A 56,510-nucleotide genomic window follows, 5' to 3' on the forward strand; every position below is an offset into this window, starting at 1 on the left:
GAGCAGTTGCGTCACGAATTTGCACCGCATCAGCCCCAGTGTCCCGAAGTGGTGGTTGAGACGCCATCGGCGGCACTCTACGACACGCTGCTCGATGACGAGGTGCCGGTATGAACACCGCTGCTACCTACGATGCCGCCCGTCTACGGGTCCGATCGACCTTCCCAGACAGGCATTGAGTCTGTCCTTCGGCAGCCTCGATCGCGCTTCGCGTTCGAGGCTTTTTTCTTGCGTTTTCTGTTGTCGTGCCGATGTGACAGTGCGTTATCGAGCGCCCGCGATTTCAATCAGGCAAAACAAATCCCGCACAGGGGGAGCGGGATTAAAACAACAGGACGCAGAGGAGACGGGCACGCCCTGTCTGGGACCCACACGCACCGCGGAGATCATGTATCGTTGCTGCATTATTCTCGACTCGTAATTGTCAAAAATTGTCAGATCTTCGGCGATTTTCGGTTAGGGCTTTCCCTGTTTTCGGCATGCCAATTCCGGCGTCGCACATGGCCAATAGTGGGTGTCATCGGACGACAAAGCGAACTACAAATTGATATTGCCAATTCAGATCAAATTGAATAGATCGTGACGAATCAAGCCGTGCGGAAGATCTCGAAATAAAAAAGCTATATCCCAAAATAAAGACCGGAACTCGCCCGGCGCTTCAGTGGTCCGAACACTATCATTGCCCATCGCGGCACCTTCTGGCGAGCCTGGCTCCAACAGGTTCGCCGTCATCCGCTTGTGGTCCGATAAAGTACTTTGCGTCTGATCGCATCGTCCGTCGAGTTTGAATAAGGCGTCTGTAGCGGTACGTCGCTCTATCGCCAGCGGCAACGATCGTGTCATTGCAAACCGTAGATCGTTTATCGGATTGAATGAGCCTGAATAAGGAATTGCTGGTGAAACATCTCGCTGCTTCAATATCGCAATCGTGGCGGCTTTCTCTGCCTGCCGGTTTTATGCCTCTTCGCGCAAGTTACCTCGCTGCCACGATGATCACGCGTTCGCGCCGCCGCGAAACGTGGGAGTATGCACGATGAGCGTCTTCCAGATTGCCGGCGCGCTGTTGGCCATCGTCGCGCTGTTCGGCGTCCTCAACTATCGCTTCATCAGGTTACCCGACACCCTCGGCATCACCGCAGTCGGGCTCGTCGTCTGCGTCGGCATTTCGGCGCTCGGCTTCTACTATCCGGCGATGGCGATCGCCGCGCGCAAGATCGTCGTGCAGATCGATTTCGCCGACATCGTGTTTCACGGCCTGCTAAGCCTGCTGCTGTTCGCCGGCGCACTGCACGTCGATCTGTCGAAGATGCGCACGCAGCGGCGCGCGGTGCTGATGCTCGCGACGATCGGCGTATTGATTTCGATCGCGGTGGTCGGCTTCGGCTTTTACTACGCGGCGCAATGGCTCGGCCAACCGGTCAGCCTGCTGTGGTGCCTCGCGTTCGGCGCGCTGATCTCGCCGACCGATCCGATCGCGGTGCTCAGCGTGCTCAAGCGGGCGGCGGCGCCCGAAAGCCTCGAAACCAAGATCACCGGCGAATCGCTGTTCAACGACGGCACGGCCGTGGTCGCGTTCGTCACACTAGTCGGACTCGCGACCGGCGCAAACGAGTTTTCCGCGGGCGCGATCGCGTTCGATCTGCTGCGCGAAGTCGCCGGCGCGCTCGTGCTCGGCGCGGCGCTCGGCTTCGGCGCGTCGCTGCTGCTGCGAGGCATCGACAGCTATCCAGTCGAGATCCTGATCACGCTCGCGCTCGCGACCGGCGGCTATAGTCTCGCCGAAGCGCTGCACGTGTCGGCGCCTCTGGCGGTCGTGATCATGGGGCTCGTGATCGGCAATCACGGCGCGTCGACATCGATGTCTGAGAAGACGCGCGAGCATCTGTTCAACTTCTGGGACTTGCTCGACGAGTTGCTCAATCTCGTGCTGTTCGGGCTGATCGGACTCGAAATCATTGCGCTGTCGCTGCGCTTCGAGATCGTCTGGCTCGGGCTCGCGGCGATTCCGGTCGTGCTGTTCGCGCGCGGCGCCAGCGTCGCGATTCCGCTGCTCGCGCTGCAGAAGTTCCGGCGGCTCAGTCCGCATTCGGCTGTCGTGCTGACGTGGGGCGGACTGCGCGGCGGCATCTCGATTGCGCTCGCGCTCTCGCTGCCCGAGTTTCACGGACGCGAAATGTTCATCGGCGTCACGTATCTGGTCGTCGTGTTCAGCCTGCTGATTCAAGCGACGACCTTGGGTCCGCTGATCCGCCGGCTCAATTTCTCGGGCGCTCACGTAACCCAGCCGGCCGCGCCGGACTCATCGCCTGCACAAAACGCGCGCTAATCGTAAAGTGGATACCTACGCGGATCTACACCGCGAGGTTGGTGGGAAAATCCCAAAGACAGTGCGAGACCGGCGCGAGCAGTTCGCGCGCCGATTTCAACGTTGGATTGGAGCGCCCGATTTAAGCGTCTTCTGAGCAGTGCCCGCCGTGATTCCGACTCGCGGCGGCCCACCACGAGGCAGGACCGATGGCGAGCGAATCGCCGCGGTCTTCCCTCCGGCCACGGTTCGCGCCGCGGCCCTGGCTCGGGCTTGAACGAGTCCGCCGCCAGTTTCTGGCTTACTTTCCGCCAGTTTCCGGACCGTCGTGCCTGCCGCGGCGCCGGGCATTTGGCCGTCAATGCCGGTTCTCCCACATACCTGGCAGGCGCGGTTTGTCATCCTGTCGATTCAGGCGTTGGAAGGAGTTCGCCATGTCGGTCTATGTCGATGAGGGGTTTCGGCCCTGTGTGACGGAATGCGCGACGGTCGCGTTCCGGGTGTGCTGCGACGATCGCGCGCAGGTTTTTGAAGTCAGCGCCGACGCGCTGGTCGAGTTCTGCGGCGCCGAGAGCCGTCGCAAGGAGGACCTGCTGGTCGCGTTCGAGGATGCGCAGGACGAGATCCTCTCGGTCGCCGCGCAGCGCTGGCAGTACACGCCGAGCGAGCCGGTGCACCTCGGTCTGGACGATTTCAAATTGGTCAGACATTAGGCGTGCGAGAAACGCCCTTCATGAGCTGGATCGCTGCACTGCCGATGTACAACGTGACGCCCGCGCTCGGCCTCGAATGGCGCGAGTGGCTCGACGACGTGCTGCACCGGGTCAAGCCCGCGTGCCGCATCGTCGAACCGGACGAGGAATTGCACGGCTTCTGGCGGCGCCCGAACCTGCTGATCTCGCAGACCTGCGGTTATCCGCTGATGCACGGGCTTCAAGCGCAGGTGCAATTGGTCGCGACACCCTGCTTCGATGCGCCGGGCTGCGACGGCGCGCATTACTCGAGCGTACTGGTCACGCGCGCCGACGCGCGCTTCGACTCACTCGCCTCGTGCCGCGGCGCACGCGCCGCCTACAACCAGGACGATTCGAACAGCGGCATGAACGCGTTTCGCCACGCGGTCGCGCCGCTCGCTCGCGCCGGCATGTTCTTCGGCTCCGTGCTGCGTACGGGCTCGCATCTTGGCTCGCTGCGCGCGGTCGCGGACAATCGCGCGGACGTCGCCGCGATCGACTGCGTGACCTTCGCCTTCGTTGGCGATGTGCTGCCCGAACTGGCGCGGCGCGTGCGCGCGATCGGCATGACCGCCGCGTCGCCGGGCTTGCCGCTGATCGCCGCGGCCAATGTGCCGCCGGCCACGATCGCCGCGCTGCGCGACGCATTGAACGAGACGCTGAGCATCCGCCCCGAGCGAGCGAAACGCCTGCGTTTGAGAGGTTTTTCGGCGCTGCCGCTGACCGACTACGCGCGCATCGGCGAGCTCGAAAGCGAGGCGCGTGCCGCGGGCTACGCGCGGCTCGCTTGATTCACGCGGTCCTCATCTGCCACTCGGCGCGCTCATCCACCCGCCTGCTGCACGTCCAGCACCAGCAGCTGCGCGCCGTCGGTGACCTGATCACCGACCGTATACAGCACCTCGGCGACGGTGCCGGCCGCCGGCGCGCCGATCGTATGCTCCATCTTCATCGCTTCCATCACGATCAGCGGCGCGCCCTTCTCGACCACCGCGCCCGGTTCGACCAGCACCGCGATCACCTTGCCCGGCATCGGCGCGGTCAGACGGCCTTCGCCGTGCTCGGCATCCGCAGCATGCGCGAGCAGGTTCTGCCATTCGAATGCGAGCGTCTCGCCGTGGCAGAACACGTGGAACCTGTCGCCGTCGACAAATACGCGCCCCGTCACGCGCGCATCGCCGATCGTCGCGCGGAATTCGTGGGCGCCCGCGCCGACCGACCAGCTGAAGTCCTCGCGCACGCCGTCGTGTTCGAGGGTTTGCACGAGCGCTTGCGGGTCCCCGTTGCGCGCGAAAACGACCGTGAACGACTCGGGGCTGACGTCGTTGGCGCGGTCGTCGATCACGCGCCAGCCGAGCGTTTGCGTGTAGCCGCTATTGAGCCGCCAGTGCGACAGCGCGTCCCACGGCGATGCGCCGTGCGCGGTGCCGCCCTCGCGCGTCAGCAACGCGGCGCACGCGAGCGCGAGCGCTTCCTTGAACGGCTTCTGTGCCGGCGCGAACAGCGCCTCGTGATGACGCTCGATCAAACCGGTGTCGAGGTCACCGCTCACGAACGGCTCGCTCGCGACGATGCGCCGCAGAAACTCGACGTTCGTATGCGGCCCGACCACCTCGCACGCACGCAGCGCGCGTGCGAGCCGCGCCAACGCCTCCTCGCGCGTCGCGCCGTGCACGATCAGCTTCGCGATCATTGGATCGTAGAACGGCGTGATCGTGTCGCCCTCGCGCACGCCGCTGTCGATCCGCACCGGTGCCTTGCGTCCCGGCTCGCCGAGTCCGGCCGCGCCTAAGCCGGCCGCGTCGATCGCGAACTCGACGCCTTCGGGCATGCGCAGATGCTTGAGCATGCCGGTGGACGGCAAAAAACCGCGGGCCGGATGCTCCGCGTAGATGCGCGCCTCGATCGCGTGGCCGTCGAGCTTCAACTGCTGCTGCGTGAGCGGCAGTGCCTCGCCCGCGGCAACGCGCAGTTGCCATTCGACGAGGTCCTGCCCCGTCACCATCTCGGTGACCGGATGCTCGACTTGCAGCCGCGTGTTCATCTCCATGAAATAGAACTCGCCGGTCGGCGTCATGATGAACTCGACCGTACCCGCGCCGACGTAATTGACCGCCCGCGCGGCGGCCACGGCCGCTTCGCCCATCGCGCGTTTGACCTCGGCCGACAGCCCCGGCGCGGGCGCTTCCTCGAGCACTTTCTGATGCCGCCGCTGCACCGAGCAGTCGCGATCGAACAAATAAACGGCGCCGCCGTGCCGATCGGCGAACACCTGGACTTCGACGTGCCGCGGCCTGGTCAGATACTTCTCGATCAGCACGCGATCGTTGCCGAAGCTGCTGGCCGCCTCGCGCTTGCACGACAGCAGCGCGGCCGCGAAGTCGGCGCTGCGCTCGACCACGCGCATGCCTTTGCCGCCGCCGCCCGCGCTCGCTTTCAGCAACACCGGGTAACCGATCGCGTCGGCCTCGCCCTGCAACAACTGCGGCTGCTGGTCATCGCCGTGATAGCCGGGCACGAGCGGCACCGCGGCCGCGTGCATCAGCACCTTCGCGTCGGCCTTCGAGCCCATCGCGGCGATCGCTTCGACCGGCGGTCCGATAAAGACGATGCCGGCTGCCTCGCACGCTTGCGCGAAGTCTTCGTTTTCGGAAAGGAAGCCGTAGCCCGGGTGTATGGCCTGCGCGCCGGTCGCGCGCGCGGCTTCGATGATGCGTTCGATGCGCAGATAGCTTTGCGCCGCCGTCGAGCCGCCGATATGCACCGCTTCGTCGCAGGCGGCGACGTGTTTCGCGTTGGCGTCGGCGTCCGAATAGACGGCCACGCTCGCGATGCCGAGCCGCTTGCAGGTCGCCGCGACGCGGCATGCAATCTCACCCCGGTTGGCGATCAGGATCTTGTTGAACATGAGTGTCTCGATGAAATAGGCGGTACGGGGCGGTTGTTGTCAGCGGGGCATGTCAGTGGCGCCAGCCCGGCGGGCGCTTTTCGAGGAATGACGCGACGCCCTCGCGGCCTTCGGCGCCGGCTCGCGTCTTCGCAATCCGCACTGCCGTGTCTTCGATCAGCGCGTCGCTCAATTCGCGGCCTGCGATGTCCTGCACGAGCCGCTTGCAGGCGCGCACCGCTTGCGGGCCGTTCGCGCACAGCGCCTGCGCGAGCTGCGCGACCGTTGCGTCGAGCTGCTCGGCACTGGAGACCGCTTCGCTGACGAGACCCAGCCGCAACGCGGTCGCGCAGTCGAACGCTTCGGCGCTGACGAAGTAGCGCCGCGACGCCTGCTCGCCGAGCGCGCGAATCACATACGGCGCGATCGTCGCGGGAATCAGCCCGAGCCGCGCTTCGGACAGGCAGAAGTGCGCGCTGTCCACCGCGACGACGACGTCGCATGCGGCTATCAGGCCCATGCCGCCCGCATACGCGTCGCCATTCACGCGCGCGATCACCGGCTTGTTGCAGCGATATACCGCCGACAGCATGCCCGCGAGACGCATCGCATCGGCGCGGTTCTCGTCGTCCGAGTAGCCGGACATTTTCTTCATCCAGTTCAGGTCGGCGCCCGCGCAGAACGCCTTGCCGTTCGCGGCGAGCACGACCGCGCGCACGTCGTCGCGGGTGTCGAGCGCGGTGAATGCGGCGGTCAGCTCGGCGATCATCGTTTCGTTGAACGCGTTGCGCACGTCCGGACGATTGAGCGTGACCGTCGCGATCTGGCCGGCAACCTCGACCTTCAGCGTTTCGTATTGCATGCGTAGCACTCCTTTGGCTGACTTTCTCGCAGCGCGGCGCCGCGCGCCATCACATTCTGAACACGCCGAAGCGCGTGTCTTCGATCGGCGCATTCATCGCCGCCGACAGGCCGAGGCCGAGCACGTCGCGGGTCTGCGCCGGGTCGATCACGCCGTCGTCCCACAGCCGCGCGCTCGCATAGTACGGATGGCCCTGATGCTCGTATTGCTCGCGGATCGGCTGCTTGAACGCCTCTTCTTCCTCCGCGCTCCAGCTGCCGCCCTTCGCTTCGATGCCGTCGCGCTTGACCGTGGCGAGCACCGACGCCGCCTGCTCGCCGCCCATCACCGAGATGCGCGCGTTCGGCCACATCCACAGGAAGCGCGGCGAATACGCGCGGCCGCACATGCCGTAGTTGCCCGCGCCGAACGAGCCGCCGATGATCACCGTGAACTTCGGCACCTTAGCGGTCGCAACGGCCGTCACCATCTTCGCGCCGTTTCGCGCGATGCCTTCGTTTTCGTACTTGCGGCCGACCATGAAGCCGGTGATGTTCTGCAGGAACACGAGCGGAATCTTGCGCTGGCAGCACAGCTCGATGAAGTGCGTGCCCTTTAACGCCGACTCCGAAAACAGAATGCCGTTGTTCGCGACGATGCCGACCGGATGCCCCCAGATATGCGCGAAGCCCGTCACGAGCGTCGTGCCGTAGCGCGCCTTGAATTCGTCGAACGCGGAATCGTCGACGATGCGCGCGATCACCTCGCGGATATCGAACGGCTTGCGCGTGTCGACCGGAATCACGCCGTAGATGCTGTGCGTGTCGTACCGCGGCGGCTTCGGCTCCTGCAACGCGAGCGGCGTCGGCTTCACACGATTCAGATTGCCGACGATGCTGCGCGCGATCCCGAGCGCATGCGCATCGTTCTGCGCGAGATGATCGACGACGCCCGACAGACGCGTATGCACGTCGCCGCCGCCGAGATCTTCGGCGCTGACCACTTCGCCGGTCGCGGCTTTGACGAGCGGCGGTCCGCCGAGAAAAATCGTCCCCTGGTTCTTCACGATGATCGACTCGTCGCTCATCGCCGGCACATACGCGCCGCCCGCGGTGCACGAGCCCATCACGACCGCGATCTGCGGAATGCCCGCCGCCGACAGATTCGCCTGGTTGTAGAAGATGCGGCCGAAGTGATCGCGATCGGGAAACACGTCGTCCTGATTCGGCAGATTCGCGCCGCCCGAGTCGACGAGGTACACGCACGGCAAGCGGTTCTCGCTGGCGATTTCCTGCGCGCGCATGTGCTTCTTGACCGTGACCGGATAGTAGGTGCCGCCCTTCACGGTCGCGTCGTTGCAGACGATCACGCACTCCTGCCCCGCGATGCGGCCGATGCCGGTGATCACGCCCGCGCCCGGCGCGTCGTCGTTATACATGCCGTACGCGGCCAGTTGCGACAGTTCGAGGAACGGCGTGCCCGGATCGAGCAGGTATGCGATCCGCTCGCGCGGCAGCAGTTTGCCGCGGCTCGTGTGCTTGTCGCGCGCGGCCTGGCCGCCGCCCTGCGCGAGCTGCTCGATCTTCGCGCGCAGATCGGCGACCAGCGCTTCGAGCGCCGCCGCGTTCGCGCGGAAGTCGTCCGAGCGGGGGTTCAGTTTTGATTCGATGATCGGCATGACGTGGCTTCTCCAGAGGGCCGTTCGTTTTGCATCACAGCGTTTCGGCGAACAGCTCCCGGCCGATCAGCATGCGGCGGATCTCGCTCGTGCCCGCGCCGATTTCATAGAGCTTCGCATCGCGCCACAGGCGCCCGACCGGATACTCGTTGATATAACCATTGCCGCCGAGAATCTGGATCGCCTCGCCGGCCATCCACGTGGCTTTCTCCGCCGTGTACAGGATCACGCCCGCGCAGTCCTTGCGGACCTGGCGCACGTGCTCGTTACCGAGCGTGTCGAGTTGGCGGCCCACCGCGTATAGATACGCACGGCATGCCTGCAAGGTCGTGTACAGGTCGGCGACCTTGCCCTGGATCAGCTGGAACTCGCCGATCGACTGGCCGAACTGCTTGCGGTCGTGGATATACGGCACCACCGCGTCCATTACCGCGACCATGATGCCGGTCGGGCCACCCGCGAGCACCGCGCGTTCGTAGTCGAGACCGCTCATCAGCACTTTGACGCCGCCGTTCAGCTCGCCGAGGATGTTTTCCTCCGGCACTTCGACGTCCTGGAACACCAGCTCGCCGGTGTGCGAGCCGCGCATGCCGAGCTTGTCGAGCTTCTGCGCGACCGAGAAACCCTTCATGCCCTTCTCGACGATGAACGCGGTAATGCCGCGCGAATTCGCTTCGGGATCGGTCTTCGCATAGACGACCAGCGTGTCGCAGTCGGGGCCGTTGGTGATCCACATCTTGGTGCCGTTCAGCACGTAGCGATCACCCTTCTTCTCGGCGCGCAGCTTCATGCTGACCACGTCCGAGCCTGCGTTAGGCTCGCTCATCGCGAGCGCGCCGACGTGCTCGCCCGATACGAGCTTCGGCAGATACTTGCGCTTCTGCGCTTCGGTGCCGTTGCGATGAATCTGGTTCACGCACAGGTTCGAATGGGCGCCGTACGACAGGCCGACCGAGGCCGACGCACGCGAAATTTCCTCCATCGCGACCATGTGCGCGGTGTAGCCCATGTTCGCGCCGCCGTACTCTTCGGAGACCGTCATGCCGAGCACGCCGAGGTCACCGAACTTGCGCCACAGGTCCATCGGAAACTGATCGGTGCGATCGATTTCTGCGGCGCGCGGCGCGATTTCTTTGGCGGCGAACGACGCAATGCTGTCGCGCAGCATTTCGATCTCTTCGCCGAGCGGGAACTGCAAACCGGGCAGATTGGGCATTGCGGTGTCTCCTGAGTTCGTGGGCGGCCGCTGACGGAACGCGAAGCGGCACGCGAGAGCATGTCATCGCGCATTTCACGCCAGATTGACGTAAGCGTCAATAGGTATTTTTGAGTGTTACTCAGAAAATTCGCAAAGCTGCTCCAGACAGCCGATTCGGTGATAGTATCGCGGTCGTCAGGCAAATTCGCGGCGCTCAAACGCCAGTTTTACCCCCAACCTGCTTCAAAATCTGAATCCGACTCATATGACGGTTGCCGAGAAGGCCGGATTACCTGTCTCGCGTCGCCAGCCGGCCGGGCGCAAGTCACAGCAGCGCGTGAAGGAGATCCTTCAGGCGGGGCGCGACGTGTTTTCCGAAAAGGGCTACGAGCGCGCGACGACCGCGGAAATCGCGCAGCGCCTCGGCATTTCCGAGGCGACGGTGTTCAGCTACTTTCGCGGCAAGCGTGAGTTGTGCGCCCGGGTCATCGGCGATTGGTACGACGAGATCATCGACGCGATCGAAGCGGGCCTGCCGCGCGACGGCGACGTGCGCCAGCAGTTCGCGTTCATCGTGCGCATGCATCTGCGGCTGATGCTCGTGAACGGCACCGACCTGTGCGCACTCGTGCTGTCCGAAGGTCGCGCGCGGCATCACGAACTCAGCGAAGCGCTGACCGAGTTGCAGCGCCGCTACACCGCGCCGTTGATGCGCGTGCTCGCGCAAGGCCAGCAAAGCGGCGAGATTCGCGCCGACATGCCGCTGCGCCTGCTGCGCTCGATGGTGTTCGGCCCGATGGAGCACGTGCTGTGGGACGCGACACTGGCGAACCGGCAGATCGATATCGAGGCCACCGCCGATCAGCTGATCGACGTGCTGTGGGCCGCGCTGACGCCTCCCGATCTTGCGCTTAGTGCATTGCAGCGTTTTCGCGTGGAAGTGGCGGCGGCGAGCCGGCGCTTTGACGAAGCCAGCGCCGCGCGCCGCAAAAAAAGCGGCTAATCTACGAGCTTTCCCGCCGCAGCCCGAAGGAGAGCCAAAGTGCCCGCAGCGAAAAGCGCGAAGGAAAGCAGCAAGCAAAGCGAGAAGTCCGGCGAAGAACGCAGCGACAAGCCGAAAGCCACAAAGAAAGCGCCAACGAAAAAATCAACCGAAGCGCCGTCAAAGTCCGCGTCCGCCGCACGCATTCGCATCGGCATCGGCGGCTGGACGTACGCTCCTTGGCGCGGCCCGTTTTATCCGGAAGACCTCACGCAAAGCCGCGAACTCGAATATGCGAGCCGGCATCTGACGTCGATCGAAATCAACGGCACGTTCTATGGTTTGCAGAAACCGGCCAGCTACGAAAAGTGGTTTCAGGAAACCCCCGACGATTTCGTCTTCTCCCTGAAGGCGCCGCGCTACGCGACCAATCGCAAGGTGTTGGCCGATGCCGGCGACACGATCGAGCGCTTCTTCGCAAGCGGCGTGCTGCTGCTCAAACAGAAGCTCGGGCCCATCAACTGGCAGTTCGCGCCGACCAAGAAGTTCGACGCCGACGATTTCGAGGCCTTTCTGAAGCTGCTGCCCGCGAGCATCGAAGGACAGAAGCTGCTGCATGCGGTCGAGGTTCGTCACGATTCGTTCAGGACACCGGAGTTCATCGTGCTGGCGCGCAAGTACAAGGTCGCGGTCGTGCTCGCGGCCGACAGCGAGTATCCGCAGATCGCCGACATCACCGCGCCGTTCGTGTACGCGCGCATCATGGGCACGAGCGACAAGCAAGCCAAAGGTTATTCGACGAAAGAGCTCGACGCATGGGCCGAACGCGCGCGCCAGCTCGCCGCGGGCATCACGCCGGACGATCTGGAAACCTGCGCCGAGCCGCCCGCGACAAAAGCGAAGCGCGACGTCTATCTGTATGTGATCAGCGGCTTCAAGGAGCGCAATCCGGCCGCCGCGATGGCGTTGATCAAGAAGCTCTGAATCCGCCTGCCGCCAGGCCGGCACGAGTGTCATAATCGCGCCAGCGCATCCGTGCGCGGTCGCGGCGGCGTCGCGTCAAGCCCGACGCAACACCATGCGCCGAACCTCGCCCGAGGCACGCAGCCAGCCAGCCCGCACGGTCCACGTCAAACCCACGCAGCGCCCGCGCGCCCACGTCGCGGCGGCGCTCGCATAGTCAGGCGGCAAGACCGCCTCATCAACCGATTGCGGAGAACATCTTGAGCGCCCTCGACAATCCCCTGCACGATCAGGAAGTCGGTTCGGCCGACGCCACCCAGGACACCACGCGCATCGACGACGTGCGCATCGGCGCGGTCCGTCCGCTGATTTCGCCGGCGCTGCTGCAGGACGAACTGCCGGTGCCGCCCGCGGTGCAGACGCTGGTCGAGAAGACCCGCGTCGAAATCGCCGACATTCTGCACGGCCGCGACGACCGGCTCGTGATGATCGTCGGGCCCTGTTCGATTCACGACCACGACCAGGCGATCGAATACGCGCGCAAGCTGAAGGCCGCCGCCGATCACTACCGCGACGATCTGCTGATCGTGATGCGCGTGTACTTCGAGAAACCGCGCACGACGGTGGGCTGGAAAGGCTATATCAACGATCCGCGTCTGGACGGCAGCTTCCGCATCAACGAAGGACTGCGTCGCGCGCGGCAGTTGCTGCTCGATATCAACGGTCTGGGTCTCGCCACCGCGACCGAATTCCTCGACCTGCTGAGCCCGCAATACATCGCCGATCTGATCGCGTGGGGTGCGATCGGCGCGCGTACGACCGAGAGCCAGAGTCATCGTCAGCTCGCGTCGGGACTGAGCTGCCCGATCGGTTTCAAGAACGGCACCGACGGCGGCGTGCAGATCGCCGCCGACGCGATCGTCGCGGCGCGTGCGAGCCACGCGTTCATGGGCATGACGAAAATGGGCATGGCCGCGATCTTCGAAACGCGCGGCAACGACGACGCGCACGTGATCCTGCGCGGCGGCAAGAAAGGACCGAACTACGACAGCGCGTCGGTGCAGGCGACCTGTGAAGCGCTGCGTTCAGCGGGTCTGCGCGAACAGGTGATGATCGACTGCTCGCATGCGAATTCGAACAAGTCGCATCTGCGGCAAATCGAGGTCGCGGACGATATCGCGCGGCAACTGTCGGCGCGCGAAGGCCGCATCATCGGTGTGATGCTCGAAAGTCATCTGGAAGAAGGCCGTCAGGATCTGAAGGCCGGTGTGCCGTTGCGCTACGGCGTGTCGATCACGGATGCCTGCGTGAGCTGGGCGCAGACCGAGCCGGTGCTCGCCACCCTCGCCGAGGCAACCCGCAAACGCCGCGCCGGCTGACAGCGCAACGCACGAACCGCGCGACCGCGGTTCGGCGACGGCTCCGCTCGCGACCCGCTCGGGGCCGATCGAGGACGAGAACGCCTGGCCCAAGGAGCCAGGCACACGCGCCGCGCCAGTTGCCAGGGCAAACCGCCTGGCCGGGTTGGGCAGCGCGTGAACCTCACGCCTATCGCATCATTCACGCGTGCGCCTCACAGGAAGCTGCAAAGCGCACCGCGAATGCTCCGGCGTGAAGCGCGTTGCTTACGACGCGTTGACGGCTTCCTTGAACGCCTTGCCCGCGGTGAACTTCACCGTCTTGGCCGCGGCGATCTGGATTTCTTCGCCCGTCGACGGATTGCGGCCCACGCGTGCTGCGCGCGCGCCGGTCGAGAACGAACCGAAACCGACCAGTTGCACCGTATCGCCGCCCACCACGGCCTTGGTCACTGCCTCGACGATCGCGTCGATGGTCTGGCCGGTTGCCGCTTTGCTTTCGCCCGTCGCTGCGGCGACTGCATCAATCAGTTCCTGTTTGTTCATAGCACTTCCCGTATGGTAATCATGGAACCGGCGCCACTCTGAGGCGCCGGGACCGACACACTAACGCATAGGCGCACCTTCGCGCAAACCCTTGGTGTAAGGCTTGTATCAAGCCCGGAGCGCCGGTTTGACGTTTTTCCGTCGCAAACTGCCATAAGAATCGCGGGCTTATGTGCGCGCGCCATCTCATGAGCGTTTGCCGCGCATCACAATCCGTTGCAATTTCAGTACTTTAGGTCGCGTTATGCGAGCCCGCGCGGCCTTCCCGATGACGATAGCCCTTTTCGTGAAGCGCGGGCGCGCTATTTGCGAAACACATCACAAGAAAACTTTCTGCAAGACATAAAAAAGTGAGAATTCGCCACTTTGCAACATGCGCGCTGCTCTGCGCGTTGTCATCGGTGGCTGCGGCGGCCAGCGACAGCCCGTGCGCGACCCTCGTCGGCGCAACCAATTCCAGTGCCGCGCAGGGCTTTTCGCTACGCGACGGCGAAGCGGTCGACTTCGTCGGCGGCGGAACAACGGTGCACGGCAAGCTGCTCGTGTTCAGCGACGGCGACGTGTTTCGCGCGTACTGGCAGCCGGACGATGGCCCGGAAAAATACGTGCTCGCGAATGCGGGCGCCGACGCGGTCCGGCTCGTCTCGTCAGCGCCGCGAGGCGCCCCTGCTCCAGCCGGCCAGCCCGGCACTGCCATGCAGCCGCAGCGGGTGCTGTCATGCCCCAACTTCGAGCATGCGCGATAGCCAGCTTTCGTCGAGAGTTCCGCCATCGGCATCCGGCATAAACGCCTGCTTCCGGCGCCGCCAGGTAGTACTTACCGCACGACGATTCGCAAGCATGCCGTCGGGTTCACGGACCCTTGGCTGCGCTGCTCTTTACCTCCCGGAACGCTCAAGTTAACCATCTTCGCGCCGATATAAACAGCTGCGTTTAGCGCGCAAACGTTAAAAGGACGGTGATGGTTTGGCTCGCAAGACTGAAGCAGGTACTGTCGGTCGCCGACGGTGACCGTGCGCTGATGCGTGCGCGCTTGCACGCGTTCAGCCGCCAGGTACCGCTTCTCTACTTCATCCTGCTCGTCAACACGGCGGCGGTCGCGGCGACGCATCTGGACAGCGCGCCGGCCTGGCTGTCGATATATATGCCCGGCGCGCTCGCCGCGCTGTGTGTGCTTCGCTGCGTGCGCTGGTGGCGCAAACGCAACCGGACGATGACGGACGCCCAGGTGGTCCGCGAATTGCGCGGCGTGACGTGGATCGTCGGCCTGTTCGGCGTCGCGTTCAGCGGCTGGTCGCTGCTGCTGTTCCCGTACGGCGGTGCATATCAGCAGGCGCAGGTCGCGTTCTACATGGCGACGACGCTGGTCGGCAGCATGTTCTGCCTGATCCACCTGCGCAAGGCCGCGCTTCTGTTGCTTTGCATCGTCCTCCTGAGTTTCTCCGGGTTCCTCGTGTCCAGCGGCTCGCCGGTGTTCTTCGCGATGGCCGTCGACATGACGCTGGTCGGCGTCGCGCTCGCGGTGGTCATCCAGCTTTACTGCCGCACGTTTGCGGACGCCGTGCAAGCGCAACGCGAACTACAGGCAAGCCATCAAAACACCCAACGGCTCAGCGACGACAACTACCGGCTCGCCAACATCGACAGCCTGACCGGCCTGCCGAACCGGCGCAGCTATTTCGCGGCGCTGAGCGCGATCCGCGAGCAGGCGCTCGAAACCGGCGGCGGCTTCAACGTCGGGCTCATCGATCTGGACGGCTTCAAGCAGGTCAACGACATATATGGTCACGCGAGCGGCGATCTCGTGCTGCAGGAAGTCGGCACGCGGCTCGTGTCGATCAGCGAGACGGGGCTGATGTTCGCGCGTCTGGGCGGCGACGAATTCGGCGTGCTCGTGCGTCACAAGATGTCGAACGAAGCGCTGGTTCAGTTGGGGCAGCGGATCTGCGACGCGCTCAGTCGGCCTTACCAGGTCGCCGACAATGTCGCGGAGCTGTCGGGCACGATCGGCTGGGCCGCGTTTCCCGACGCGGGCTCGACGGTCGCGCAAGTGTTCGAACGCGCCGACGCCGCCCTCTATGTCGGCAAGGAGAACCGCCGCGGCATGCCGGTGATTTTCTCGACCGAACACGAAACGCAGATGCGGCGGCTAAGCCTCGTCACCCAGGAGTTGCGCCACGCGGATCTCGAAGCGGAGCTGTTCCTCGAGTTCCAGCCGATCTACGATCTGCTCACCCACCGGCCGATCGGCCTCGAAGCGCTCGGGCGATGGCACAACGCGCGGCTCGGCATGGTCAGGCCGGAGGAATTCATTCGGATCGCAGAGCGTACCGAACTGATTCTCGGCATCACCGATGTGCTGCTGCGCCAGGCGCTCGCCGAAGTCGCACACTGGCCGGCCGATCTGTATCTGTCGTTCAACCTGTCCGCGATCGATATCTCGACGTCGGCACGCGCCCGCCGCCTGATCGACATCGTCGCCGCAAGCGGTGTGTCGCCGCATCGCGTGACGTTCGAAATCACCGAAACCGCGTTGACGCGCGATTTCGAGCAGGCGCACAGTGCGATGACAATGCTGAAGCAGGCCGGCTGCCGGATGTCGCTCGACGATTTCGGCACCGGCTATTCGAGCCTCAGCTACGTGCATCGCTTGCCATTCGACGCGATCAAGATCGATCGCAGCTTCGTCTCCGACGTCGATACCAACAGCGCGTCGAAGAAGATCATCAAATCCGTGATCGACCTGTGCCGCAACCTCGGACTCGAATGCGTGGTGGAAGGACTCGAAACGCCGTTGCAGGCCCAGGTCGTGAAGGCGCTCGGCGCGCGCGCGGTGCAAGGCTATCTGTTCAGCCTGCCGATGCGGGCAAGCGCGGTCGGCACGTTCCTGTGGACCGCGCTCGCGCAAAGCCATGCGGTGGAGACGCATTCGTAGCGCTCGATCGCTTTGCGGCCGTGCCGCTCAGTACGCCAGCTTCGGATACCAGTCGGTGCCGCGGCCGCCGGGGGTCATGTCGAGGATCGTCCATAGCGGCATCAGATCGGGCGCGCCGCGCGGGTCCTGCCCGGGGTCCGACGTCGATGGCCCCATCTCCTCGGCCCAGAAGTGCCGCACGACACCGCCCGTGCGCGTGAATACGTTGAGCGCGGGAACGTCGTCGCCGGCGGGATCTTCGGCTGCGTAATCGCTATTGAACGTATTGCCGCCCGACGAATAGAGCCGCAGATGCCGCCAGCCACGCTCCTGCTTGAACGCGACGAGCCTGTCGATCGGCGAGCGGCCGATCACCACGAACGCGACGCGCTGCAGGATATCGGGCATTTCGCCGTCCCACGCACTCAATAGCGACGTGCACATCGGGCACGGCCGCGCGCGTTGCGGTCCGAACATCCAGTTGTAGGTCACCAGTGTGTCGTGCGCGCCGAACATCTGCGCTAGCGTGACCGGGCCGGCTTCGCCGTCGAAGCGGTAATCCTGCGGCACGATGCCGCCCGCCGGCAGCGCGCGGCGCTGCGCGGCGACGCGCTCGATCTGGCGGCGCAGCTCGATCTCCTCGGCGAGCAACGCGTTGCGCGCGCGTCGATATTCGGCGCTCTCGCCGGGAAAGCGTTGAGGCAGGTCGGCCAGTTCGCGGGCCGGTTTTAGCGTATGCATCGATGTGTTTGCGTCGTTCATCAGCCATCTCCTTGTGAGAAGTCGTGCGAAAAACGGACGGAAGACGGGCGGCTGCCTGTGCTTTGCCGCCCTTCCTACAAGCGACGACGGATGAGACCGCGAAAAATCGACAGGGCCGCCAATGATTTTTAAGCGGCAGCCTTTTTGCAGCCGCTTTTGCCCACGGTTCGGCAACACACTCGCGAGGCGCCACCGCAAGGTATGCTTGCGCCAAACAGCACGCCCATTACACCCGCCAACACCGCGCGGCACGCGCGCCACGCGCGACGCGGCCGCCCTGGGGAATGCATATGCCGCTTCGTCTGCCACCCCTGCCAGCGCTCCGTTTTTTCGAAGCAGCCGGCAGGCATCAAAGTTTCAAGCTCGCCGCCGCCGAGCTGAACGTCACGCCGAGCGCGATCAGTCATGGCATCGTCGGGCTCGAGGAAGCGCTCGGCGTCGAGCTGTTCGTGCGCGAGCCGCGCGGCATCTCGCTGACGGCGGTTGGCGCGGATTATCTGTCCTACGTGTCCGAGGCCTTTTCGCTGATCGCGATCGGCACGCAGCGTCTGCCCAATTACCGCGCGGATCGGTCGATCACGCTCAGCTGCGCGCCGACCTTCGCGTCGCGCTGGCTGCTGCCGCGCCTCGCGGGTTTTCGCGCGCGCTGGCCAAATATCAACGTGAGCGTGGATACATCGCGCCGCCAGGTCGGTTTCCCGGTCGACGGCTTCGATTTCGCGATCCGCATGAGCCGAGCGCCGGTCGCCGGCACCGCATGGACGCGCCTGTTCGGCGAGCGTTTCGTGCCCGTGTGCAGCCCCGCTCACCTGGCGACGCTGCGCGACGAGCACGGCGTCCCGAGCCTGCGACGCGCGACGCTGATTCACGTGAACGCCGCGAGTGAAGACTGGCAGGCGTGGCTCGATGCAACCGGCACCGGCGGCATCGATATGGACGCCGGCTTGCACGTCGACACGATCCAGCTCGCCTTCGAAGCGGCCAGTATGGGCCTCGGCGTTGCGCTCGGCCGCAAGCCGCTGGTCGATGGCGATCTGGCGAGCGGCGCGCTGGTCGAGGCTTGCGCGCCCACCATCGCATCCACCACCGCGTACTGGCTGGTCAGCGCGGAGAATGCGGACAGCGCGATCCGGCGGCCCGAGCTCGCCGATTTCAGGCGCTGGCTCGTCGACGAGGCGGCGGCCTTCGACGCGCATGCCGACGCGGCCGCGGACGGCGATCTGGCAGCCCACAGGTGAGCGGCGCTCACCTATCGTCGAAATCTTTTCCTTTGCCGGCCACGCGGCGGGCTGCGACGATGGTGGCCAAGGAGAAGCCGCCATGTCGACCACCCACACCGGACAACCCACCCCCGCCGTCGCTCCGGCGACGACCGTCACCACCACGATCGTGATCGTCGCCGCCGCGCTGATCCTGAGCGCCGCGATGGGCATCCGCCAGACTTTCGGCTTGTTCATCGGCCCGTTCTCATTCGACCGCGGTCTGCCGGTCACGTTGATCGCCTTCGCGATCGCGCTGCACAACCTCGTGTGGGGCTTCGCGCAGCCGTTCGCGGGCGCGGCTGCGGATCGCTATGGCTCGGCGCCGGTCGTCGGGTTCGGCGCTTCGACGTTCGCGGCCGGACTCGCGCTGTCGGCGGTCGCGCCGAGCGGCGCAATGCTGGTGATCGGCATGGGGCTGCTGGTCGGCATCGGCGTCAGCTGCACGACCTTCGGCGTGGTGTTGCCGGCGGTCGGCCGCATGGCGTCGCCGGAGAAGCGCAGCGTCGCGATGGGCCTCGTCAGCGCCGGCGGCTCCGCCGGACAGGTGCTGATGGTGCCGCTCGTGCAAGGCATCCGGTTGCACGCGGGCATCGCGACCTCGCTATTCGTGCTCGCGTTCGTGATGCTGCTGATCGCGCCGCTCGGCATCGTGCTCGACCGTCGCGCGCGGATGCATGCGGCGGGCCAGGTCCGGTTCGACGACGCGCCCGCGACTCCGCTGCGCGAAGTTCTGTCACAAGCGACGCGCCATCGCGGCTACCGCCTGCTGACGCTCGGCTTCTTCACCTGTGGCTTCCAGCTCGCGTTCATCGCGACGCATCTGCCCGCGTATCTGACGCTGTGTCATATGCCGATCGGGCTGGGCGCCACCGCGCTTGCGCTGATCGGCCTGTTCAATATGGCGGGCAGTTGGGCGTGCGGCTGGCTCGGCGGCCGGTTCCGCCAGCATCATGTGCTCGGCTGGCTTTATCTGATTCGCAGCGCGACGATCGCCACGTTCTTCGCGCTGCCGAAAAGCGCGGTGTCCGTGGTGATTTTCGCGGCCGTGATGGGCCTGACGTGGCTCGGTACCGTACCGCTGACGAGCGGGCTCGTCGCCAAGGTGTTCGGCACGCGTCACCTCGGCAGCCTGTTCGGCGTGTGCTTTCTGAGCCATCAGATCGGCTCGTTTCTCGGCGCGTGGCTCGGTGGCCTCGTGTTCGATCTGACGGGTTCGTACTCGCTGATCTGGGTAGCGACGGTCGCGGCGGGATTGCTCGCGGCGCTGCTGCATTTCCCGATCGACGACACGGCGGTGACGACGCCCGCGCGGCATGCGCCGCGTCCCGCGCAGGCGTGATGCGCAATGCCGGTAGAGAAGCTGAAGCAATGCCAGTCGCGGCTACTTCTTCGGCGCATCCGCGGCGGCTTTCGGCACGCGCCCCATCAGATAGAACTCGTCGTTCGGACGCATCGAGATCACGTTCGCCATCCGGTTCGATAGCCCGAAAAACGCGGTGATTGCCGCGATGTCCCAGATGTCTTCATCGGTGAAGCCGTGGCCGCGCAGCGTCTGGAAGTCTTCTTCGTCGACCGTGCCCGACGCGCGGCACACCTTCAGCGCGAAATCGAGCATCGCCTTCTGGCGCTCGCTGATGTCGGCCTTGCGATGATTGACCGCAAGCTGATCGGCGAGCAGCGGCGCTTTCTCGTAGATGCGCAGAATCGCGCCGTGCGCGACCACGCAGTAAAGACAATCGTTGACCGCGCTCGTCGCGACCACGATCATCTCGCGCTCGCCCTTGGTGAGACCGCCCTCTTTCAGCATCAACGCATCGTGATAAGCGAAGAACGCGCGAAATTCATCGGGCCGATGCGCGAGCGTCAGAAACACGTTCGGCACGAAACCGGCTTTGTCCTGCACTTCGAGAATGCGGGCGCTGATGTCTTCGGGCCACTCGCTCGGCTCGGGGACCGGGTAGCGGCTGATGGGCTGAAGCGTGGCCATGCGCTGTCTCCGTGATCTTGGTCGGGGGTATGCCGATCATTGTAGCAACGCGTTTTGGCGGTCGCCCGCGCTTCACCAGGTCCGATATTGCCGCCCGAATCGTCTAGACTTTCAGTTCGGCATGCATGAAGCCGCCCGGCACGGCGGCGACGAAAGGAGCGACCATGTCAAACGTCAGGCACGACGCGCGGGCCCCTGTGATCAAGGTGCGCCCGGAACGGGAAATGGCGACGATGCAGCGGTTGCCCTATTTCGTCGGCATTTCGGCGGGCACCGCGGGTGCCACCGGACTGTCGATGTATATGGTCGTGGTCCCGCCCGGCGGCCATGCGCAGCCGCACTATCACGCCGACTACGAAACCGCGATCTATATGCTCGAAGGCAAGATCGAGACGCGCTATGGCCCGGGCCTGCGCGAGTCGGTCATCACCGAGCCGGGCGACTTCCTGTTCATTCCGCCCGGCGTGCCGCATCAGCCGTTCAATCTCGATGCGAACGCCGCGGCGCGCGCGATCGTCGCGCGCAATCACGCGGACGAGCATGAGCGCGTGGTGCCCTATGATCCCTCCGAAGATGCGTAAGGCGACAGGCCGCTTTTTGGACCGCCTCGCCTGAAGCGAGGCAAATCCCGCTGCTCAGTCCGCGTTGATCCACTTGTCGCGCGGCGCATGCACGCATGGCGCGGTGCGCCATGCGCATTCGTCGCTCGCGCGCCACTTTGTCGGCGCACTTTCATAACGCCGACTCGCCGCCTGTGCTTAAATCCGTCTTTCGCGTCGCTAGAGGCTCGTATCGGCCTCGGCGCAGACGATTCTTTTCCCTTTATTTGGCTTATCAGGAGCGCGGTTGTGTGGCATTTCCCGGTCGCTATTCCACCGTCTGCGGGCGTGTGGGCCGTCTTCATGAGCGTGCTCGTCACGCAGCTCGGCATGCCGATTCCGGCCGCGCCGATGCTGATTCTCGCGGGAACGATGGCCGCGGTGGGCGAAGCCTCTTACGTCAACATGATTTGCGCGGCGGTCGGTGCGACGCTGATCGCCGACTCGCTGTGGTTTTTTACCGGACGCGCGTATGGCCGCCGTCTGCTCAATTACCTCGTGCGCTTCTCGCTGTCGCTGGACACCACGGTGCGCGTCGCGCGCAATACCTATGAGCGCTATGGCGCGCCGATTCTGACGGTCGCGAAGTTCCTGCCCGGTCTCGGCCTGATTTCCGCGCCGCTGCTCGGCACGACCGCGATCGGCATCGGCGTGTTCTTGTTGTGGGACATGGTCGGTGCGACGCTGTGGGCGAGCGTCTGGATCATCGGCGGCGCCGCCTTGCACGATGAGATCGTCCAATTGATGCTGTTCGTGCGCCGCAACGGCGGCACGATCTTCGATACGTTCGCGGTGATCTTCGCGGCGGTTCTGCTGTATCGCTGGCTGCGCCGTTTGCAGTTTCGCCGCTGGCTCGCGCATGCACGCATTTCGCCCGATCAGCTCGACGCGATGATGAAGTCGAACGAACCGCCGCTGATTCTCGACGCGCGCCCGCACACCGTGCGCGAAAAGGAATCGCATCGCATTGCCGGCGCACGGCCACTCGATCTGGAATCGCCCGATCCGATTCATCCGGAGTATCTGAAGCGGCCGATCGTCGTCTATTGCGTGTGTCCGAACGAAGCGACCGCGAAGCGCATCGTCAGGCAATTGCATCGCAAGAACATTCATCATGTGCGCGCCCTTAAGGGCGGACTCGACGCATGGGAAAAGCGCGGCTATCCAGTCGAGCCACTGCCACCCGACTTCAATACGGCGATGGCGCACATGCTCGAAGACAGGGGCAACGAAGGCGAATACACAGTGCGCGCCCGTCTCGCGGAGTGAACGAATTGCAGACTAGGCACACGGCCTCACGCTTGATGCCGTCTTGCCAAAAAACAAAAATAAATTGACGGCATTTTTAGCTCGTATATCCTAGCTATTGGGAGATTGCGTGAGCGGCGCTGCGAACTAAGCCTTTACCGTTTAGTACCGTTTCTTCTCGATCGACCCGCGTCCTGTTTCTTCAATATCCGCTGTGGATTCGAAACAGAGCGTTCAATACCCTCAACTACGCCAGTCGAGTGTCATCGTGAGAGTCCGAGGCCCTTTGGTGAATTGGAATCGCAGTCAGGCGCGTGGTATTTGCGCTGACGGCGCCAGCGCCGACGGCAGCAACGGCAGCCTTGCGTTTCGCCGCTTTCTGTCCGTCATCACAGTCCTGTCGCGTCGCTCCGTTCGACGCCGCAACGTCCTCTCCGCACGCGCGTTCATCGCGGTGCGCACAGACGAAGTCGCCTCGCTGCTGCCGTAGCGCCTCTCTTCTCTAGTCTATTTTCGCTGCTCGATTCGTCCGTTCGCACGCGTTTCGCGAGCTGTCTGCTTGCGTCCACGCGGCGCTGACTGATTGCCGCGCATTACGACGGATTCAATCGAACCGCTTCTAATCTGATTAGCGCTGCGCGTGATTGCGCGGATTCGCTTTGGCTTCGCCTCGCCTTCGCGTTTTCCCATTTCGTCGCGCGCGCTATTTAACGCCGTTCACGTGGTGTGCGGCGTGGGATCGACACGCCTATTCATTATGCGAAACCGACCAATAGTAGGCATCACCGCCGATAGAACGATGCTCGGCGCTCATCCATCGCACGTGGCCGGTGAAAAGTACATCGCCGCGATCGTCGAGGGCTCGCAAGCGCTCGCGATGCTGGTGCCGGCTCTCGGTGAGCGCCAGTGCAGCGACGATGTACTCGCCGCTGTCGATGGCTTGCTATTCACCGGCAGCTATACGAACGTCGAGCCGCACCGTTACGGCGGCGCTTCGAGCGAGCCCGATACATTGCACGACCCGGCGCGCGATGCAACCACGTTGCCGCTTATCCGCGCTGCGATTGCGGCCGGCGTACCGGTTCTCGCCATCTGCCGCGGCTTGCAGGAAATGAACGTGGCATTCGGCGGAACCTTGCATCAAAGCGTTCATGCGGTCGGCGGACTGAACGACCATCGCGAGAACAAGGACGACTCGCTCGACGTGCAATACGCCACCTCGCATTCGATCGTGCTGACGCGCGGTGGCATGCTGCAGCGCCTTGCGGGCGGCGCCCACGAAGCGCGGGTGAATTCATTGCACGGTCAGGGTATTGCGCGACTCGGCGCAGGCCTCGACGTCGAAGCACTCGCGGCGGACGGCCTGATCGAAGCAATCAGCGTCAGCGACGCCCGCGCATTCGCGCTCGGCGTGCAATGGCACCCGGAATGGAGACACGCGGACGACGCGTTATCGACCGCGATATTTCGCGCCTTCGGCGACGCGTGCCGCCAGCGCATGAATACACGCAACCCTGCTCGCATGTCCCAGGTCGCGGATCAAAACAGAGAGAACAATCATGTATGACATCGACGATTTTCTGAAAAAGCATCACGTCACCGAAATCGAAGCGATTATTCCGGACATGGCCGGCATCGCGCGCGGCAAGATCATTCCGCGCAGCAAGTTCGAATCGGGCGAATCGATGCGTCTGCCGCAGGCGGTGATGATTCAGACCGTGACCGGCGATTATCCGCAAAGCGATTCGCTGACCGGCGTCACCGACCCCGACATGGTGTGCGTACCCGACGCGAGCACGATCCGGATGATTCCGTGGGCAGTCGACCCGACCGCCCAAGTGATTCACGACTGCGTTCATTTCGATGGCACGCCGGTCGAAATCTCGCCGCGCTGCGTGTTGCGCCGCGTGCTCGATCTATACAAGGCGCGCGGCTGGAAACCGGTGATCGCGCCGGAACTCGAGTTCTATTTAGTCGATATGAACCGCGATCCCGACCTGCCGCTGCAACCGCCGGTTGGACGTACGGGTCGCGCGGAAACCGGACGCCAGGCGTATTCGATCGAAGCGGTCAATGAATTCGATCCGCTGTTCGAAGACATCTACGAGTACTGCGACGTGCAGGAACTCGAAGTCGACACGCTGATACACGAAGTCGGCGCCGCGCAGATGGAAATCAACTTCATGCATGGCGATCCGCTCAAACTCGCGGACAGCGTGTTTCTATTCAAGCGCACCGTGCGCGAAGCGGCGTTGCGCCACAAGATGTACGCGACCTTCATGGCAAAGCCGATGGAAGGCGAGCCGGGCTCGGCGATGCACATGCATCAGAGCCTCGTCGATATGGAAACCGGCCGCAACCTGTTTACCGCCGCGGATGGCGAACCGACATCGCTTTTCACCGGCTATATCGCCGGCTTGCAGAAATACACGCCGGCGCTAATGCCGATCTTCGCGCCGTACATCAACTCGTATCGGCGCCTGTCGCGTTTCATGGCTGCGCCGATCAACGTCGCGTGGGGTTACGACAATCGCACGGTGGGCTTTCGCATTCCGCATTCGACGCCGGTCGCGCGCCGCATCGAGAACCGCATTCCGGGTGTCGATTGCAATCCATATCTGGCGATTGCCGCGACCTTGGCCGCCGGCTATCTCGGCATCACGCAGCGGCTCGCCCCAACCGAACCGCTGGCGAGCGACGGCTATGCATTGCCCTACCAATTACCGCGCAATCTCGAAGAAGGCCTGACGTTGATGAGTGCGTGCGAGCCAATTGCCGACGTACTCGGCGAGCAGTTCGTCCGCGCGTATCTCGCGCTGAAAGAGACCGAATACGAAGCGTTTTTCCGCGTGATCAGTTCGTGGGAGCGCCGGCATTTGCTGCTGCACGTGTGAGTGCCGCGGGTCAATCGGTCAATGAGAACTTTGAAAAGACGGAGGCAGTATGAGCTATAAGACAAACGATTTGATGTATGCGGAGAAGGAGACGCCCGAGCTTGGCGGAACGATAGACGCGCCGACCTCGCAAGCCCCGTCGCGCAGCACCGCCGAATACCGCGCGCTCGATGCCGCGCATCACATTCACCCGTTCTCGGATATGGGCTCGCTCAATCGCGCGGGTTCGCGCGTGATCGTAAAGGCGCAAGGCGTGTACCTGTGGGACTCGGACGGCAACAAGATCATCGACGGCATGGCTGGACTGTGGTGCGTGAACGTCGGCTACGGACGCCATGAACTCGCCGACGCCGCCTTCCGGCAGATGCAAGAACTGCCGTACTACAACACCTTCTTCAAGACGACTCATCCGCCGGTGATCGAACTGTCGGCCCTACTCGCCGAGCTCACGCCTGCGCCATTCAATCACTTCTTCTACTGCAACAGCGGCTCGGAGGGCAACGACACCGTGCTGCGCATCGTTCATCAATACTGGGCGACGCAACGCCAGAGCGCGAAGAAGTTCGTCATCGCGCGCAAGAACGCTTATCACGGGTCGACGATCGCGGGCGGCACGCTCGGCGGCATGGCTTATATGCATGAACAGATGCCGTCGAAAGTCGAGAACATCGTGCATATCGATCAACCTTATTTCTTCGGCGAAGCGGCGAGCGGTCAGACGCCGGAAGAATTCGCGCTGGCTCGCGCGCGGCAGCTCGAAGCGAAGATTCTCGAACTCGGTGCGGACCATGTCGCCGCGTTTATCGGTGAGCCTTTCCAGGGAGCCGGCGGCGTGATCTTTCCGGCCGACACTTACTGGCCGGAAATCGAGCGAATTTGCCGCAAGTACGACGTGCTGCTCGTCGCGGACGAAGTGATCGGCGGCTTCGGCCGAACCGGCGAATGGTTCGCGCATCAGCACTTCGGCTTCGAGCCGGACCTGATCACGCTCGCGAAGGGACTCACGAGCGGTTACGTGCCGATGGGAGCGGTCGGCCTGCATGATCGCGTCGCCCGCGCACTGATCGACAATGGCGACTTCAATCATGGCCTCACCTACTCCGGGCATCCGGTCGCGGCGGCCGTCGCGCTTGCCAATCTGAAACTGCTGCGCGACGAGAGGATCGTCGAGCGCGTCAAAGCGGATACCGGTCCATACTTTCAGAAGAGACTGCGTGAGACGTTCGCCGCTCATCCTGTCGTTGGCGAGATCAGCGGCGCGGGCCTCGTGGCGGGTGTGCAACTCGCCGAGGAGCCGCTCGCGCGCAAGCGCTTTGCGAATGGCGGCGATGTTGGCGCGCTGTGCCGCGACTTCTGCTTCAACGGCAATCTGATCATGCGCGCGAGCGGCGACCGGATGTTGCTGTCGCCGCCGCTCGTGATCAGCCGCCCGGAAATCGACGAAATCGTCGCGAAGGCAAAAGCGGCGATCGATGCGACCGCGCGGCAGATGGGCATGCTATGGTAAGGCGGATGAATGACCATTCGACGATGACGTCGTACAGAGTGTCATTTTTTTATCCGTTCAACGCATCACAGGACACCCATGACCCACCAAATCGTTTTGCTCCCTGGACTGCTCTGCGACGGCGCAGTGTGGGCCGATCAGCGCGGCGCGCTTGGCGCGTTCGGCGACTGCTTCGTGCCCGACTACGGCATGCGCGACTCGCTCGGCGCGATGGCCGAACTCGTGCTCGAGTCGGTTTCGGGAGACCGCCTGCTTGTCGCGGGTCATTCGATGGGGGGACGGGTCGCGCTCGAAGTGTTCCGGCGCGCTCCGCAACGCATCGCCGGGCTCGCGTTGCTCGACACCGGTTGCACGCCGCGTGCCGCCGGCGAGGCCGGCGAAAGCGAGCGCGCGCAGCGGCTGCGACTGCTCGAACTCGCGCGCGCGAAAGGCATGCGCGCGATGGGCAACGAGTGGGCGCCCGGCATGGTCAACGCCGATCGCCACGATTCCGCCGTCTACGAGGCGGTGCTCGACATGATCGAGCGAAGCACGCCAGATAAATTCGCGGCGCAGATCCGCGCATTGCTGGATCGTCCCGATGCGGCGGCGCTGCTTCGCGACATCGCGTGCCCGACGATGATCGTGTGCGGACGCGATGACAAATGGAGTCCGTTGGCGCGTCACGAGGAGATGCACGCGCAGATTCGCGGCTCGAAGCTTCGCGTGATCGAACGAAGCGGTCATATGTGCACGATGGAGCGGCCCGACGATGTGACCGACGTGCTGGTCGAATGGGCTCGCTGGGCAGCCGGGTTCGAAACGGCTCGTTGATCTGTTTGGCGTTCGCCGCGCCGTCCGCACCGTTCTGTTTATCGACGACTAGCACCGTATGCCTGGGTGCGAGTCGCTCTCCGTTCATCAACTTCGACAAGGTCATTCACTCATGAACGAATACTGCATGTTCAAGGGAAAACTGCTGCGCGCGGCGCCTTTCAAAGATTCGTATGTGGGCAGTCCGCACTATGTGATTACGGTTACTGGCAACGACAACACGCCATTCAATATCGTCGTCAATTCGGCGTCGACGCAACCGGGCGCAAGCGGTAACGACGACGTGTACTTCTATGCCGATCTGAACTTCGCCGATCCGCTCACCGCGAAACTGCAGGCCCTGAACCTCGGCCTCTACACCAGCGGCTTTCCGCGGCTCGACTACTTCCAGGACAGCAGCCTGCTCGACATTCACCGCATGCGGCCGGTCCCCTACGAGGATCAAAACGGCAATCGCGCCGACGTCAATGACATCATCGACGAAATCCTGACCATCGACGAAAGCAAGCCGTCGCAAAGCCTGCCCTACGACAACGGCAGCGGTCAGTTGCAAAACCGCGATTTCTGGACCCCGACGACCGCAGACATCGTCGTCTATGGGTTCGGCTTTCTGTTTCTGCCGAAGAAGGACGGTCTTCACGAAACCCACATGAATCAGGGCAATCCGCGCGGGCCGCACTACAACGAAAACGGTGCGTTCCAGGACGGCGCGGTGATCGTGCAGCGCGCCGATGGATTTGCCGCGATGTTTACCGCGTTTCAGACGCAATATTTGCCGACCGATGCAGCCGGCGATCCGGCCGCGAATGCGGTGGCATTGCCTGTTTATATTCAACGAGGTTGATGGCGTCGGTACGTGCGCCGGGGCATCGCGACGGCCCCTTCGCATCGGTCAGCGCACGCTTGCGGCGCCTCGTCGCGGAATGTGCCGCCGCACCACCGCCAGCGCGATCAGCACGATGACCATCGCGATACCGAGCATCAGCAGATAGCCCAAGGCGCCGCCGGCCGTGATCACCGCGGCGCCCGCGAACGCGCTCAGAATCGCGCCGACGCGGCCGACCGCGAGTGCCGACGCGGTGCCAGTGGCCCGCACGCCGGTCGGATAGACGTAGGCGCACAGCGCGTACATCGTCGATTGCACCGCATTGACGAACAGCCCATGCAAGCCGAGGCCGACGATCATCAACGCCGTATGCTGTGTCGCGCTGACGCCGAGCAGCATCCATGCGCTCGCGACGCCGCCCGCGCAGCACAGCAGCAGCGGCCAGCGCGAGCCGTAGCGCCCGATCGCCAGCGCGCACAGCACCGCGCCGATTACGCCGCCAAGGTTGTACGCGCTCAGGCCATAGCCCGCGAGCGACACGCTCAAACCCTCGCTCGTCAGCATCGACGGCAGCCAGCTGAATGCCGCGTACACCGCGAGCAGGCACATGAAGAACGCGCCCCAGATCGCGACGGTGTCGCGCGACCGGCCATCGCGAAACAGCGCGGTGAAGCCGACGTGTTTCTCGGCGCTTTGTTCGCGCACGTCGGTAAAGCTCGCATCGGCCGACACGTCGCGGGCCATGCGCCGCAGCAGCTTCGCGAGTTCTGGCCAGCGATGCGGACGGCGCGCCATAAACCGCGGCGATTCCGGCAGCGCGGCGACGAGGACGATGCCGAGCACGAGCGGCAGCACCCCACCCGCGACGAACAGACCGCGCCAGCCATAAATCGGCAATACCTGCCCGGCGAACAGTCCCGCGACCATGCCACCGAGCGGCACGCACAGAATGGTCGCCGTCACCGCGAAGGTACGAAAACGCGCGGGCGTGAACTCGGCGGTCAGCGTCGTCGACGTCGGCAGCGCGCCGCCGATGCCGAGCCCCGCGATAAAACGCAGCGCCGCGATGGCCGCGACGTTCGGCGCCAGACTGATCGCGCAGGTCGCGAGACCGAACACGAACACGCTGCCGATCACGGCCCAGCGGCGGCCGAAGCGATCGGCGAACAGCCCCGCGAACGCACTTCCGATGCCCATGCCGATCAGCCCCGACGCGACCACCGGCGCAAACGCATTGCGCGTGATGCCCCACTCCTTGATCAGCATCGGAATCGCAAAGCCGATTAGCTGGCTGTCGAAACCATCGACGACGATCGACAGCGCCGCGAGCACCACCGCGATTTTCTGCAGCAACGTATAGGGGCCGTCGTCGAGCGCATGACCGATGTCGACCGTGTTGCCGCCGCGCGCAATGCCGGCGAGCGCCGCGTCGTCGCGCGCGGTCGAGGTCGAGGGCGCGGCCGAAGCGGGAGGAACGTAGTTCATCGACATGTCTCCGTTGTTTGCGCTGCGCGCGCGTTGTTCGATTTTTTGGTGTCGGCAATTAGAACGGATAGTGACGCGGCGTGGTTTGCAGCGTGACCCAGCGCAGATCGGTGAATTCCGCGATCCCCGCCTTGCCGCCGAAGCGGCCGAAGCCACTCGCCTTCACGCCGCCGAACGGCATCTGCGCTTCGTCGTGCACGGTCGGACCGTTCACGTGACAAATGCCCGACTCGATGCGCTTCGCGACGTTCAGCGCACGCGCCGTGTCGCGGCTGAATACTGCCGCCGACAGGCCGTATTCGTTGTCGTTCGCGCACGCTATCGCGGCTTCTTCGCCGCGCACGCGCACGATCGGCTTGACCGGCCCGAACGATTCGTCGTGATAGATGCGCATGTCCGGCGTCACGCGATCGAGCAGCGTCGCGGGCATCAATGTGGTTTCGCTCTTGCCGCCGCACACGAGCGTCGCGCCTTTGGCGAGCGCGTCGTCGATCAGCGCGTTGCAGCGCTCGACGGTGCTCATATCGACCACCGAGCCGAGCACGACCGGCCCATTGCGCGGGTCGCCGAGCGGCAACGCGCGCGCACGCGCGGCGAGCCGCTCGACGAACGCATCGGCGATGCTGTCGTCGACGATGATCCGCTCGGTCGACATGCAGATTTGCCCGGAATTGGCGAACGCGCCGAACACGGCCGCATCGACGGCGGCGCCGATATCGGCGTCATCGAGCACGACGAGCGGCGCTTTGCCGCCGAGTTCGAGCACCGAGGGCTTCAGATTGCGCGCGCAGGTTTCGGCGATAAGACGGCCCACGCGCGTCGAGCCCGTGAAGTTGACGCGCCGTACGGCCGGGTGTTCGATCATCGCGTCGACGATGCGTGCGGCGTCGGCCGGCGCATTGGTCACGAAGTTCACCGTGCCGCGCGGCAGACCCGCCTGCTGCATCGCCTCGATGATCAGACCGTGTGTCGCCGGGCAGATCTCCGAGCCCTTCAGCACGACCGTGTTGCCGCATGCGAGCGGCAACGCGATTGCGCGCACCGCGAGAATCACCGGCGCGTTCCACGGCGCGATGCCGAGCACGACGCCCGCGGGCTGACGCACGCCCATCGCGAGACTGCCGGGCACGTCAGACGGAATCAGTTCGCCGGCGATCTGCGTGGTCAGCGCGGCCGCTTCGATCAGCCCGGCCGCCGCGAGATGGACGTTGAAGCCGGCCCAGATGCCCGACGCGCCGGTCTCGGCGGCCATTGCGGCGGCGAACGCGTCGGCCTTCGCTTCGAGCGCGTGCGCGGCCTTCGTCAGCAGCGCGCGGCGCTCGCTCGGCCCGAGCGCGGACCACACCGGAAAGGCGGCCGCGGCGGCATCGACGGCGGCGATGGCATCTTCGACGGTCGCGGCCGGCGCGCGCGACGCGACTTCGCCGTCGAGCGGATTGCGGCGCTCGAAGGTCGCGCCGTTGCGCGCCTGTGCCTGTTCGCCGCCGATCAGCATCGATACGTTCTTCATCGTAGGACTCTCTTCTTTTCGTGAATGGGAAGCGCCGTTACGCGACGATCATCTCGACGAGCGTGGGACCGCCTTTCCCGTCAGCGTCGGTCAGCGCGCGACGCAACACGCCGGCAAGTTCAGCGGCCTCGCTGACGCGCACGCCAGGGCAACCCATGCCCGCCGCGATCGTCACGAAGTCGAGCCCCGGCAAATCCGTGCCCTGCACGGTCTCGTTCGGCGCGAAACCGAACACCGGCGCGAAATCCTGCAGCGCCGCGTAGCGCGTGTTGTTCAGGATCACGTACGTGATCGGCAACTGCATCTGCACCGCGCTCCAGATCGCCTGGATCGAGTACATGCTCGAACCGTCGCCGATCAGCGCGATCACGCGCTCGCCGGGCCGCGCGAGCGCGACGCCGACCGCGGCCGGCATGCCGTAGCCGAGGCCACCGCTGTCCATCGTCATGAAAGTGCCGGGGCGCGCGATCGGCAGATAGGTCTGCATGATCGGCCGCGAACTCGGCGCTTCCTCGACGACGATGCCATCGGTATCGCGCACTTCCGCGAGTGTCTGCAACGCGAAGGCGACCGACATCCGCTCGCCTCGTCTGGGCGGCAGCGCGCGCGGCGCCGCCGCGCGCGGCGCGGGCAACTCGCGCGCTTTGGGCGCGGCGCGCGCGAGCAGGTCCTGCACACCGAGCCGCAGATTGCCGACCGCGGCGATGCCTTGCGGCGTCCATGCCGCGACGCCCGGATCGTCGATCAACTGACACAGCCGCGCGCCCGGCGGCACATGCGGACCGCTGCCTTCGACGTGATACGTGAACGCGGGCGCGCCGATCACGAAGATCGCGTCGTGCGCGCCGAGCAGCTCGACGATGCGCTCGCGCATCGCCGGCAAAAATCCCGCGAACAGCCGGTGCGTTTCGGGGAAGCTGCAACGCCCGGTCATCGGCGCGACGTAGACGCGCGCCGCATGCCGCTCCGCGAGCCGTACCACGTCTGTCGCCGCATTCGCGCGATCGACCGCGCCGCCCACCACGAATGCGGGCCGTGCGCACGCGTCTAGCACCGCGCCGATGCGCTCGAGCATCGCCGGATCGGGACGCATGATGTGCGCGACCTCGCGATCGGCCACCCGTTCGGCCGGCTGATCCCAGTCGTCGGCGGGGATCGATACGAACACCGGGCCGCGCGGCTCCTGCATCGCGATCGCGTACGCACGCGCGATCGCGAGCGGCACGTCCTGCGCGCGGGCCGGCTCGATGCTCCATTTCACGTAGGGCTTTGGCAATTCGGTCGCCTGGGTCGCGGCAAGGAACGGGTCGAACGGCAGGATCGAGCGGGCCTGCTGACCCGCGGTGACGACGAGCGGCGTGCGGTTGCGAAACGCGGTGAAGATATTGCCCATCGCGTTGCCGACGCCCGCCGCCGAATGCAGGTTCACGAGCGCCGCGTTGCCGGTGGCCTGCGCGTAGCCGTCGGCCATGCCGACCACGACCGCTTCCTGAAGACCGAGCACGTAGCGGAAATCCGCGGGGAAATCGCGGAACATCGGCAGTTCGGTCGAGCCGGGGTTCGCGAAGATCGACGTCATGCCGGCGCGACGCGCAAAGTCGATGACCGCGTCGCGTACGGTCCATTGGGTGCCCTGCTCTTTCGTGTGGGCTGGCTTGTGCTGCGGCGCGCTGCCTGTCATGCGAGGCCTCCTGTGTGATGAGCGCGAAAAATCGACAGCCCATTATCACGGCCGCCGGGGTAACCGAAAATTGCCTAATTCGCTAAAAGGCATTACCTTTTGGCATGACTTACAACCTTCAACAACTGCAGGCGTTCGCGGTGACAGTCGAGAGCGGCAGCCTCGGACGCGCCGCCGAAGCACTGCACATCACTCAGCCGGCGCTTAGTCGGACCATCCGCCGTCTCGAGGAACAGGTCGGCGCGCCGTTGTTCGAGCGGCACTCGCGCGGCATGCATCTGACCGCGGTCGGCGAAGCACTGCTGCCGCACGCGATCCTGTTGCAACGCGAAGCCGAACAGGCGCGCGAGGAAATCGACGCGATGCGCGGCCTCGCACGCGGCACGATCCGGGTCGGCGCGGTGGGCAGCATCGCGAGCCTGTTGTTGCCGCTCGCGGTCAGCGGCGTGTTGACGAAGTGGCCGAACCTGCGCGTGGAGATCATCGAGGGCGTGTGGGACCGGCTCGCCGATGCGCTCGTCAAACGTCAGATCGATCTCGCGCTCAGCATGGCCGTGCCCGATACCGACGAGATCACCGCGATCGCCGATTGCCGCTGGGAAGACGCGAGCTACGTGGTCGCCGCGCTCGATCATCCGCTGCGCAGCAAGTCCGGCCTCACGCTCGCCGACACGCTGGGCGAGCGCTGGGCGATTCCGCCGCGCGGCACCGGGCCGTTCGAGCACATGCAGAGCGTGTTTGCGGAGCGCGGGCTGGGACTGCCGAATGTCGTCGTCGAAACGCGCTCGGTCACGGCGCTGAAGAGCCTGGTCGCGCGTTCGGGCTTTCTGAGCTGGATGGCGTCGACGATGTACGTGACCGAGAGCAAGGCCGGCGTCTTCGATACGCTCGGCGTGCCGGGCGTGGTCGGGCGGCGCACGTTGACCGCGTTCCGGCGGCGCCAGGGCATCCTGCCGAGTCCGGCGGTCAAGCTGCTGGAGCAGTTGCGGCAGTTGACGTCGGAGGGAATCAACACGGGCTGAGCGCTTCCGGCACGCGCCACCGATCGTGCATCAGTTCAACGGCAACCCGGCGATTCTCGGCGTGATCGGCGTGATCGGCGCGATCGGCGTGATCGGCGCGATCGTCGCGATCAAGCCGCAATGGCCGACCGCTTTACTATTGCCGATCGTCAACACCATACTGTTGTACCTGTTCGTATTGCGCTTCTGAGGAGCCGCCGATGACCATCCAGATCACCCGCGAATTCGCGTCGAAATTCGCCAATGTCGCGCTCGCTCACCTCACGCGCGAATACCCGAACAAGCTCACGCACTCGCTCGCAGGGCCGCAGGACGTGCAGGGTCCGCGCGCCCTGCATCCGATCTTCTACGGCAGCTACGACTGGCATTCGTGTGTGCACGGCTACTGGTTGATCCTGCATCTGCTCGAACGCTTCCCCGATCTGCCCGAGGCCGCGCGCATCGTCGCGGTGGTCGACGAGCATTTCACCGAGGCGAACGTCGCCGGCGAACTCGCGTATCTGGACCTGCCGCACAACCGCGGCTTCGAGAGGCCGTATGGCTGGGCATGGCTGCTCGCGCTCAGCACGCAGTTGCAGTCGATGAAAATCTCCGAAGCCGCGCGCTGGTCGAAGACGTTCGCGCCGCTCACCGAGACGTTCGTCGAACGTTTTGAGGAGTTCCTGCCGAAAGCGACCTATCCGCTGCGCGTCGGCACGCACTTCAACATGGCGTTCGCACTCGCACTGACACTCGACTTCGCGCGGCATACCTCGCGCGAATCGCTCGAAGCGCTGATCGTCAGCACCGCGGAGCGCTGGTATCTGGACGACGTCGCGTGTCAGGCGTGGGAGCCGGCCGGCGACGAGTTCCTGTCGCCGTCGCTGATGGAAGCGGAGTTGATGCGGCGCGTGTTGCCGTCCGCGCAGTTCGCCGACTGGTTCGGACGATTCCTGCCGGACCTCGGCGCGAAAAAGCCGGCGACGCTGTTCGAACCCGTCACCGTCACCGATCGCAGCGACGGCAAGATTGCGCATCTGGACGGCCTCAATCTGAGCCGCGCGTGGTGCCAGCGTGCGCTCGCGCGTGCGCTGCCCGCCGGCGACGTGCGGCGCACCCTGTTGTTCGATGCGGCCGAGCGTCATCTGCGCTGCGCGCTGCCGCATGTGGCGGGCGACTACATGGGCGAGCACTGGCTCGCCACGTTCGCGACACTCGCGCTCGAAGCCTGAGCGACCGGAAGCGAACTGAACCGACTTTAAAGAAATAAAGCCGTGTTGCTTGGGGCGCTTCAATGCGAAGCGCCCTTTTCTTTGCCCGCTCAAAGTCGTTGCCCGCGGCGGTAAAATCGCGCAAGGCAATTGCGCCGCGTAAAAGGTGGAAGTTTGACTGAGTTCGAGCAGGGTTTCATTTTGACCCGGCATTGGCGGGACACGCCCGCCGGCACGGAAATCGAGTTCTGGCTGGCGACGGACAGCGGGCCGCGCCACATCCGTCTGCGCCCTCAGCCGTCCGTTGCCTTCATTCCGGCCGAACATCGCGAACGCGCCGAAACGATCCTGCGCCGCGACGCGCCGCTCGATCTGCGTCCGCTCGAATTGCACGACTTCCAGCATCGGCCGGTCAGCGGGATTTACTGTGCGCAATACCGGCAATTGAAGGGCTTCGAAAAGCGCTTGCGAGAAGGCGGCGTCGATGTCTACGAGGCTGATATCCAGCCGCCCGAGCGCTACATGATGGAGCGCTTCATCACCGCGCCGGTGTGGTTCAGCGGCGTGCCGCAGAACCAGGGCCCCTGGCTCGATGGCGAGCTCAAACCGGCCAACGGATATCGTCCGCCGTTGAAGCTCGTATCGCTCGACATCGAAACGAGCGCGCATGCCGAGCTTTATTCGATCGCGCTCGAAGGCTGCGGCGAGCGGCAGGTGTATATGCTTGGGCCGCCGAATGGCAACGCCGCCGACGCCCTCGACTTCAAGCTCGAATACTGCGAAACCCGCGCGCAACTGCTCGAAAAACTGATCGAGTGGATGGAGCGGCACGATCCCGATGCGATCATCGGCTGGAACCTGGTGCAGTTCGACCTGAAGGTGCTGCAACAGCATGCCGAGCAGTATCGCGTGCCGCTGCGCATCGGCCGCGGCGGCGCGGTGATGGAGTGGCGCGAACATGGCGTGACGCGCAATCATTTTTTCGCGGGTGTGGCGGGTCGTTGGGTCATCGACGGTATCGAGGCATTGCGGTCGGCGACGTGGAGCTTTCCATCGTTCAGCCTCGAATATGTGTCGCGTTCGGTGCTGGGCGAAGGCAAGGCGATCGACAATCCGTATCAGCGCATGGACGAAATCCAGCGCCGCTTCGACGAAGACAAGCCCGCGCTCGCACGCTACAACCTGAAGGACTGCGAGCTCGTCACGCGCATCTTCGCGAAGACCGAGCTGCTGCCGTTCCTGCTCGAACGCGCAACCGTGACCGGCCTGCCCGCCGATCGCAGCGGCGGCTCGGTCGCGGCATTCACGCATCTGTACATGCCGCGCATGCATCGGCAGGGCTATGTCGCGCCGAATCTCGGCGACGTGGCCGGCGCCGCGAGCCCCGGCGGCTTCGTGATGGATTCGCGGCCCGGCCTCTACGACTCGGTGCTCGTGCTCGACTACAAGAGCCTGTACCCGTCGATCATTCGCACATTTCTGATCGACCCGCTCGGCCTCGTCGAAGGCATGCTGCATCCCGACGACGCGCACTCGGTGCCGGGCTTTCTCGGCGCGCGCTTCTCACGCACGCGTCACTGCTTGCCGTCGATCGTCGCGCAGGTCTGGCAGGCGCGCGAAGCGGCCAAGCGCGAGCACAACAAGCCGCTATCGCAGGCGCTGAAGATCATCATGAACGCGTTCTACGGCGTGCTCGGCTCGACCGGCTGCCGCTTCTTCGATCCGCGGCTGGCGTCGTCGATCACGATGCGCGGCCACGAGATCATGCACACGACGCGCGAGCTGATCGAGGCGCAAGGCTACGAAGTGATTTATGGCGACACCGACTCGACCTTCGTCTGGCTCAGGCACGCACATGATGAGCAAGACGCCGCGCGCATCGGCCGCGCGCTCGTCGAACATATCAACGCGGCGTGGCGGCAGAAGCTGCAGGCGCGCTTCGGTATCGACAGTGCGTTGGAACTGCAATTCGAGCGGCACTACCGGCGCTTTTTCATGCCGACGGTGCGCGGTGCCGAGGAAGGCAGCAAGAAACGCTACGCAGGCCTTACGGTATTGCCTGACGGGCGCGAGGACGTGGTCTACAAAGGTCTCGAAACCGTGCGCACCGATTGGACGCCGCTTGCGCAGCAGTTTCAGCAGGAACTGTATCGGCGCATCTTCAAGCAGCAGCCGTATCAGGATTACGTGCGCGACTACGTGCGCGATACGCTCGCGGGCCGGCTCGACGATCAGCTGGTTTATCGCAAGCAGTTGCGCAGACCGATCGACGCCTACGAGCGCAACGTGCCGCCTCATGTGCGCGCGGCACGCGTCGCCGATGAGTTCAATCGCCAGCAGGGACGTCCGCTGCAATATCAGAACGGCGGCTGGATCAGCTACGTGATTACAGTGGCCGGCCCCGAGCCGCTCGAAACGCTGCGCTCGGCGATCGACTACGAGCACTATGTGACGCGGCAATTACAGCCGGTCGCCGACGCGATTCTGCCGTTGCTGCGCGACGATTTCACGACGCTGATGTCGGGGCAGAAACAGTTGTTCTGATCGTGGCGGCGAGCGCGCGGCTGCGACCATGGACGAATTGCCTACTTCACCACGGACGGCGTCACCACGGACGGCGGCTCGGCCTCTTCATCGAAGGGCGCTTTTATGCCGGAGTTGTAACCGTGCCGCCACATCCGGGATGGCTAAATATGTCAATCAGGCATAGGTAATCCATGATTAAAGGCGGAAAAAAACTAATCCTTGGATTTGATTTGCAATCCTATCAGCGGAATTGCGCCATCGTAATTCGAAGTATTCTAAATCGTCGCTTGTCCGTGCAATTGACTGGATTTGCATTGTTTCTTGACCTAACCCTTTATTGTCCTATAGTGCCATTTGATCCGCCCCGGAAACATTGCGGGGACGCTGTGCGATATACCTGAGTCTGTAGCCCAACGATCTGCAACGACAGGAGAAGATGCATGAAAGCAATCCAAGCCGTCAGACTGGTCAGTACCGCCCTTCTGATTTCGGGTTCGATTCACGCCTATGCGCAGGCGAGCAACGCTAACGCCCCTGAGTCTGCACCGACCACGACGCCTGAAGCCCGATCGCATTACAAGTCGATGAAAGCAGCGAACCGGGCGCTACAACGTCAGGTTCGAAATGCGCTGGTGAAAGACAGGAGTATCTCGACGGCCAATATTACGGTTCGCGCCCGCGATGGTGCTGTCACGCTGCAGGGCAGCGTACCGCTCCAGGCCCAGAGCGACCGGGCAACCGAGGTGGCGAAAGGGGTACCCGGCGTAACTTCGGTCAGGAACGCGCTGTCGATCCGTCCAGTCGGGACCTGAAGCGGCCCTGGACCGCACCTTGCAGGAAGATCGACTTTCTGACTGCGCATTCCATCGACCGTATAAGCCAACGCGGCACATGGCGGCGGGCCGGCTCAAAAGCCGGCCGTCGCCATGTCGATATCTGCTCGATTTCGAGCCCTTTCGTGTTCAGCTCCGTCAACCCAATCGGCAGCATCGCGATCAGCATCGCGCCCGGACTTTACTGTGTTGCGGCGCAACAAGCCTTGTCTTCGGCAGGCGAAGCCTTCACTTGCGTCGCAGTGGTAAGAGTCGCATGGCCATTATCGTGCTGGTGCCCGGCATGGCCTTCGGGCGCAGAAGCATCCGGATTCGTGTGGCGATCATGGGAACATTGGTTGGAATCCGCGTCCTTACTGCCCTGTCGTGTCGCTTGACCTTCCAACGATGGCAATGTGTACGCTCGGAACTCCATTTCAACGGGAGTTCTCCATGCAGTTCCACCTCGATAACATGACCTGCGGCGGTTGTGCACGCGCCGTGAGCCGCGCGATTCAGTCGATCGATCCGAGCGCGATCATCACGGCGGATCCGCCAACCCGGCTCGTGCATGTCCAAACCTCCGCGCCGCAAGAACAGATCGGTTCTGCGCTGCGCGAGGCGGGCTTCCCTCCGCGTGCGGGCAAGCCGGAAAGGGGGATTCGATGATGTTCAAGTCAATGCTTGCTGCTGCCGGTCTGTTGCTTGCCCTGGTGACTTCCACTGCGCTGGCCCACGGAAATGATGAAGCCTTATCCGTCGGCAAACCTGCCCACTCGAAGGACGCTACGCGCACGATCACCGTCACGATGCTCGACTCCATGCGCTTCGAGCCGCCGACGATCGCTGTGAAGAAAGACGAGACGATCCGCTTCGTTGTCAAGAACGCCGGCAACGTACGTCACGAGATGACGCTGGGCTCGAAACAGGAACTGAAGGAGCACGCCGACATGATGCGTGCGATGCCAGACATGATGGATCACGACGCCAATAGCGTGACGGTCGAACCCGGACAAACCGGTGATCTGACGTGGCGATTTTCCCACGCTGGCGTCTTCGATTTTGCCTGCCTGCAACCCGGGCATTTCGAGGCGGGGATGAAGGGGACGGTCACTGTCAAGTGACGCAACCGGCGGAAAGAGCGTCGTCTGAGAACGGAAGTATCCGGTGCGGTCGCTCAACTATGCCGCTGAGCGACCCTGTGCGGAGAAATCTTCTTGCCCTTCTATCTCGAGATTTTTTCCAGCTCAAGCCCTTTTGTACGCGGTCCCATCAAACCGATCGCCAGCATCACGATCAACATCGCACCCGCGATGAACACGAACACGCCGGTCGTCCCGAAGTAGCGCAACACGGCCGCGATCAGAAAGGCCGTGAAAATCGCGGAAAAACGGCTCCACGAGTAGACGAAGCCGACCGCGCGCGCCCGGATGCTGGTCGGAAACAGTTCCGTCTGATACGCGTGATAACTGTACGAAATGATGTTACCGGCCAGTGTCAGGCACACCCCCAAGCTCACCAGCAGCACCGCACCCGATGCCTGACTGAACCACAACCCGCACACGATATTGACGCCGGCCATCACGACGATCACCGTCTTGCGCTCGAAGCGATCGCCGATAAAGAGCCCGATGATCGGACCGATCGGCGCAGCCAACGCGATCACGCTCGAATACATCAGGCTCGTGGTGATCGTGATGCCCTGCTTGATCAGCAGCGTCGGCACCCAGTTCGCGAAGCCATAGAAACCGACCGTCTGGAAGACATTGAAGATCGTCATCATCAGCGTGCGGCTGCGGTACGGCGGCATCCACATGTCGCGGAAGCTGCCGCGCGGTGCGACCGCCACCGGCGGCGCCGGCGGCGGCAACTCGCGGCCGTATTCGTGGCGTACCTTCGCCTCGAGCGCGTTCATCACGCGGTCGGCTTCGGCGAGACGTCCTTGCTGCGCGAGCCAACGCGGGCTTTCCGGCAACGCGCGGCGAATCCACCAGACGAATAGCGCGCCGTGCGCGCCGATCAGCACGACCCAGCGCCAGCCGTCCAGACCGAACAGCGTGCGCGGCACCAGCAGAAACGACAGAAACGCAACCACCGGCACCGCCGTGAAGCCGACCGCCTGCTCGCACGCGAACGCGCGGCCGCGAATCTGCTTGGGCACCAGCTCGGAGATGTAAGTGCCGATCGTCACCAGCTCGACGCCGATGCCGACACCGGCGACGAAGCGCCAGAAATTGAGGCCCGCCGCAGTCTCCTGGAACGCCATCACCACGTTCGCCGCGGTATACCAAAGCAGCGACCAGGTGAACACCGCGCGCCGCCCGAAGCGATCCGCGAGGAAACCGCACGCGATCGTGCCGATAAACAGGCCACTAAACAGCGCGGCGATGAAACTCGCGACGCCGGTCGAGCCGAACAGGCCGCGCGTGGTCGCGCTCAGCAGGCCGCTTTTCACGAGGCCCGGCGCGACATAGCCGGAGTACAGCAGATCATAGAGTTCAAAGAAGAAGCCAAGGCTCAGCAGCACCACGAGCTTCCAGATGGAGCGCGTGGCGGGCAAGCGGTCGAGGCGCGCCGAAATGCTGCCGGCGTCGAGCGCTGCATGGCCCGCCGCCTGAGCGGCGGTGCTGCGGGCGGCGCTGCCGGCCGCGTCGGTGGAATGCGCCGCGTTGCCGCCGCTGCGCGCGACGGACCCCGCGTGATCGGGGGATGCCATGTTGTCTGTCTCCTTCTGTTGCGACTGCTTTTGCGGTAACGCTGATCGCTCGCCGCGGCCGGTCCGATGCCGGCCTTGCGTTTGGTCGCGCATCGCACGCGCCACGATGCCCCGGCCGGAGTTCGGCCAGCATTCTAGCCGTGCGCGTGCTGTAATTGTTCGAACGTGGTGATTTTCCCGGCCAGCGCGCTCGCCGCGACCGTATACGGGCTCGCGAGCCACACGTCGCCCGGCCCCGAACGGCCGGGGAAATTACGGTTGATCGCGCTGATCGTCACGTCGTCCGGCTTGGCCGATTGTCCCGGTCCGCAGTTCGCACACGAGCCGCAGCCAGGCATCACGAGCGTCACGCCCGCGCGCTCGAACACCGGCAGGTAGCCCTGCTCCTCGCAATACGCCCGCACCGCCATCGTGCCGAATTGCAGATACAGACGCGTGCGCTCGGGCACGCGCAGGCCGTGCTCGACGCCCCAGCGCAGCACCTCGTGATAGAAATCGAAGTCCTCGCGCTTGCCCGCGGTGCACGAGCCGCCGTACGCGATATCGATCGCGACGTCCTGTTCGAGCCGCGGCGCCGGCACGCCGTTGCCGGGGTCGCCCGGCCGCGCGAGCATCGGTTCGATCGCGTTCGCATCGATATGGATCGTGTCGCGATAGGTCGCGCCGGCATCGCTTTTCATCCAGTCTTCCAGCACGAAATCGACGCCGCGCCGCTCCTTCAGGAACGCGACCGTGCGCTCGTCCGGCTCGACGATGCCGGTGAAGCCGCCGAGTTCCGCGACCATGTTGGTCAGCGTCGCGCGTTCGTCGATCGACATCGCGCGCACCGCCGCGCCGCAGTATTCGAATACGAGGCCGATCGCGCCGCCCGAGCGGATCGCGTCCATCCGCAGCAGATGCAGCACGACGTCCTTCGCGGTCACGCCGTCGCGCAACCGGCCGTCGATTTCGATGCGCAGCGTCTCCGGCACCTTGCAGCGCACGTAGCCGGTGACCCAGCTATTGGCGATTTCGGTCGCGCCCGCGCCGAACGCGAGGCAGCCGAGCGCGCCCGAATGCGGCGTGTGCGAATCGGTGCCGCACGCGACCTGCCCCGGCTGCGCGTATTGCTCGGCCATCAACGCATGACAGATGCCCTCGGAGCCGGGCACGCCATCGAGCGCGCCGTGCGAGCGCACCGGGTAGTCGCGCGAAAACGACGTGTGGCCTTCCATCAGATTCGCGACGCCCGGCAGCAGACCGTCGCGCACGTGCGGGATGCTTTGCGGCGCGAGCACCAGATGGTCCTGGAACGCGATGATGTGATCGGGCGCATGCAGCGGCGCGGGCTTGCCGAACGCGCGATGCATCAGATGCGCGCACATGCCGGTGAAATAGTCGTGGCTGAAGCGCCAGTCGGCTGCGATGAACACGCCGTCGCCGCGCTGCGCGCTCGCGGTGCCGGGGTGCAGATGACGGTCGATGATTTTCTCGACCAGCGTTTTCGGCTCGGCGCCCGGCGCGTCGTTCGGGGCAGCGCTCGCACGCTCTCCCGGCGCGGGCCAGTCCGCGAACTTGCTATACGCGAGCAAGCCGCCGCTGCGAATGATTTGCTGGGTGAGCGCGTCGCGGCCCTTCAGGAATTCGTCGATCGGCACCGCTTCACCCGCGAGCAGGCGATCCAGCACGGAAAAATCCGTCGTGGTCAGAATGCCGATGTTGTCGCAGTTCTGCTGATAGATACGCTCGAAGCTTTCGGCAACGATAAGTCGAATACCTGCGGACAATTCCGCGAGCGGGCTCGATTCGCGCGACGAGCCCTTGCCGTAGCGCTTGCCCGCCACGGTCACGCGAAAGCCGCCGTCCTTCACCGCGTTGCGGCCGATCGGCAGACATTCGCCGGCCTTGAAGCCGACGTACGGATACTGGCCGAGCCGCTCGTCATAGGTGAGCATCACGGTGACGGGCGTGATCTCGTCGGTCGACACGTTGTCGCGCAACGGCCCCGCCGTCTCGCGCGTGAAGTTTTCGCCGGCCAGTTGCGCCTCGATCACGGCTGGGTCTTGCGACAGGTACAGCACGCGGCCGTCCAAACGAATCGTATCGCTCATCACTTCTTTCTCCTTGCGCCCACTATACGGCGCGCAAGGCCGATGCCGAAGTGCCGGTGCGGCAACGCTGCCGTCTCGTTTCGCGAATGCTCGACTATGGAGCCGCGGCGCGGCGTGCGTGCGAGGGATTGTCTAAGGCTCATTGCCGAGGAACGACACCAGCGCGGCCGCGCTCGCGCTCAACTGCTCGCGCGCCTTGAAGATGATGATCAGATGGCGCTCGGCCCAAGCATCGGCAAGCGGCAGCAGCCGCACGTCGAGCGTGTTCACGTAGAGCAGGCCGACTGGCTCGGGCACGATCGCGATGCCGAGCCCCGCATGCACCATCCGGCACAGCGCATCGAGACTGCTCACGCGCATCCGCACATCGAGCTGCCGCCCCGCGCTCGCCGCCTGCTGCGCGAGCAAGCGCGTGAGCGCGCTTTCGCTGCGCAGGCCGACGAAGCTGTCGTGCAACAGATCGTCGAAGCTCACCCGTGCGGCGCTAGCGAGCCGATGCCCGCCCGGCACGAGCACCGCGAGCCGGTCCTGCCGGTACGGCACCTGCTCGAACGCCTCGCTGCCCGCGACCGGATTGCAGATGCCGAAGTCCGCGCCATGTTCGTCGACGATACGCAGCACGTCCGCGCTGTTTTCTTCTTCGAGTTCGATCGATACATCCGGGAACGCGCGGCCGAACGCGGCGACGTCTTCGGGCAGAAACTGCACGATCGACGACAGATTCGCGACCACCCTCACGCGCCCTTTGACGCCCGTCGAAAAGCGCGACAACTCCGCGCTCATCTGCTCGATATTGCCAATGATCGCGAGTGCGTAGCGCAGCACGGTCTCGCCGACCGGCGTCACGGTAATGCCGCGCGACTGCCGCTGAATCACCGGCAGGCCGATCAGCGCCTCGATCTCGGCGATGCGCCGGCTCACCGCCGACGACGCGATGAACTCGCGCTCCGCCGCGCGCGCGATATTGCGCTCCTGGCAAACGGCGACGAACAGACGCAGCGAAGTGAGATCGAGTTTCTTGAGCAGGTTTTCCATGGGACGAGGTGACGGGCCTGACGACAATGGCGGCGGATCGCTGGAATCGTGGATCTTATCGTCTCACGGCGCGCAGTGTTGCGCCATTGCGCCGGCCTCGATCCTCACAGCGCATCATGAAAGATGATGCCGACCGTATGCCGATGCCCCGAACGCAGGCGGCTCACACCATGCCGCAGATTCACGCGATACGGCCCGCGCGTGCCCTGCACCGGCCGGCTGTTCACGGTGAACACGACCGCGTCGCCCTTCGCGAGCGGCACGACTTCGGCGCGCGACTGCATGCGCGGACGCTGCTCGGTCATCACGAACTCGCCGCCCGTGAAGTCGCGCCCCGGCTCCGACAGCAGCACCGCGACCTGTAGCGGGAACACGTGTTCGCCGTACAAATCCTGATGCAGGCAGTTGTAATCGCCCTCGCCGTATTGCAGGATCAGCGGCGTCGGACGCACCTGGCCGGCGTCATGGCAGCGTCGAATGAATTCCGCGTGCTTCGGCGGATAGCGCACGTCGATGCCCATCGCCCTATTCCAGCGGTTTGCCACCGGCACGAGGTGCGGATACAGCGCGCCGCGCAAGCCGTCGACGAGCGGCGGCAGCGGATATGCGAAGTACTTGTATTCGCCGCGGCCGAAGCCGTGGCGCGCCATTACGATGCGGCTGCGATACAGCGCATCGCGCGGATAAAGCGCGCTCAGCGCGTCGCATTCGCGCGGAGTCAACAGTTGCGGCACGGCGGCGCAGCCGTACTGATCCAGATCGTGTTCGATCCGCGGCCAGTCGAGGGCGTCGACGCGTTGGTCGATCGTTTGGGTAGGAGCGATTGCGTTCATCGTCGATGAGTGCGCGGCGGGGCTCGTTACCCGCGCCGTGAAAGTAGATAGCTCGATGAGCTTAGTGTACGAGCGTGGCGGCGGGAAAACACTCCGGGTCTTGCGGTCAAATTCGGCGGCACTGCACGGGTGCACGATTCACGCTACGCTGTCGGTATCGTTGCAGCCGCATTCGCACGGCCGCAACACGATTCGTTATCTCCAGGAACAACCATGAAACAGCAGCTCACCATCGATTTTGTTTCCGACATCGCCTGCCCGTGGTGCGCGATCGGCCTGTCGTCGCTGCAGCTCGCGCTCGCGCGGCTTCAGGACAAGATCGATGCGCGCATCGTCGTGCATCCGTTCGAACTGAATCCGCAGATGGGACCGGATGGCGAAGACATCGTCGAGTATCTGGGCAAGAAATACGGCCGCACGGCCGCGCAGATCGCCGAAACGCAAGCGATGATCCGCGAACGCGGCGCGAGCGTCGGCTTCGATTTCGGTCCGCGCACCCGCACCTACAACACGTTCGACGCGCACCGCCTGCTGCATTGGGCCGGCCTGAAGGGCCAACAGTTGCCGCTGAAGCTCGCGCTATTGCGCGCGTATCACGCCGACGGCAAGAATCCGGGCAATCATGACGTGCTGGCCGAGGCGGCACAGTCGGCCGGACTCGACGTCATTGAGGCGCGCGAAGTGCTGACGAGCGGCGCGTATGCCACTGAAGTGCGTGAAGCGGAAAAGAACAATCAGGAAATGGGCATTCAATCGGTGCCGTCGATCATTTTCAACCGCCGCTATCTGGTGACGGGCGGCCAACCGGTCGAGCAATTCGTGCAGGTGATCGAGGAGATTCTGGCAAAAGAGACGGCCTGAGACCCTGCCAATTGCGAATGGAGCCCACATTGCACGCGCTGACGGCTTTAACAAAAAGAAGCTGGAACGAGGTGCCCCGGTGGGGGCTGATAATCGGCGGCGCGGCAATCATGTTTTTCGGGCAGATCGCGCTGGTATTCGCTCAATACGCGCTGTGGGGCGCGCCGGCGCCGCGTAAAATCCCGCTCGCCGATAAACCGATCCTGGTTCAGCTGTTTTTTATCGTGATCCTGATGCCGTTGCTGGAGACGATCGTCGGACAATGGCTGCCCATTCGGCTCATTAACGGCGTATTTCGTTTGTCGTGGCGGATTGCCGCGGTGGGGTCGATTGCGTTGTTCACGCTGATGCACGGTTACGTCGATCGTGCGGTCGTGTCGATTCTATTGGGTGCGGTGGTGCTGGCGGCGGTGTTCATCGTCGAAGCGAAGCGTAAGGGAGGGCCCGTTCTGTGCACCTGGCTCACGCATGCACTCGCGAATGCTTGCGTGTTCTCGCTTCAACACATTTGAGCAGGGATGGCTCAGGCCCATTGCCCAAGCCATCACGCGCGCCTAAAACCGTTTACAGATAGCTGCAAACGTAGTCGAGCGTTTCGACCACATCGATATCGAAGCGGCTCTTGCCCGGCACCGAGAACGATTCGCCCGCGCCATAGGTCTTCCACTCGTCGCTGCCGTCGAGACGGATACGGCACTTGCCCGCCTGCACTTCCATCAGTTCCGGCGCGTCGGTGCCGAAGTTCAGCGTGCCGGGCAGGATCACGCCGAGCGTCTTGCGCGTGCCGTCGGCGAACAGCACGGTGTGCGACACGCACTTGCCGTCGAAGTACACATTAGCTCGTTTGACAACAGAAACCTGGTCGAATTGCGTTGCAGCCGTCATGGCGGTCTTCCTCTGGGTCATCGTGAATGGATGCGTTGCGGCCGGCTGGGCGCGGCAGACGGCGCGCGGTCCGCGCAAGCCGCCCGCGCGAGGCTCCGGTCCGGGCGCGAGCCCGCCATCATACAGGCTATTGTGGGCGCCAATACGGTAAAGTCTGCCAGAAGCATATCGACACCTACACAGACTCATTCGACCCATGCGCTCTTCCGCTCCTTCTGCCGGCGCCGTACTGCTGCTGATCGATCTGCAACGCGCGATCGATCATCCGAGTTGGGGCGAACGCAACAATCCCGCAGCCGAGAAGCAGGTGAGCCGCCTGCTCGCGCATTGGCGCAGCCGGAGTTGGCCGGTGTGGCATGTGCGGCACGACTCGACGGAGCCTGGGTCGCACTATCGGCCGGGTCAGCCGGGACACGAATTCAAGGCGTCGAACGCGCCGTTGCCCGGCGAGCCGGTGATCGCGAAACGCACCAATAACGCGTTCATCGGCACCGGATTGGAAGACCGCCTGCACGCCGCCGGCCACACGACCCTTGTCGTGGCGGGTGTCATCACCAACAACTCGGTCGAGGCCACGGTGCGGATGGCCGGCAATCTCGGCTTCGATACCTATCTCGTGGCCGACGGCTGTTTCACTTTTGCACGGGCCGACTGGAACGGAACGCCGCGCAGTGCCGACGACGTCCATGCGATGTCGCTGGCGAATCTCGATCAAGAGTACTGCACGGTCGTCACCACGGACGCGCTATTGGACAACCGGCAACCGCATTAGCCGGAACCCATATACGGCCAATTTCCGGTACAGGAGGAGATGTGAGTAAAGTCAACGTGAACAGCATAATGGGCGCAATTGCCGCGGCAGCGATTGCGATCGGCACTGCGACCTGTGCGAATGCACAAACTGGTGGCGGCATGCCGAACGATGCTTCCGCGCAAAGCCAAACCATCGCGGCATCGCCGGCTCGCAACAGGCCCGATAGCGAACTCGCGCGCGACGTGCGGCGCGCTCTCGCACGCACACCGAACGTGCATGCGACGGCGATTCACGTGCAAGCCCGCCGCGGTATCGTGACGCTGACCGGTTGGGTGCCGCAGCGCGCCCAGGTGCAACGCGCGGGCAGTGTCGCGAGATCGGTGCGCGGAGTCCGGCAGGTGATCAACCATCTGAATGTGCGCACCAGAGGAGCCAGCGGTCACTAGCACAAAGCGAATAAAAGAAAGTACTCGGCCCGGCACGAATGCGCCGGGCTGATACTTTGTATCGACCATTCAATCGATGCGCGAGTATTCGCCGCAATACCTCAACGCCACATACGATAGCCGTACACCGGCGGCGCGCGATACGCATAAACGCGCGGCTGCGCCCAATAGACCGGCGGATGATAAATCTGATAAGCGACAGGCGCGACTGGTTGAATCACCGTTTCTACGACCTGCGGCGTTTCTTCGTATTGCGCCTGCGGATAAACCGGTACGTACTGCACGGGTGGCTGCGGATAGTCCTGCCGCACATACACCGGCTGGTTGTCGTAGACCGGTTGCATCTGCGCATAGGCCGGCGCCTGCTGGTATTGCATTGGCGGCGGCGCGTATTGCGGCTGCTGGTAGACCTGCTGATATTGCTGTTGCGGCGGCGGCGGTTGCGGCACCTGACGCTGCGCGTACTGGACCGGCTGCGGCTTCTGAGGCTGCGGCGGAATGCTCGTGTACTTCGAGTTGTCGTCTTCGGGGACGCCCGGCGGCAGCGGCGGCACGTCGACCCGCGCGACGTCGGTCTTCGCGGGTTGCCGCTGACCATGATTGTGCGAATCGATCATTGCCTGGTAATCGGCCTGATCCTGCTTGCCGCGATTGATATAACCGTTGCGATATGCGCGGGCCACGTCAGACATCTTCGCATTCGGATCTTCTTTCATGCCGTCCGCATTGACCTTGTACTCGTTCGGGCTGAGCGAGCCGGCCGGCACCTCGTCGTCGGACGCATACGCCGCTTCGGGTCCGTCGGCCCACGCTGGATAACACTGCAGCGTTAGCACCGAAGCGACCGTCGTCACCCCGAGCCCCCAAAGCGCACTTGTTCTCATGATCCACCTCGCGGCCGATTAAGAGTATTGAAAGCCGAATTTTTTACTTGCAGGCGTGGCTATTTCTCTGCGCGTGCAATTGTTATTTTCTAGCACATTCCTTTGACGCCGACATTATTTTTTCTTTGCAATTGAGCGGTGTAGCGCACGACTGACACGGCGGGTCCCAATGCGAGGCAGGAGAAACCCTGAGAGTCAAAGTTGCCGAAATGGACTGCCTGCTGCGGCGACTCCGCATGCTGCCGCGAAGCAATTCTTTTTGCCATGAATCACGTGGCACCTACACGGTCTTTTAACGCGCTAGCCCGCATCGAGCACTGCGCGACAACTCGGCTTTCCCTATTGCGCGACCTGCCGTTCTCTGCTCGCGCGAAACTCAAACAATATGCATAAAGAACGATCCGCAAATTCAAGTTGAATACCTTCCGAAAGATTCGCGGATTACGATCTACTTTATCGTTGCACGCGGCATTCGCTTTGCTGAGTACGGACATTTCCACTCTGCCCCGGAGGCAGCCCATGAAAGACTCCGTCACGCCACCCGCCGCGGATCGGGTTCCGCTGACCGCCGCGCCTGCATCGAGCACCGGTGACGAGGGCTCGCGGCCGCATCTGCGCGAGATTGCGTCGTTCGGGCATCAGGTGACCGGGGTGGCCGTCGCCGCGGACGGACGCATCTTCGTCAACTTCCCGCGCTGGACAGAAGACGCGCCGATCTCCGTCGGCGTACTCACGCCCGATGGCGACGTTCGTCCTTACCCCGACGATCGCTGGAACGGCTGGCGCAACGCCAGACGTGACGAGTTGAACCCGCAGGATCGCTGGGTCTGCGTGCAGGCAATGCTGTGCGATTCGCAAAACAACCTGTGGGTACTCGACCCCGGCGCGCCGGCCCAGTCCTTCGTCGTGCCGGGCGCCCCCAAACTGGTCCGCATCGATCTTGCGACCGATAGCGTCGTCGGCTGCATCGCATTCACGCTCGATGTCGCGCCGCAGGGCAGTTATCTGAATGACGTGCGCATCAGTCCCGACGGCCGGTTCGCCTACATCACCGACTCCGGAACACGCGGCGCGATCGTGGTGGTCGATCTCGGCACCGGTCAAGCGCGCCGCGTGCTCGACGGGCATCCATCGACGCAAATGGACCCGAGCGTCACCGTGCATGCAGGCGGCGCACCATTGCGGCGTCCCGATGGACGCGGCGTGGAATTTTCGGCCGACGGCATCGCGCTGACTCGCGATGGACTGTATCTGTACTGGCAGGCCTTGAAGGGCAAAACGCTTTACCGCGTGCCCACCGAAGCGCTTCGCGATACCGCGCTCGCCTCCGACGAAGTCGGCAACCGCGTCGAGAAAGTGCTCGAGCATCGCCCCGCCGACGGGCTGCATATCGACCGCGCGGGACGCCTGCTGATTACCGCGGTGGAGGAACACGCGGTGAAGGTATGGGACGGCGCGACCTTGACGACGCTGCTGCACGAGCGCGGCCTGCGCTGGCCGGATACTTTTGCCGAAGGGCCGGACGGCACGATCTACCTGACCGATTCGCGCATCCCCGAGATGAACTGGTTCAAGCCGGGCCATCCGGACGCACTGCCTTCGAGGCTGCTGATCATTGCGGACGCCGCTCCCTCAGCGTAGCCGGACGCCAAACCGGGCACGCGCAATGCTAATGGAGGAAATGGAGCTGGCGCGTGCCAGCGCGCCTGCCGTGCATTCACGCGCCAACTGGCGCCGGGGGTCGAGGGATGATCGGCGAAACCTCATTCGCAACGCACTGCCCGCCTGAAAACGGACAGCCGATGGAGAACGTCGCATGACGATCGGCTGCCCCGAATGCGGCGCGCTCGAAGACATCCCGCCGCTCGCCGCACATACCTACGCGCGTTGCCGCGCCTGTCACTTTCCGCTGGAGCGGCGTAACGGCCGAAGCCAGGCCGCGGCGCTCGCCTGCGCGAGCGCAACCTTCGTGCTGCTGTTTCCGGCCAATCTCGCGCCGCTGATGTACGTGCACATGCTCGGCGCCGAGCACTCGTCAGTGCTGTCGTCGGGCATCGTGCAGATGTGGAACGACGGCTGGTTCATTCTCGCGATACTGCTCGGCACCTTCGGCATCGTGCTGCCATTCGTCCGGTTTGGCGGCCTCGTGGCCGTCCTCGTCGCGCTACGGCTGGGCTGGCGTAGCAGGGCAATCGGCGCGCTGTTTCGCTGGACCACCTCGCTCGATATCTGGGCCATGCCCGACGTCTATCTGGTCGGCTGCTTCGTCGGTTACGCGCGCGTGACGCAGAATCTGACCGGCACGATCGCCCCAGGCGGCTACTGTTTCATCGCCGCGGCGCTATTGTCGATGCTCACGCGCGCGGCGCTCGATCGAAGAACCGTGTGGCGCGCAATTGCCACGGACAACGAGTTGCCGGAACACGAAGCGCCGCTGTCCTGCACGGTTTGCGATCTGGTCGTGCCGATGTCGCAGGAGGGGCGTCCCTGCCCTCGTTGCGCGCTGACGTTGCGCGCTCGCAAAACCGACGCCGTCGTGCGCGCGGCTGCGCTGTCGCTCGCCGCGCTCGTACTGACGATCCCGGCCAACGTCTTTCCGATGACCAGTTCGATGCAACTCGGACACATCGAGTCAACCAGGGTCGTCGACGGCGTCTACCAGCTGTTCCACGTGGGCCTGTGGCCGCTCGGCATCCTGATCATCTGCACGAGCATCGTCATTCCGGTGGCGAAGATCGTCGGCATGGGCTGGTTCATCGTCTCCGTGCGGCGCCGTTCGCGCCGGCATCTGCGGGTCAAGGCGCATCTGTACCGCCTGATCGACGAACTCGGACGATGGTCGTTCGTCGACGTGTTCACGATCGCCGCGTTCGTGCCGCTGATCCAGTTCGACGGCATCGCGTCGGCCAGACCGGCCATCGGCGCCACCGCGTTCGCGCTGGTCGTGTTCCTGACGATGGCCGCTTCGCGCGCATTCGATCCGCGCCTGATGTGGGACGTCCACCCGCGGAGCAAGCGATGAGCGGCACGCGTCCCCGTCGTTCGCAAGCCCAGGTGCGGAGCAGCCCGTGGCCCGGCTGGATTTGGGCGGTGCCGATCGCAGCCTTCGCGATGGCCGGATGGCTCGGCGTTCGCGCGCTGACGCATCAGGACGAGACGGTCACGGTCACTTTCGACAACGCATACGGCATGAAGCCCGACGATACGATCGTCACGCTGCGCGGCGTGAAGGTCGGCGCCGTCTCGGAGATCACGCTCGCGCCCGATGGCCAGCACGTGCAAGCCGAGCTCAAGATAGATCGCGCCGAAAAAAAGTATCTGCGCAGCGAGACGAAGTTTTTTCTGCGCGGAGCCCACGTGGACCTCAACGACCCAGCGTCGCTCAAAGGCATGCTGTCCGGCCCCGAGATCGTGATGGAGCCCGGACCCGGTAAACCGGCGTCGCGGTTCGACGGAGTCGATCGCCGCCCAGCGCTCGCACCGGGACACGGCCCGGTCGTCACTTACCTGGTGCGCTTCGACGGTGCGGTGGGCGACCTGAAGAGTGGTGCCGACGTGCAATTGCGCGGCTTCGACGTGGGCACCGTCACCAGCGTGCGCCTGAACTACGACGCACGCACGGGCGCGCTGAGCACCCCGGTGCAGATCGCGCTGAACCCGTCGCAGCTCGGCATCGTCGGCGCACCTCCGCCGGCCAACGGCGACTGGCGCCCGCTCGTCGACGGCATGCTCGGCCGTCTCGTCGCCACGGGCTTGCGCGCGCGCTTGTCGCAGGATCCGCCGGTCGTCGGCGCGGACAAGATCACCCTCGACTTCGTGCAAGGCGCGCCGGTCGCGACGCTCGCCAGCGAGGACGGCCTGCCCGTCATTCCGAGTGTCGCCGCCGCGAATCTCGACACGACGATGGCGAAGGCCAACGAGGTGATCCAGAAAATCGACGATCTTCCAATCCGGCAAACCGGCGAACAGGTGCGCAGTATCGCCGCGCATATCAACGCGCTCAGTTCCTCGCCGCAAATCAAGGACAGCCTGACGCACATCGATCACTCCGTCGCGCAGATCGATCACACATTGCAGCAGGTCTCGCCGCAGATCGGTCCGCTCGTCGCGCAACTGCGCGACACAGCGAACGCGGCGGATCGCACCGTTGCCGCGGCGAACCGTACGCTAGGCGGCGATGCGTCGAGCCAGAACGACCTGCCTGCCGCGATGCAGGAGCTAACGGACACCGCGCGCTCGATTCGGGCACTGGCCGACTATCTGGACCGCCATCCCGAGGCGCTGATCCATGGCAGGCAGCAGGAGACTCAATGATGACGAGGTCCACGCTTCGCATCGGACGCGCCGTCGTGGCATCGCTCACGACGAGCGTCTGGACGGCGGCGCTTGTCGTCTGCGTCGCCGCGATGACGCTCGCCGGATGCGGGCACAGCATGCCGACGCGCTATGTGACGTTGAACCCGATGCCCGCCGACGCCCCGCCAGCCACGGCGCCGATGCCGCCGATTCAACTGACCGCCGTGCACATTCCCGCGGTGCTCGATCGGCTCGAAGTCGTCACGCTGGCTTCGCAGAACCGTCTCACGATCGACGATACCGACCGGTGGGGCGCACCGCTCGCTCAAATGATGCGCAAAACGCTTGCCGAGGACTTGCTCACGCGGCTGCCCGCCGGGTCGTTCGTCGTGCCGGATGCGCCCGCGCCACCAGGCACGCGCAGGCTGGTCGTCACCGTGTTGAACGCGACGGCCAACGCGAGCGGCACGCTGACCTTGCAGGCGGAGTGGACCCTGTTGAACGGGCATTCGGATCAGGCGCCGTTGCGGCAGCAAGTGACGCTCGATTCTGCGATCGACGGACACGATGCGCTCGCGCAGGCGGCCGCGTTGAGCCGCATTCTCGCCGACCTGGCCGACCGGATCGCGGCGTCGGTCGTCGCGCATTGACCGAAGCGGTCTAGTTCGCTTCTCGGTCGATCACTGGGTACCGGTACCGCCTTTCATTGCGGAAATCCGGTCGAAACGCTGCTCGACGACGCGTGTTCCCCATTGCTCCCCTTCCGATTCGTCGCTCAGCCGAAAGCCGAACGACTCGTACAGATGACGCGCCGCGTCGAGCCCCTGGAAAGTCCATAAATAGGTTTCGTCAAAGCGCTCGTCGGCGAAACGCATCGCATGCGCCAGCAATTGCCGCCCGATCCCGGAGCCGCGCAAGGAATCGTCGACGATGAACCAGCGCAAATGCGCGACACGGGTGCCGACATCCCCATCGATCACGACAGACGCGAGCGTGCGGCCGTTTTCGACGTAAAGCCAAAGCCCTTTCCCTTCTGCCGGCAATGCGCCCGCGAACTCCGCCAGTTCCGTCGCGACCTTCTTTTCGAAGAATGCGCCGAAACCCCAGTGCTGCGCGTAATAGCGCCCGTGCAGACTCGCGATATCGCCGATACAGCCGGGTTGGTAGCCTTCCACGATTCCCGCGGACCCCGGTTCCGTCGCAGGAAGTTTGCTGACCTCGCCATGCGCGAGGGCGTCCGCATAAAGCGCGAGAGAACGGACCAGCGCCTGCTGGTCGGCGGGAACCATGCGCCGCAGCGCGCCGGACACGCGATCGGTCGCGAACCGGTCGATCTTCTTGCGCAGCTTCTGACCTTCGGCCGTCAGGTACAACTCGGAAGAACGGGCATCGTCGGCGCAGACCGTACGCTCGACCAGTCCGCTCGCTTCGAGCTTTGCGATCTGCCGGCTCGTATTCGATTTGTCGAGCCGCAGGATGGTCGCGAGATCTTTGGCGCTGATGCCCGGCGACATGCCGATCTCGATTACCGCATGCACGGCCGAGGGCGCCAGGTCGCTGTCGGCGAGCGTCGTACGCATGAAACCGAGTTCGCGAACCAGGCGGCGGGAAAACTCGCGCAGTTCGAGAATCGTCGTGTCGCGAGGCTTGGCGGGGGCTTCGATCAGATCCATGAGGGCGCTCACATATCAGTTGCGTTGCGCAATCAATATAGTTGCGAGCCCGCAACTTAAGCAAACGCTAAGTTGCAATCGGAAGCGTTGCAACGCAGCATCGAACCCGGCTTGCTTTTGCGTTCAACCTCATCAATAGCGCCGCTCTTCCATCAACTGCTTGACGGTCAACGCCAACGGCACGGTGAAAAAGATGTGCGACATGAACCCGCCGATAATCACGGCCGGGTCGAAATAATCCGGATGGTTATCCGACGCGATCATGATCGCGGCATGCATGACGATCCACGCAAATACCGCATAGAACAGCGCAACCAGCGTCGCTTCATAGCCGCGCCGCCGGAAGTACGGCCAGATCGCGGCGAACAGCACGCCCCACGCGATCGCGAAGAAAAAATGAATGCCGGTGCCGACGATATACGCCCAGATGCCGAGCGAGGCCTGCACGTCTTTGCCGAACACGAGCCCCGTCGCATTGCGCGGAATGCCGGCAAGCGGCATCAAATGCTGAGCGCCGACCCAGACGAGCGCTTCGTAAATCCAGATCACCACGGCGCCGACCAGGCCGCCGATCACGCCGGCGCGCAACATCGCCCCGCGTTCGAGTGCACCGGACTCCGCGAGTCTTGGCCGCCGGTCCAAATCCCCTTCGCTGATGCCGAACTTGCCGACCATCTCTACTCTCCTCGAATGGACTACACATCGGAACTTCAAATCGGAATGCCCAGCGGACAGTGCTGCTTCGTTGCGCGCCTTCGATGCCCGGCCTTTAAACGGCGTCGGGTACCTGGCGGGTCTTCAGAAACTCTTCGAGCGTTTCGCCACGCATGCTCGCGTACACGCCGAGATTGGTGATCTTCACCACGCGCGCGAACTTCTCGAGCACGAAGAAAGACACCCCATAGCGGATCAGACCGATCCAGTCGGTGTTGTCGACCAGCGCGCGCTCTTCCGGCGTCAGGCCGGCCGCATCGTACGCGGCGGTGCGATTTTCGAGCCACAGCGCGCGCGCCGACGCTTCGCGCATCTGCCAGAAAAAGCGGTTCAGGCGCATCGCCTTCATGCTCTGGCGGATATCGAACGGATACGTGCCGGTCAATTCTTCGACGCCAACCAGTTGCGGATTCATTACGCCACCTCTCCTTCGTAGATCGTCACGGCCATCGCGGTGCTGGTCGCAAGGTAGTAGCTGCGATGCAACTCGCGGACCTTCTGGCCGAGCGCGCCGCGCATCGCGAGCCACATGATCGTCTCGACGCTTTCCGCGCCGCCGAGGCGCACGTAGTCGACGTGCTTCATCCTGGCAAGACGCTCCGGATCGTTGACGATCAGGTCGAGGAACTCCATGTCCCATTCGGTATTGTTGAAGCCGCTGCGCTCGCCATGCACCTGGTGCGACAGCCCGCCCGTGCCGACCACCACGACCTTCAGATCCTGTTCGAACGATTCGATCGCGCGACGCAGCGCCTGGCCGAGCCGGTAGCAGCGATTCGCGGTGGGTAGCGGA

At 64.2% G+C, this 56,510-nt stretch carries 54 protein-coding genes (1 of these 54 running past the window's edge); 33 read left to right on the forward strand and 21 right to left on the reverse strand.

Annotation, left to right across the window (positions count from 1 at the left end):
- Positions 1-558 precede the first annotated feature (558 nt).
- Positions 559-918 carry a hypothetical protein gene (locus AB3X94_RS24050; RefSeq protein WP_176106457.1) on the reverse strand — a complete coding sequence of 120 codons (360 nt, stop codon included), beginning with the start codon at positions 916-918 and terminating at the stop codon, positions 559-561.
- 115 nt (positions 919-1,033) lie between these two features.
- Between AB3X94_RS24050 and AB3X94_RS24055 the strand changes: the two genes are divergently transcribed.
- The 3 genes from AB3X94_RS24055 to AB3X94_RS24065 all read left to right on the forward strand — a co-directional run bounded on the left by AB3X94_RS24055 (position 1,034) and on the right by AB3X94_RS24065 (position 3,830).
- The gene (locus tag AB3X94_RS24055) at positions 1,034-2,326 is read left to right on the forward strand and encodes a sodium:proton antiporter (RefSeq protein ID WP_176106458.1); all 1,293 of its coding nucleotides are present in this window, start codon (positions 1,034-1,036) and stop codon (positions 2,324-2,326) included.
- Positions 2,327-2,739: 413 nt separating this feature from the next.
- Positions 2,740-3,018, forward strand: a complete 279-nt coding sequence (locus AB3X94_RS24060; protein WP_368612929.1) for a DUF1488 family protein — start codon at positions 2,740-2,742, stop codon at positions 3,016-3,018.
- A gap of 20 nt (positions 3,019-3,038) precedes the next feature.
- Positions 3,039-3,830: a phosphate/phosphite/phosphonate ABC transporter substrate-binding protein gene (locus AB3X94_RS24065; protein WP_176106459.1), complete on the forward strand. Its 792-nt coding sequence runs from the start codon at positions 3,039-3,041 to the stop codon at positions 3,828-3,830.
- A gap of 32 nt (positions 3,831-3,862) precedes the next feature.
- Here the strand turns inward: AB3X94_RS24065 and AB3X94_RS24070 are convergent, their stop codons facing one another.
- From AB3X94_RS24070 to AB3X94_RS24085, 4 genes are read right to left on the reverse strand one after another with little or no spacing between them, the layout of a single operon-like run.
- Positions 3,863-5,947, reverse strand: a complete 2,085-nt coding sequence (locus tag AB3X94_RS24070) for a biotin carboxylase N-terminal domain-containing protein (RefSeq protein WP_368612930.1) — start codon at positions 5,945-5,947, stop codon at positions 3,863-3,865.
- Positions 5,948-5,999: 52 nt separating this feature from the next.
- The gene (locus tag AB3X94_RS24075; protein ID WP_368612931.1) at positions 6,000-6,788 is read right to left on the reverse strand and encodes an enoyl-CoA hydratase/isomerase family protein; all 789 of its coding nucleotides are present in this window, start codon (positions 6,786-6,788) and stop codon (positions 6,000-6,002) included.
- A 49-nt stretch (positions 6,789-6,837) separates the two neighbouring features.
- Entirely contained in the window at positions 6,838-8,445 is a 1,608-nt protein-coding gene (locus AB3X94_RS24080) for a carboxyl transferase domain-containing protein (RefSeq protein WP_368612932.1), read from the reverse strand.
- A 34-nt stretch (positions 8,446-8,479) separates the two neighbouring features.
- Positions 8,480-9,661: an isovaleryl-CoA dehydrogenase gene (locus AB3X94_RS24085; RefSeq protein WP_176106463.1), complete on the reverse strand. Its 1,182-nt coding sequence runs from the start codon at positions 9,659-9,661 to the stop codon at positions 8,480-8,482.
- Positions 9,662-9,908: 247 nt separating this feature from the next.
- Here AB3X94_RS24085 and AB3X94_RS24090 point away from each other — a divergent pair, with 247 nt between their 5' ends.
- The 3 genes from AB3X94_RS24090 to AB3X94_RS24100 all read left to right on the forward strand — a co-directional run bounded on the left by AB3X94_RS24090 (position 9,909) and on the right by AB3X94_RS24100 (position 12,967).
- On the forward strand, positions 9,909-10,646 hold the full coding sequence (locus AB3X94_RS24090) for a TetR/AcrR family transcriptional regulator (RefSeq protein WP_368612933.1): 738 nt from the start codon (positions 9,909-9,911) through the stop codon (positions 10,644-10,646).
- 183 nt (positions 10,647-10,829) lie between these two features.
- On the forward strand, positions 10,830-11,609 hold the full coding sequence (locus AB3X94_RS24095) for a DUF72 domain-containing protein (protein WP_368613028.1): 780 nt from the start codon (positions 10,830-10,832) through the stop codon (positions 11,607-11,609).
- A 239-nt stretch (positions 11,610-11,848) separates the two neighbouring features.
- Entirely contained in the window at positions 11,849-12,967 is a 1,119-nt protein-coding gene (locus tag AB3X94_RS24100; RefSeq protein WP_281374985.1) for a 3-deoxy-7-phosphoheptulonate synthase, read from the forward strand.
- Positions 12,968-13,213: 246 nt separating this feature from the next.
- Here AB3X94_RS24100 and AB3X94_RS24105 read toward each other — a convergent pair whose 3' ends face one another.
- Positions 13,214-13,492 (reverse strand): HU family DNA-binding protein, encoded by a 279-nt coding sequence (locus AB3X94_RS24105; protein ID WP_167039836.1) that lies wholly within the window; start codon positions 13,490-13,492, stop codon positions 13,214-13,216.
- 350 nt (positions 13,493-13,842) lie between these two features.
- Between AB3X94_RS24105 and AB3X94_RS24110 the strand changes: the two genes are divergently transcribed.
- Both AB3X94_RS24110 and AB3X94_RS24115 read left to right on the forward strand, forming a co-directional pair.
- Entirely contained in the window at positions 13,843-14,238 is a 396-nt protein-coding gene (locus AB3X94_RS24110; protein WP_368612934.1) for a hypothetical protein, read from the forward strand.
- 215 nt (positions 14,239-14,453) lie between these two features.
- Entirely contained in the window at positions 14,454-16,427 is a 1,974-nt protein-coding gene (locus AB3X94_RS24115; RefSeq protein ID WP_368612935.1) for a putative bifunctional diguanylate cyclase/phosphodiesterase, read from the forward strand.
- Positions 16,428-16,454: 27 nt separating this feature from the next.
- Here AB3X94_RS24115 and AB3X94_RS24120 read toward each other — a convergent pair whose 3' ends face one another.
- Complete coding sequence (locus AB3X94_RS24120) at positions 16,455-17,168, reverse strand: DUF899 domain-containing protein (RefSeq protein WP_368612936.1); 714 nt, start codon at positions 17,166-17,168, stop codon at positions 16,455-16,457.
- Between the two features lie 290 nt (positions 17,169-17,458).
- On the opposite strand from AB3X94_RS24120, the gene AB3X94_RS24125 reads away from it, so the two are divergent.
- Together AB3X94_RS24125 and AB3X94_RS24130 are read left to right on the forward strand one after the other, a co-directional pair.
- Positions 17,459-18,406, forward strand: coding sequence for a LysR substrate-binding domain-containing protein (locus AB3X94_RS24125; RefSeq protein WP_368612937.1), 948 nt, complete (start codon positions 17,459-17,461; stop codon positions 18,404-18,406).
- An 82-nt stretch (positions 18,407-18,488) separates the two neighbouring features.
- The gene (locus tag AB3X94_RS24130) at positions 18,489-19,769 is read left to right on the forward strand and encodes an MFS transporter (RefSeq protein WP_368612938.1); all 1,281 of its coding nucleotides are present in this window, start codon (positions 18,489-18,491) and stop codon (positions 19,767-19,769) included.
- A 42-nt stretch (positions 19,770-19,811) separates the two neighbouring features.
- On the opposite strand, the gene AB3X94_RS24135 is transcribed toward AB3X94_RS24130, so the two are convergent.
- Positions 19,812-20,417 carry a peroxidase-related enzyme gene (locus AB3X94_RS24135; protein WP_176106471.1) on the reverse strand — a complete coding sequence of 202 codons (606 nt, stop codon included), beginning with the start codon at positions 20,415-20,417 and terminating at the stop codon, positions 19,812-19,814.
- 164 nt (positions 20,418-20,581) lie between these two features.
- Between AB3X94_RS24135 and AB3X94_RS24140 the strand changes: the two genes are divergently transcribed.
- The 8 genes from AB3X94_RS24140 (at position 20,582) to AB3X94_RS24175 (ending at position 28,322) form a co-directional block, all read left to right on the forward strand.
- The gene (locus tag AB3X94_RS24140; RefSeq protein WP_176106472.1) at positions 20,582-20,998 is read left to right on the forward strand and encodes a cupin domain-containing protein; all 417 of its coding nucleotides are present in this window, start codon (positions 20,582-20,584) and stop codon (positions 20,996-20,998) included.
- A gap of 267 nt (positions 20,999-21,265) precedes the next feature.
- Positions 21,266-22,285, forward strand: a complete 1,020-nt coding sequence (locus tag AB3X94_RS24145) for a rhodanese-like domain-containing protein (protein ID WP_176106473.1) — start codon at positions 21,266-21,268, stop codon at positions 22,283-22,285.
- 247 nt (positions 22,286-22,532) lie between these two features.
- Positions 22,533-22,754 carry a hypothetical protein gene (locus tag AB3X94_RS24150; protein ID WP_241496023.1) on the forward strand — a complete coding sequence of 74 codons (222 nt, stop codon included), beginning with the start codon at positions 22,533-22,535 and terminating at the stop codon, positions 22,752-22,754.
- Between the two features lie 267 nt (positions 22,755-23,021).
- A complete protein-coding gene (locus tag AB3X94_RS24155; RefSeq protein ID WP_368612939.1) occupies positions 23,022-23,831 on the forward strand; it encodes a gamma-glutamyl-gamma-aminobutyrate hydrolase family protein in 810 nt (269 codons plus the stop codon).
- Positions 23,824-25,158, forward strand: a complete 1,335-nt coding sequence (locus AB3X94_RS24160; RefSeq protein ID WP_176106475.1) for a glutamine synthetase family protein — start codon at positions 23,824-23,826, stop codon at positions 25,156-25,158. Before AB3X94_RS24155 ends, AB3X94_RS24160 begins: the two co-directional genes overlap by 8 nt.
- 49 nt (positions 25,159-25,207) lie before the next feature.
- The gene (locus tag AB3X94_RS24165) at positions 25,208-26,665 is read left to right on the forward strand and encodes an aspartate aminotransferase family protein (protein ID WP_368612940.1); all 1,458 of its coding nucleotides are present in this window, start codon (positions 25,208-25,210) and stop codon (positions 26,663-26,665) included.
- A 78-nt stretch (positions 26,666-26,743) separates the two neighbouring features.
- Complete coding sequence (locus AB3X94_RS24170) at positions 26,744-27,478, forward strand: alpha/beta fold hydrolase (protein WP_368612941.1); 735 nt, start codon at positions 26,744-26,746, stop codon at positions 27,476-27,478.
- Between the two features lie 112 nt (positions 27,479-27,590).
- Positions 27,591-28,322, forward strand: a complete 732-nt coding sequence (locus AB3X94_RS24175) for a DUF2278 family protein (RefSeq protein ID WP_176106478.1) — start codon at positions 27,591-27,593, stop codon at positions 28,320-28,322.
- A gap of 48 nt (positions 28,323-28,370) precedes the next feature.
- On the opposite strand, the gene AB3X94_RS24180 is transcribed toward AB3X94_RS24175, so the two are convergent.
- Genes AB3X94_RS24180 through mdlC form a run of 3 tightly spaced genes read right to left on the reverse strand, consistent with a single transcriptional unit; the run spans position 28,371 to position 32,980 of the window.
- The gene (locus AB3X94_RS24180) at positions 28,371-29,789 is read right to left on the reverse strand and encodes an MFS transporter (RefSeq protein ID WP_368612942.1); all 1,419 of its coding nucleotides are present in this window, start codon (positions 29,787-29,789) and stop codon (positions 28,371-28,373) included.
- Between the two features lie 58 nt (positions 29,790-29,847).
- Positions 29,848-31,299, reverse strand: a complete 1,452-nt coding sequence (locus tag AB3X94_RS24185) for an aldehyde dehydrogenase (RefSeq protein WP_368612943.1) — start codon at positions 31,297-31,299, stop codon at positions 29,848-29,850.
- Between the two features lie 37 nt (positions 31,300-31,336).
- Positions 31,337-32,980: a benzoylformate decarboxylase gene (mdlC, locus tag AB3X94_RS24190; RefSeq protein ID WP_368612944.1), complete on the reverse strand. Its 1,644-nt coding sequence runs from the start codon at positions 32,978-32,980 to the stop codon at positions 31,337-31,339.
- 104 nt (positions 32,981-33,084) lie between these two features.
- Between mdlC and AB3X94_RS24195 the strand changes: the two genes are divergently transcribed.
- The 7 genes from AB3X94_RS24195 to AB3X94_RS24225 all read left to right on the forward strand — a co-directional run bounded on the left by AB3X94_RS24195 (position 33,085) and on the right by AB3X94_RS24225 (position 39,654).
- Positions 33,085-34,002 carry a LysR family transcriptional regulator gene (locus tag AB3X94_RS24195; RefSeq protein ID WP_368591236.1) on the forward strand — a complete coding sequence of 306 codons (918 nt, stop codon included), beginning with the start codon at positions 33,085-33,087 and terminating at the stop codon, positions 34,000-34,002.
- Between the two features lie 25 nt (positions 34,003-34,027).
- Positions 34,028-34,192, forward strand: a complete 165-nt coding sequence (locus AB3X94_RS24200; RefSeq protein WP_246391902.1) for a hypothetical protein — start codon at positions 34,028-34,030, stop codon at positions 34,190-34,192.
- Between the two features lie 10 nt (positions 34,193-34,202).
- Entirely contained in the window at positions 34,203-35,213 is a 1,011-nt protein-coding gene (locus AB3X94_RS24205) for a DUF2891 domain-containing protein (RefSeq protein WP_368612945.1), read from the forward strand.
- A gap of 153 nt (positions 35,214-35,366) precedes the next feature.
- Positions 35,367-37,736 carry a DNA polymerase II gene (locus AB3X94_RS24210; RefSeq protein WP_368612946.1) on the forward strand — a complete coding sequence of 790 codons (2,370 nt, stop codon included), beginning with the start codon at positions 35,367-35,369 and terminating at the stop codon, positions 37,734-37,736.
- A gap of 422 nt (positions 37,737-38,158) precedes the next feature.
- Entirely contained in the window at positions 38,159-38,530 is a 372-nt protein-coding gene (locus AB3X94_RS24215; protein ID WP_176106485.1) for a BON domain-containing protein, read from the forward strand.
- Positions 38,531-38,983: 453 nt separating this feature from the next.
- Positions 38,984-39,199 carry a heavy-metal-associated domain-containing protein gene (locus AB3X94_RS24220; RefSeq protein WP_176106486.1) on the forward strand — a complete coding sequence of 72 codons (216 nt, stop codon included), beginning with the start codon at positions 38,984-38,986 and terminating at the stop codon, positions 39,197-39,199.
- Positions 39,196-39,654, forward strand: coding sequence for a plastocyanin/azurin family copper-binding protein (locus AB3X94_RS24225; protein ID WP_368612947.1), 459 nt, complete (start codon positions 39,196-39,198; stop codon positions 39,652-39,654). Before AB3X94_RS24220 ends, AB3X94_RS24225 begins: the two co-directional genes overlap by 4 nt.
- 101 nt (positions 39,655-39,755) lie before the next feature.
- On the opposite strand, the gene AB3X94_RS24230 is transcribed toward AB3X94_RS24225, so the two are convergent.
- The 4 genes from AB3X94_RS24230 to AB3X94_RS24245 all read right to left on the reverse strand — a co-directional run bounded on the left by AB3X94_RS24230 (position 39,756) and on the right by AB3X94_RS24245 (position 45,204).
- The gene (locus tag AB3X94_RS24230) at positions 39,756-41,246 is read right to left on the reverse strand and encodes an MFS transporter (RefSeq protein WP_368612948.1); all 1,491 of its coding nucleotides are present in this window, start codon (positions 41,244-41,246) and stop codon (positions 39,756-39,758) included.
- Positions 41,247-41,380: 134 nt separating this feature from the next.
- The gene (locus AB3X94_RS24235) at positions 41,381-43,336 is read right to left on the reverse strand and encodes an aconitase family protein (protein ID WP_368612949.1); all 1,956 of its coding nucleotides are present in this window, start codon (positions 43,334-43,336) and stop codon (positions 41,381-41,383) included.
- A gap of 132 nt (positions 43,337-43,468) precedes the next feature.
- Complete coding sequence (locus AB3X94_RS24240; protein ID WP_176106489.1) at positions 43,469-44,371, reverse strand: LysR family transcriptional regulator; 903 nt, start codon at positions 44,369-44,371, stop codon at positions 43,469-43,471.
- A gap of 104 nt (positions 44,372-44,475) precedes the next feature.
- Complete coding sequence (locus AB3X94_RS24245) at positions 44,476-45,204, reverse strand: 2OG-Fe(II) oxygenase (protein WP_013092117.1); 729 nt, start codon at positions 45,202-45,204, stop codon at positions 44,476-44,478.
- Between the two features lie 213 nt (positions 45,205-45,417).
- Here AB3X94_RS24245 and AB3X94_RS24250 point away from each other — a divergent pair, with 213 nt between their 5' ends.
- Together AB3X94_RS24250 and AB3X94_RS24255 are read left to right on the forward strand one after the other, a co-directional pair.
- Positions 45,418-46,065: a DsbA family oxidoreductase gene (locus tag AB3X94_RS24250; RefSeq protein WP_176106490.1), complete on the forward strand. Its 648-nt coding sequence runs from the start codon at positions 45,418-45,420 to the stop codon at positions 46,063-46,065.
- Between the two features lie 29 nt (positions 46,066-46,094).
- On the forward strand, positions 46,095-46,577 hold the full coding sequence (locus tag AB3X94_RS24255; protein WP_368612950.1) for a CPBP family glutamic-type intramembrane protease: 483 nt from the start codon (positions 46,095-46,097) through the stop codon (positions 46,575-46,577).
- A 52-nt stretch (positions 46,578-46,629) separates the two neighbouring features.
- Here the strand turns inward: AB3X94_RS24255 and AB3X94_RS24260 are convergent, their stop codons facing one another.
- Positions 46,630-46,950, reverse strand: coding sequence for a pyrimidine/purine nucleoside phosphorylase (locus tag AB3X94_RS24260; protein ID WP_008917257.1), 321 nt, complete (start codon positions 46,948-46,950; stop codon positions 46,630-46,632).
- Positions 46,951-47,146: 196 nt separating this feature from the next.
- On the opposite strand from AB3X94_RS24260, the gene AB3X94_RS24265 reads away from it, so the two are divergent.
- Positions 47,147-47,722 (forward strand): cysteine hydrolase family protein, encoded by a 576-nt coding sequence (locus AB3X94_RS24265; RefSeq protein ID WP_368612951.1) that lies wholly within the window; start codon positions 47,147-47,149, stop codon positions 47,720-47,722.
- Between the two features lie 41 nt (positions 47,723-47,763).
- Positions 47,764-48,150 (forward strand): BON domain-containing protein, encoded by a 387-nt coding sequence (locus tag AB3X94_RS24270; protein ID WP_368612952.1) that lies wholly within the window; start codon positions 47,764-47,766, stop codon positions 48,148-48,150.
- A gap of 101 nt (positions 48,151-48,251) precedes the next feature.
- Here the strand turns inward: AB3X94_RS24270 and AB3X94_RS24275 are convergent, their stop codons facing one another.
- The gene (locus tag AB3X94_RS24275; RefSeq protein WP_368612953.1) at positions 48,252-49,034 is read right to left on the reverse strand and encodes a hypothetical protein; all 783 of its coding nucleotides are present in this window, start codon (positions 49,032-49,034) and stop codon (positions 48,252-48,254) included.
- Between the two features lie 519 nt (positions 49,035-49,553).
- On the opposite strand from AB3X94_RS24275, the gene AB3X94_RS24280 reads away from it, so the two are divergent.
- The 4 genes from AB3X94_RS24280 to AB3X94_RS24295 all read left to right on the forward strand — a co-directional run bounded on the left by AB3X94_RS24280 (position 49,554) and on the right by AB3X94_RS24295 (position 53,980).
- Positions 49,554-50,675, forward strand: coding sequence for an L-dopachrome tautomerase-related protein (locus AB3X94_RS24280; protein WP_368612954.1), 1,122 nt, complete (start codon positions 49,554-49,556; stop codon positions 50,673-50,675).
- 175 nt (positions 50,676-50,850) lie between these two features.
- Entirely contained in the window at positions 50,851-52,056 is a 1,206-nt protein-coding gene (locus AB3X94_RS24285; RefSeq protein WP_368612955.1) for a paraquat-inducible protein A, read from the forward strand.
- Positions 52,053-53,348: an MlaD family protein gene (locus AB3X94_RS24290; protein WP_368612956.1), complete on the forward strand. Its 1,296-nt coding sequence runs from the start codon at positions 52,053-52,055 to the stop codon at positions 53,346-53,348. The genes AB3X94_RS24285 and AB3X94_RS24290 overlap by 4 nt, the downstream gene beginning before the upstream one ends.
- A complete protein-coding gene (locus AB3X94_RS24295) occupies positions 53,345-53,980 on the forward strand; it encodes a membrane integrity-associated transporter subunit PqiC (RefSeq protein ID WP_368599155.1) in 636 nt (211 codons plus the stop codon). The genes AB3X94_RS24290 and AB3X94_RS24295 overlap by 4 nt, the downstream gene beginning before the upstream one ends.
- A 30-nt stretch (positions 53,981-54,010) precedes the next feature.
- Here the strand turns inward: AB3X94_RS24295 and AB3X94_RS24300 are convergent, their stop codons facing one another.
- The 4 genes from AB3X94_RS24300 to AB3X94_RS24315 all read right to left on the reverse strand — a co-directional run.
- Positions 54,011-55,003, reverse strand: a complete 993-nt coding sequence (locus tag AB3X94_RS24300; protein WP_368612957.1) for a GNAT family N-acetyltransferase — start codon at positions 55,001-55,003, stop codon at positions 54,011-54,013.
- Between the two features lie 132 nt (positions 55,004-55,135).
- On the reverse strand, positions 55,136-55,678 hold the full coding sequence (locus tag AB3X94_RS24305; RefSeq protein ID WP_176106499.1) for a hypothetical protein: 543 nt from the start codon (positions 55,676-55,678) through the stop codon (positions 55,136-55,138).
- A 94-nt stretch (positions 55,679-55,772) separates the two neighbouring features.
- A complete protein-coding gene (locus AB3X94_RS24310; protein WP_176106500.1) occupies positions 55,773-56,132 on the reverse strand; it encodes a protocatechuate 3,4-dioxygenase in 360 nt (119 codons plus the stop codon).
- Positions 56,132-56,510 carry the 3' portion of a gallate dioxygenase gene (locus AB3X94_RS24315; RefSeq protein WP_176106501.1) on the reverse strand. Its footprint extends 464 nt past the window's final position, so only the last 379 of its 843 coding nucleotides appear in the window; its start codon lies beyond the right edge, outside the window — the gene reads right to left on this strand; the stop codon is at positions 56,132-56,134. The genes AB3X94_RS24310 and AB3X94_RS24315 overlap by 1 nt, the downstream gene beginning before the upstream one ends.

Source organism: Paraburkholderia sp. BR10923, assembly GCF_040948765.1.
Taxonomy (GTDB): Bacteria; Pseudomonadota; Gammaproteobacteria; order Burkholderiales; family Burkholderiaceae; genus Paraburkholderia; species Paraburkholderia youngii.

What these genes read in the sequence shown, in the direction of transcription:
- AB3X94_RS24055 (WP_176106458.1), top strand. Translation starts at nt 1,034, where the DNA reads ATGAGCGTCTTCCAGATTGCCGGCGCGCTGTTGGCCATCGTCGCGCTG.
- AB3X94_RS24060 (WP_368612929.1), top strand. Translation starts at nt 2,740, where the DNA reads ATGTCGGTCTATGTCGATGAGGGGTTTCGGCCCTGTGTGACGGAATGC.
- AB3X94_RS24065 (WP_176106459.1), top strand. Translation starts at nt 3,039, where the DNA reads ATGAGCTGGATCGCTGCACTGCCGATGTACAACGTGACGCCCGCGCTC.
- AB3X94_RS24070 (WP_368612930.1), bottom strand. Translation starts at nt 5,947, where the DNA reads ATGTTCAACAAGATCCTGATCGCCAACCGGGGTGAGATTGCATGCCGC.
- AB3X94_RS24075 (WP_368612931.1), bottom strand. Translation starts at nt 6,788, where the DNA reads ATGCAATACGAAACGCTGAAGGTCGAGGTTGCCGGCCAGATCGCGACG.
- AB3X94_RS24080 (WP_368612932.1), bottom strand. Translation starts at nt 8,445, where the DNA reads ATGCCGATCATCGAATCAAAACTGAACCCCCGCTCGGACGACTTCCGC.
- AB3X94_RS24085 (WP_176106463.1), bottom strand. Translation starts at nt 9,661, where the DNA reads ATGCCCAATCTGCCCGGTTTGCAGTTCCCGCTCGGCGAAGAGATCGAA.
- AB3X94_RS24090 (WP_368612933.1), top strand. Translation starts at nt 9,909, where the DNA reads ATGACGGTTGCCGAGAAGGCCGGATTACCTGTCTCGCGTCGCCAGCCG.
- AB3X94_RS24105 (WP_167039836.1), bottom strand. Translation starts at nt 13,492, where the DNA reads ATGAACAAACAGGAACTGATTGATGCAGTCGCCGCAGCGACGGGCGAA.
- AB3X94_RS24115 (WP_368612935.1), top strand. Translation starts at nt 14,454, where the DNA reads ATGGTTTGGCTCGCAAGACTGAAGCAGGTACTGTCGGTCGCCGACGGT.
- AB3X94_RS24120 (WP_368612936.1), bottom strand. Translation starts at nt 17,168, where the DNA reads ATGAACGACGCAAACACATCGATGCATACGCTAAAACCGGCCCGCGAA.
- AB3X94_RS24125 (WP_368612937.1), top strand. Translation starts at nt 17,459, where the DNA reads ATGCCGCTTCGTCTGCCACCCCTGCCAGCGCTCCGTTTTTTCGAAGCA.
- AB3X94_RS24130 (WP_368612938.1), top strand. Translation starts at nt 18,489, where the DNA reads ATGTCGACCACCCACACCGGACAACCCACCCCCGCCGTCGCTCCGGCG.
- AB3X94_RS24135 (WP_176106471.1), bottom strand. Translation starts at nt 20,417, where the DNA reads ATGGCCACGCTTCAGCCCATCAGCCGCTACCCGGTCCCCGAGCCGAGC.
- AB3X94_RS24140 (WP_176106472.1), top strand. Translation starts at nt 20,582, where the DNA reads ATGTCAAACGTCAGGCACGACGCGCGGGCCCCTGTGATCAAGGTGCGC.
- AB3X94_RS24155 (WP_368612939.1), top strand. Translation starts at nt 23,022, where the DNA reads ATGCGAAACCGACCAATAGTAGGCATCACCGCCGATAGAACGATGCTC.
- AB3X94_RS24160 (WP_176106475.1), top strand. Translation starts at nt 23,824, where the DNA reads ATGTATGACATCGACGATTTTCTGAAAAAGCATCACGTCACCGAAATC.
- AB3X94_RS24165 (WP_368612940.1), top strand. Translation starts at nt 25,208, where the DNA reads ATGAGCTATAAGACAAACGATTTGATGTATGCGGAGAAGGAGACGCCC.
- AB3X94_RS24170 (WP_368612941.1), top strand. Translation starts at nt 26,744, where the DNA reads ATGACCCACCAAATCGTTTTGCTCCCTGGACTGCTCTGCGACGGCGCA.
- AB3X94_RS24175 (WP_176106478.1), top strand. Translation starts at nt 27,591, where the DNA reads ATGAACGAATACTGCATGTTCAAGGGAAAACTGCTGCGCGCGGCGCCT.
- AB3X94_RS24180 (WP_368612942.1), bottom strand. Translation starts at nt 29,789, where the DNA reads ATGAACTACGTTCCTCCCGCTTCGGCCGCGCCCTCGACCTCGACCGCG.
- AB3X94_RS24185 (WP_368612943.1), bottom strand. Translation starts at nt 31,299, where the DNA reads ATGAAGAACGTATCGATGCTGATCGGCGGCGAACAGGCACAGGCGCGC.
- mdlC (WP_368612944.1), bottom strand. Translation starts at nt 32,980, where the DNA reads ATGACAGGCAGCGCGCCGCAGCACAAGCCAGCCCACACGAAAGAGCAG.
- AB3X94_RS24195 (WP_368591236.1), top strand. Translation starts at nt 33,085, where the DNA reads ATGACTTACAACCTTCAACAACTGCAGGCGTTCGCGGTGACAGTCGAG.
- AB3X94_RS24205 (WP_368612945.1), top strand. Translation starts at nt 34,203, where the DNA reads ATGACCATCCAGATCACCCGCGAATTCGCGTCGAAATTCGCCAATGTC.
- AB3X94_RS24215 (WP_176106485.1), top strand. Translation starts at nt 38,159, where the DNA reads ATGAAAGCAATCCAAGCCGTCAGACTGGTCAGTACCGCCCTTCTGATT.
- AB3X94_RS24220 (WP_176106486.1), top strand. Translation starts at nt 38,984, where the DNA reads ATGCAGTTCCACCTCGATAACATGACCTGCGGCGGTTGTGCACGCGCC.
- AB3X94_RS24225 (WP_368612947.1), top strand. Translation starts at nt 39,196, where the DNA reads ATGATGTTCAAGTCAATGCTTGCTGCTGCCGGTCTGTTGCTTGCCCTG.
- AB3X94_RS24230 (WP_368612948.1), bottom strand. Translation starts at nt 41,246, where the DNA reads ATGGCATCCCCCGATCACGCGGGGTCCGTCGCGCGCAGCGGCGGCAAC.
- AB3X94_RS24235 (WP_368612949.1), bottom strand. Translation starts at nt 43,336, where the DNA reads ATGAGCGATACGATTCGTTTGGACGGCCGCGTGCTGTACCTGTCGCAA.
- AB3X94_RS24240 (WP_176106489.1), bottom strand. Translation starts at nt 44,371, where the DNA reads ATGGAAAACCTGCTCAAGAAACTCGATCTCACTTCGCTGCGTCTGTTC.
- AB3X94_RS24245 (WP_013092117.1), bottom strand. Translation starts at nt 45,204, where the DNA reads ATGAACGCAATCGCTCCTACCCAAACGATCGACCAACGCGTCGACGCC.
- AB3X94_RS24250 (WP_176106490.1), top strand. Translation starts at nt 45,418, where the DNA reads ATGAAACAGCAGCTCACCATCGATTTTGTTTCCGACATCGCCTGCCCG.
- AB3X94_RS24260 (WP_008917257.1), bottom strand. Translation starts at nt 46,950, where the DNA reads ATGACGGCTGCAACGCAATTCGACCAGGTTTCTGTTGTCAAACGAGCT.
- AB3X94_RS24265 (WP_368612951.1), top strand. Translation starts at nt 47,147, where the DNA reads ATGCGCTCTTCCGCTCCTTCTGCCGGCGCCGTACTGCTGCTGATCGAT.
- AB3X94_RS24275 (WP_368612953.1), bottom strand. Translation starts at nt 49,034, where the DNA reads ATGAGAACAAGTGCGCTTTGGGGGCTCGGGGTGACGACGGTCGCTTCG.
- AB3X94_RS24280 (WP_368612954.1), top strand. Translation starts at nt 49,554, where the DNA reads ATGAAAGACTCCGTCACGCCACCCGCCGCGGATCGGGTTCCGCTGACC.
- AB3X94_RS24285 (WP_368612955.1), top strand. Translation starts at nt 50,851, where the DNA reads ATGACGATCGGCTGCCCCGAATGCGGCGCGCTCGAAGACATCCCGCCG.
- AB3X94_RS24290 (WP_368612956.1), top strand. Translation starts at nt 52,053, where the DNA reads ATGAGCGGCACGCGTCCCCGTCGTTCGCAAGCCCAGGTGCGGAGCAGC.
- AB3X94_RS24295 (WP_368599155.1), top strand. Translation starts at nt 53,345, where the DNA reads ATGATGACGAGGTCCACGCTTCGCATCGGACGCGCCGTCGTGGCATCG.
- AB3X94_RS24300 (WP_368612957.1), bottom strand. Translation starts at nt 55,003, where the DNA reads ATGGATCTGATCGAAGCCCCCGCCAAGCCTCGCGACACGACGATTCTC.
- AB3X94_RS24305 (WP_176106499.1), bottom strand. Translation starts at nt 55,678, where the DNA reads ATGGTCGGCAAGTTCGGCATCAGCGAAGGGGATTTGGACCGGCGGCCA.
- AB3X94_RS24310 (WP_176106500.1), bottom strand. Translation starts at nt 56,132, where the DNA reads ATGAATCCGCAACTGGTTGGCGTCGAAGAATTGACCGGCACGTATCCG.